52 protein-coding genes and 4 pseudogenes (1 of these 56 cut by a window edge) are annotated in these 56,062 nt (G+C 73.1%); 21 read left to right on the forward strand and 35 right to left on the reverse strand.

Annotation, left to right across the window (positions count from 1 at the left end):
- Positions 1-234, forward strand: a 234-nt coding sequence (locus tag B124_RS08340; protein WP_496502056.1) for a hypothetical protein, incomplete at its 5' end; no start/stop codon positions are given.
- An 11-nt stretch (positions 235-245) separates the two neighbouring features.
- Here the strand turns inward: B124_RS08340 and B124_RS08345 are convergent.
- From B124_RS08345 to B124_RS08360, 4 genes are all read right to left on the reverse strand, one after another.
- Complete coding sequence (locus B124_RS08345) at positions 246-1,775, reverse strand: FGGY family carbohydrate kinase (RefSeq protein WP_496502057.1); 1,530 nt, start codon at positions 1,773-1,775, stop codon at positions 246-248.
- Positions 1,776-1,779: 4 nt separating this feature from the next.
- Positions 1,780-3,030 (reverse strand): sugar ABC transporter permease, encoded by a 1,251-nt coding sequence (locus B124_RS08350; RefSeq protein ID WP_496502058.1) that lies wholly within the window; start codon positions 3,028-3,030, stop codon positions 1,780-1,782.
- Entirely contained in the window at positions 3,027-3,863 is an 837-nt protein-coding gene (locus B124_RS08355) for an ATP-binding cassette domain-containing protein (protein WP_496502059.1), read from the reverse strand. Before B124_RS08355 ends, B124_RS08350 begins: the two co-directional genes overlap by 4 nt.
- A 73-nt stretch (positions 3,864-3,936) precedes the next feature.
- Positions 3,937-5,013 carry an ABC transporter substrate-binding protein gene (locus B124_RS08360; RefSeq protein WP_496502060.1) on the reverse strand — a complete coding sequence of 359 codons (1,077 nt, stop codon included), beginning with the start codon at positions 5,011-5,013 and terminating at the stop codon, positions 3,937-3,939.
- A gap of 356 nt (positions 5,014-5,369) precedes the next feature.
- Between B124_RS08360 and B124_RS08365 the strand changes: the two genes are divergently transcribed.
- Entirely contained in the window at positions 5,370-6,146 is a 777-nt protein-coding gene (locus tag B124_RS08365) for a DeoR/GlpR family DNA-binding transcription regulator (RefSeq protein ID WP_496502271.1), read from the forward strand.
- A 134-nt stretch (positions 6,147-6,280) separates the two neighbouring features.
- On the opposite strand, the gene B124_RS08370 is transcribed toward B124_RS08365, so the two are convergent.
- From B124_RS08370 to B124_RS08390, 5 genes are all read right to left on the reverse strand, one after another.
- Positions 6,281-6,763: a DUF5709 domain-containing protein gene (locus B124_RS08370; protein ID WP_496502272.1), complete on the reverse strand. Its 483-nt coding sequence runs from the start codon at positions 6,761-6,763 to the stop codon at positions 6,281-6,283.
- 605 nt (positions 6,764-7,368) lie between these two features.
- Positions 7,369-8,571: a globin domain-containing protein gene (locus B124_RS08375; protein ID WP_496502061.1), complete on the reverse strand. Its 1,203-nt coding sequence runs from the start codon at positions 8,569-8,571 to the stop codon at positions 7,369-7,371.
- A 108-nt stretch (positions 8,572-8,679) separates the two neighbouring features.
- A complete protein-coding gene (locus B124_RS08380; RefSeq protein ID WP_496502273.1) occupies positions 8,680-9,135 on the reverse strand; it encodes a GNAT family N-acetyltransferase in 456 nt (151 codons plus the stop codon).
- A 127-nt stretch (positions 9,136-9,262) separates the two neighbouring features.
- The gene (locus B124_RS08385; RefSeq protein WP_496502062.1) at positions 9,263-11,356 is read right to left on the reverse strand and encodes a polysaccharide pyruvyl transferase family protein; all 2,094 of its coding nucleotides are present in this window, start codon (positions 11,354-11,356) and stop codon (positions 9,263-9,265) included.
- A complete protein-coding gene (locus B124_RS08390) occupies positions 11,353-12,678 on the reverse strand; it encodes a tetratricopeptide repeat protein (RefSeq protein ID WP_496502063.1) in 1,326 nt (441 codons plus the stop codon). The genes B124_RS08385 and B124_RS08390 overlap by 4 nt, the downstream gene beginning before the upstream one ends.
- Before the next feature lie 171 nt (positions 12,679-12,849).
- On the opposite strand from B124_RS08390, the gene prcB reads away from it, so the two are divergent.
- Entirely contained in the window at positions 12,850-13,743 is an 894-nt protein-coding gene (gene prcB, locus B124_RS08395) for a proteasome subunit beta (RefSeq protein ID WP_496502274.1), read from the forward strand.
- A 90-nt stretch (positions 13,744-13,833) separates the two neighbouring features.
- Here prcB and B124_RS08400 read toward each other — a convergent pair whose 3' ends face one another.
- From B124_RS08400 to B124_RS08410, 3 genes are all read right to left on the reverse strand, one after another.
- Positions 13,834-14,724: an aminoglycoside phosphotransferase family protein gene (locus tag B124_RS08400; protein ID WP_496502275.1), complete on the reverse strand. Its 891-nt coding sequence runs from the start codon at positions 14,722-14,724 to the stop codon at positions 13,834-13,836.
- Positions 14,725-14,934: 210 nt separating this feature from the next.
- Entirely contained in the window at positions 14,935-15,159 is a 225-nt protein-coding gene (locus B124_RS08405; protein ID WP_496502064.1) for a DUF397 domain-containing protein, read from the reverse strand.
- A 287-nt stretch (positions 15,160-15,446) separates the two neighbouring features.
- Positions 15,447-16,208, reverse strand: coding sequence for a S1 family peptidase (locus tag B124_RS08410; protein WP_496502065.1), 762 nt, complete (start codon positions 16,206-16,208; stop codon positions 15,447-15,449).
- Positions 16,209-16,432: 224 nt separating this feature from the next.
- Here B124_RS08410 and B124_RS08415 point away from each other — a divergent pair, with 224 nt between their 5' ends.
- From B124_RS08415 to B124_RS08425, 3 genes are all read left to right on the forward strand, one after another.
- A complete protein-coding gene (locus B124_RS08415; protein WP_496502066.1) occupies positions 16,433-17,023 on the forward strand; it encodes a 3'-5' exonuclease in 591 nt (196 codons plus the stop codon).
- A 243-nt stretch (positions 17,024-17,266) separates the two neighbouring features.
- A complete protein-coding gene (locus tag B124_RS08420) occupies positions 17,267-18,550 on the forward strand; it encodes a DUF5919 domain-containing protein (protein ID WP_496502276.1) in 1,284 nt (427 codons plus the stop codon).
- 136 nt (positions 18,551-18,686) lie between these two features.
- A complete protein-coding gene (locus tag B124_RS08425; protein WP_496502067.1) occupies positions 18,687-19,424 on the forward strand; it encodes an exonuclease domain-containing protein in 738 nt (245 codons plus the stop codon).
- Positions 19,425-19,729: 305 nt separating this feature from the next.
- Here B124_RS08425 and erm read toward each other — a convergent pair.
- Positions 19,730-20,512: pseudogene (gene erm, locus B124_RS08430) on the reverse strand (ErmE/ErmH/ErmO/ErmR family 23S rRNA (adenine(2058)-N(6))-methyltransferase); the annotation flags it as partial.
- An 825-nt stretch (positions 20,513-21,337) separates the two neighbouring features.
- Between erm and B124_RS08435 the strand changes: the two are divergent.
- Entirely contained in the window at positions 21,338-22,099 is a 762-nt protein-coding gene (locus B124_RS08435) for a nucleotidyltransferase domain-containing protein (protein ID WP_496502068.1), read from the forward strand.
- 69 nt (positions 22,100-22,168) lie between these two features.
- A complete protein-coding gene (locus B124_RS08440; RefSeq protein WP_496502069.1) occupies positions 22,169-23,434 on the forward strand; it encodes an MFS transporter in 1,266 nt (421 codons plus the stop codon).
- A 22-nt stretch (positions 23,435-23,456) separates the two neighbouring features.
- Here the strand turns inward: B124_RS08440 and B124_RS08445 are convergent, their stop codons facing one another.
- Both B124_RS08445 and B124_RS08450 read right to left on the reverse strand, forming a co-directional pair.
- A complete protein-coding gene (locus tag B124_RS08445) occupies positions 23,457-25,436 on the reverse strand; it encodes an ABC transporter ATP-binding protein (RefSeq protein ID WP_496502070.1) in 1,980 nt (659 codons plus the stop codon).
- A 255-nt stretch (positions 25,437-25,691) separates the two neighbouring features.
- Positions 25,692-26,204 (reverse strand): FHA domain-containing protein, encoded by a 513-nt coding sequence (locus tag B124_RS08450; RefSeq protein WP_496502071.1) that lies wholly within the window; start codon positions 26,202-26,204, stop codon positions 25,692-25,694.
- A gap of 169 nt (positions 26,205-26,373) precedes the next feature.
- On the opposite strand from B124_RS08450, the gene B124_RS08455 reads away from it, so the two are divergent.
- Positions 26,374-26,856, forward strand: a complete 483-nt coding sequence (locus tag B124_RS08455; RefSeq protein WP_496502072.1) for an NUDIX hydrolase — start codon at positions 26,374-26,376, stop codon at positions 26,854-26,856.
- Between the two features lie 12 nt (positions 26,857-26,868).
- Here the strand turns inward: B124_RS08455 and B124_RS08460 are convergent, their stop codons facing one another.
- The 3 genes from B124_RS08460 to B124_RS08470 form a co-directional block, all read right to left on the reverse strand.
- On the reverse strand, positions 26,869-28,344 hold the full coding sequence (locus tag B124_RS08460) for a VCBS repeat-containing protein (protein ID WP_496502073.1): 1,476 nt from the start codon (positions 28,342-28,344) through the stop codon (positions 26,869-26,871).
- Between the two features lie 117 nt (positions 28,345-28,461).
- Positions 28,462-29,082 carry a LysE family translocator gene (locus tag B124_RS08465; protein WP_496502074.1) on the reverse strand — a complete coding sequence of 207 codons (621 nt, stop codon included), beginning with the start codon at positions 29,080-29,082 and terminating at the stop codon, positions 28,462-28,464.
- A gap of 1,156 nt (positions 29,083-30,238) precedes the next feature.
- Entirely contained in the window at positions 30,239-30,418 is a 180-nt protein-coding gene (locus B124_RS08470; protein ID WP_496502075.1) for a hypothetical protein, read from the reverse strand.
- A gap of 177 nt (positions 30,419-30,595) precedes the next feature.
- Here B124_RS08470 and B124_RS08475 point away from each other — a divergent pair, with 177 nt between their 5' ends.
- Complete coding sequence (locus B124_RS08475) at positions 30,596-31,603, forward strand: helix-turn-helix domain-containing protein (protein ID WP_496502076.1); 1,008 nt, start codon at positions 30,596-30,598, stop codon at positions 31,601-31,603.
- Here the strand turns inward: B124_RS08475 and B124_RS08480 are convergent.
- Positions 31,601-31,678: pseudogene (locus B124_RS08480) on the reverse strand (LysE family translocator); the annotation flags it as partial. The gene B124_RS08475 and the pseudogene B124_RS08480 sit on opposite strands and share 3 nt — an antisense overlap.
- A 99-nt stretch (positions 31,679-31,777) precedes the next feature.
- On the opposite strand from B124_RS08480, the gene B124_RS08485 reads away from it, so the two are divergent.
- Positions 31,778-32,701, forward strand: a complete 924-nt coding sequence (locus tag B124_RS08485) for a bile acid:sodium symporter family protein (protein ID WP_496502077.1) — start codon at positions 31,778-31,780, stop codon at positions 32,699-32,701.
- On the opposite strand, the gene B124_RS08490 is transcribed toward B124_RS08485, so the two are convergent.
- Together B124_RS08490 and B124_RS08495 are read right to left on the reverse strand one after the other, a co-directional pair.
- Complete coding sequence (locus B124_RS08490; RefSeq protein ID WP_496502078.1) at positions 32,628-33,797, reverse strand: lactate 2-monooxygenase; 1,170 nt, start codon at positions 33,795-33,797, stop codon at positions 32,628-32,630. The two genes, B124_RS08485 and B124_RS08490, sit on opposite strands and share 74 nt — an antisense overlap.
- Positions 33,794-36,085: an MMPL family transporter gene (locus B124_RS08495; protein WP_496502079.1), complete on the reverse strand. Its 2,292-nt coding sequence runs from the start codon at positions 36,083-36,085 to the stop codon at positions 33,794-33,796. The genes B124_RS08490 and B124_RS08495 overlap by 4 nt, the downstream gene beginning before the upstream one ends.
- A gap of 344 nt (positions 36,086-36,429) precedes the next feature.
- On the opposite strand from B124_RS08495, the gene B124_RS08500 reads away from it, so the two are divergent.
- Together B124_RS08500 and B124_RS08505 are read left to right on the forward strand one after the other, a co-directional pair.
- Positions 36,430-37,014 (forward strand): hypothetical protein, encoded by a 585-nt coding sequence (locus B124_RS08500; RefSeq protein ID WP_496502080.1) that lies wholly within the window; start codon positions 36,430-36,432, stop codon positions 37,012-37,014.
- Positions 37,011-37,508: a hypothetical protein gene (locus B124_RS08505; protein WP_496502081.1), complete on the forward strand. Its 498-nt coding sequence runs from the start codon at positions 37,011-37,013 to the stop codon at positions 37,506-37,508. Before B124_RS08500 ends, B124_RS08505 begins: the two co-directional genes overlap by 4 nt.
- 13 nt (positions 37,509-37,521) lie before the next feature.
- Here B124_RS08505 and B124_RS08510 read toward each other — a convergent pair whose 3' ends face one another.
- The 5 genes and pseudogenes from B124_RS08510 to B124_RS08530 all read right to left on the reverse strand — a co-directional run bounded on the left by B124_RS08510 (position 37,522) and on the right by B124_RS08530 (position 40,942).
- A complete protein-coding gene (locus B124_RS08510; protein WP_496502082.1) occupies positions 37,522-38,487 on the reverse strand; it encodes an ABC transporter permease in 966 nt (321 codons plus the stop codon).
- The gene (locus B124_RS08515) at positions 38,474-39,277 is read right to left on the reverse strand and encodes an ABC transporter ATP-binding protein (protein WP_496502083.1); all 804 of its coding nucleotides are present in this window, start codon (positions 39,275-39,277) and stop codon (positions 38,474-38,476) included. The genes B124_RS08510 and B124_RS08515 overlap by 14 nt, the downstream gene beginning before the upstream one ends.
- A gap of 33 nt (positions 39,278-39,310) precedes the next feature.
- Positions 39,311-40,429, reverse strand: a complete 1,119-nt coding sequence (locus B124_RS08520; protein ID WP_496502084.1) for an ABC transporter substrate-binding protein — start codon at positions 40,427-40,429, stop codon at positions 39,311-39,313.
- Between the two features lie 183 nt (positions 40,430-40,612).
- Positions 40,613-40,756, reverse strand: a pseudogene (locus B124_RS08525) (rhodanese-like domain-containing protein); the annotation flags it as partial.
- A gap of 54 nt (positions 40,757-40,810) precedes the next feature.
- Positions 40,811-40,942 carry a hypothetical protein gene (locus B124_RS08530; RefSeq protein WP_496502085.1) on the reverse strand — a complete coding sequence of 44 codons (132 nt, stop codon included), beginning with the start codon at positions 40,940-40,942 and terminating at the stop codon, positions 40,811-40,813.
- Positions 40,943-41,037: 95 nt separating this feature from the next.
- Here B124_RS08530 and B124_RS08535 point away from each other — a divergent pair, with 95 nt between their 5' ends.
- Positions 41,038-42,936, forward strand: a complete 1,899-nt coding sequence (locus tag B124_RS08535; protein ID WP_496502086.1) for a rhamnogalacturonan lyase — start codon at positions 41,038-41,040, stop codon at positions 42,934-42,936.
- A gap of 32 nt (positions 42,937-42,968) precedes the next feature.
- Positions 42,969-43,772, forward strand: coding sequence for a pectate lyase (locus B124_RS08540; RefSeq protein ID WP_496502087.1), 804 nt, complete (start codon positions 42,969-42,971; stop codon positions 43,770-43,772).
- A 17-nt stretch (positions 43,773-43,789) separates the two neighbouring features.
- On the opposite strand, the gene B124_RS08545 is transcribed toward B124_RS08540, so the two are convergent.
- The 6 genes from B124_RS08545 to B124_RS08570 all read right to left on the reverse strand — a co-directional run bounded on the left by B124_RS08545 (position 43,790) and on the right by B124_RS08570 (position 48,082).
- Positions 43,790-44,545 carry a sirohydrochlorin chelatase gene (locus B124_RS08545; protein WP_496502088.1) on the reverse strand — a complete coding sequence of 252 codons (756 nt, stop codon included), beginning with the start codon at positions 44,543-44,545 and terminating at the stop codon, positions 43,790-43,792.
- Positions 44,546-44,600: 55 nt separating this feature from the next.
- Complete coding sequence (locus tag B124_RS08550; protein WP_496502089.1) at positions 44,601-45,305, reverse strand: phosphoadenylyl-sulfate reductase; 705 nt, start codon at positions 45,303-45,305, stop codon at positions 44,601-44,603.
- The gene (locus B124_RS08555; RefSeq protein ID WP_125937737.1) at positions 45,302-45,484 is read right to left on the reverse strand and encodes a hypothetical protein; all 183 of its coding nucleotides are present in this window, start codon (positions 45,482-45,484) and stop codon (positions 45,302-45,304) included. The genes B124_RS08550 and B124_RS08555 overlap by 4 nt, the downstream gene beginning before the upstream one ends.
- Positions 45,481-47,175 carry a nitrite/sulfite reductase gene (locus B124_RS08560; protein WP_496502090.1) on the reverse strand — a complete coding sequence of 565 codons (1,695 nt, stop codon included), beginning with the start codon at positions 47,173-47,175 and terminating at the stop codon, positions 45,481-45,483. The genes B124_RS08555 and B124_RS08560 overlap by 4 nt, the downstream gene beginning before the upstream one ends.
- 168 nt (positions 47,176-47,343) lie before the next feature.
- The gene (locus B124_RS08565; RefSeq protein ID WP_367648462.1) at positions 47,344-47,427 is read right to left on the reverse strand and encodes a putative leader peptide; all 84 of its coding nucleotides are present in this window, start codon (positions 47,425-47,427) and stop codon (positions 47,344-47,346) included.
- A 94-nt stretch (positions 47,428-47,521) separates the two neighbouring features.
- On the reverse strand, positions 47,522-48,082 hold the full coding sequence (locus B124_RS08570; RefSeq protein WP_496502091.1) for a GNAT family N-acetyltransferase: 561 nt from the start codon (positions 48,080-48,082) through the stop codon (positions 47,522-47,524).
- Positions 48,083-48,409: 327 nt separating this feature from the next.
- Between B124_RS08570 and B124_RS08575 the strand changes: the two genes are divergently transcribed.
- Positions 48,410-49,291 carry an ABC transporter permease gene (locus B124_RS08575; RefSeq protein WP_496502092.1) on the forward strand — a complete coding sequence of 294 codons (882 nt, stop codon included), beginning with the start codon at positions 48,410-48,412 and terminating at the stop codon, positions 49,289-49,291.
- A 158-nt stretch (positions 49,292-49,449) separates the two neighbouring features.
- On the opposite strand, the gene B124_RS08580 is transcribed toward B124_RS08575, so the two are convergent.
- Complete coding sequence (locus tag B124_RS08580) at positions 49,450-50,670, reverse strand: RNA-guided endonuclease InsQ/TnpB family protein (RefSeq protein WP_496502093.1); 1,221 nt, start codon at positions 50,668-50,670, stop codon at positions 49,450-49,452.
- A 179-nt stretch (positions 50,671-50,849) separates the two neighbouring features.
- On the opposite strand from B124_RS08580, the gene B124_RS08585 reads away from it, so the two are divergent.
- The 3 genes from B124_RS08585 to B124_RS08595 all read left to right on the forward strand — a co-directional run bounded on the left by B124_RS08585 (position 50,850) and on the right by B124_RS08595 (position 53,222).
- Entirely contained in the window at positions 50,850-51,869 is a 1,020-nt protein-coding gene (locus B124_RS08585; protein ID WP_496502094.1) for an ABC transporter substrate-binding protein, read from the forward strand.
- Positions 51,870-51,872: 3 nt separating this feature from the next.
- Positions 51,873-52,682 carry an ABC transporter ATP-binding protein gene (locus B124_RS08590; protein WP_496502095.1) on the forward strand — a complete coding sequence of 270 codons (810 nt, stop codon included), beginning with the start codon at positions 51,873-51,875 and terminating at the stop codon, positions 52,680-52,682.
- 153 nt (positions 52,683-52,835) lie between these two features.
- Complete coding sequence (locus B124_RS08595) at positions 52,836-53,222, forward strand: YunG family protein (protein ID WP_496502096.1); 387 nt, start codon at positions 52,836-52,838, stop codon at positions 53,220-53,222.
- Positions 53,223-53,288: 66 nt separating this feature from the next.
- On the opposite strand, the gene B124_RS08600 is transcribed toward B124_RS08595, so the two are convergent.
- Positions 53,289-54,536: a serine hydrolase domain-containing protein gene (locus tag B124_RS08600; RefSeq protein WP_496502097.1), complete on the reverse strand. Its 1,248-nt coding sequence runs from the start codon at positions 54,534-54,536 to the stop codon at positions 53,289-53,291.
- Between the two features lie 212 nt (positions 54,537-54,748).
- Here B124_RS08600 and B124_RS08605 point away from each other — a divergent pair, with 212 nt between their 5' ends.
- Positions 54,749-55,348 (forward strand): ArsR/SmtB family transcription factor, encoded by a 600-nt coding sequence (locus B124_RS08605; protein WP_496502098.1) that lies wholly within the window; start codon positions 54,749-54,751, stop codon positions 55,346-55,348.
- Positions 55,349-55,536: 188 nt separating this feature from the next.
- Positions 55,537-55,782 (forward strand): annotated as a pseudogene (locus B124_RS08610) (response regulator transcription factor); the annotation flags it as partial.
- A gap of 37 nt (positions 55,783-55,819) precedes the next feature.
- Here the strand turns inward: B124_RS08610 and B124_RS08615 are convergent.
- A protein-coding gene (locus B124_RS08615) for an NHL repeat-containing protein (RefSeq protein ID WP_496502099.1) crosses the window boundary here: on the reverse strand, positions 55,820-56,062 show its end. Its footprint extends 786 nt past the window's final position; only the last 243 of its 1,029 coding nucleotides appear in the window; its start codon lies off the right edge, out of view — the gene reads right to left on this strand; it ends in the stop codon at positions 55,820-55,822.

Below are 56,062 nucleotides of genomic sequence, written 5' to 3' on the forward strand. Positions count from 1 at the left end.
CGCGACGCCGTCTGCGACTTCGCCGCAGACTCCCGCCACGCCAACCCCTGGGCCGCCAGCCTCTACAACCGCGCCCGAACCCGCGGACACGACCACCCACACGCCGTCCGCATCCTCGCCCGCGCCTGGCTGTTCGTGATCTGGCACTGCTGGCAAGACGGCGTCGCCTACGACCCCACCCGGCACAGAGCCCTCCAGACCCTCCTCAACCAAGATCAACCGAACGCGGCTTGACACAGGGCTACTCATGCGCCGGCCCCGTCAGCCGTACGCTCCTGGCCCAGCGCCCACACCGGCCGGTGCAGCTCGCGCAGGCGCAGGAACTCGGCGTAGCGGCCGTCGGCGGCGCGGGCCGGGTCCGGTTCGTACGACGCGGCGATACGCACCTGGTGGGCCGCCGCCGTCGCGAAATCCGGCTCCCGGCCGGTGGCCACGGCGCCGCTCAGCCACGCGCCGCGGGCGCCGATCTCGGTGTCCGCGGGGATCGCCACGGGCACGCCCGTGACGTCGGAGATCAGCCGCATCCAGAACGCGCTGCGGGTGCCGCCGCCGCTGAGGGTCAGCAGGCCCGGCTCGGCCGGGGAGGCGGCGAGGCAGTCGCGGATGGCCAGGGTGACCCCCTCCACCACCGCGCGGGCCACGTCCTCCCGGCCGCTGTCCAGCGACAGGCCGGTCAGCGAGCCGCGGGCGGCCGGGTCGAAGAACGGCGCGCGCTCGCCCGCGGGGGAGAGGTACGGCATGAACCGCACCCCGGCGGTGTGCTCCGAGCCGCGCTCGGCCAGCTCCATCAACTCGGCGGCCGAGGCAAGACCGAGCAGCTTCGCGCCCCAGTCGAGCATGTCGCCGCCACTCATGGTGGGGAAGGCGCGCAGGTAGTGGCCGGGGACGCCGAGCGGGACGGTGATGCCCACGGGGTCGCCGGCGGCGCTGCCGTCCGGGCCCGCAGCGGGGGGAGCGTCGGTGACGATCTCGGTGGAGAGCGTGGTGCCGAGGATGGTGCACGCGCGGCCCGCGCTGACCGCGCCGGATCCGATCGCCGTGGCGCAGATGTCGTACGGCGCCAGCACCACCGGGATGCCCTCCGGCAGCCCGGTCTCGGCGCCGGCGGCGGCGTCCAGCGCGGTGACGCGGTGGTCGTCGTCGCGCAGCGGCGGCAGCAGGTCGCGGGCCCACTCAAGCCCGTACAGCTCGAACAGCCGGTCCGAGACGGTGCGTTCGGCGATGTCCAGGAACGGCGCCGCGGCCTCCGACTCGTCCACCGCCGCCTGCCCGGTGAGCTTGTAGAACAGCCAGCCGCCGCAGGTCAGCAGGTGCCGGGAGCGGGCGATACGGTCCGGGTCGTGCGCGCGCAGCCACGCCAGCACGGCGTTCGGCATGCCGGTGGACAGCCGCGAGCCGCAGATGCGGAACGCCTCGTCCACGGTCCCGTCCCGCTCCCAGCCGCCGACGATGCCGGCGGCGCGGCCGTCGTTCCACAGCACCGCGGGACCGGTGGGCTCGCCGTCGGCGCCGACCAGCCAGGCCCCGTCGCCCTGCCCGGTCACCGCGACGAACGCGGGCGGCGCGGGCAGCGCCTGGACCACCTCCCGGACGGCGGAGGCCACCGCGTCCCACACGACGGCCATGTCCTGCTCGGCCCAGCCCGGCCGGGGCCGCGTCACCCGGGTCGGGCGCCGGGCGGTCGTCAGCTCCTCGCCGTCCGGGCCGTAGCCGACGACCTTGACGACGGTGGTGCCGGCGTCGATCGCGATGGCGGTCCTGTCCTCGGTCCCCATGCCGTCAGCCCCTTCCGTGTGCCTGCCGCGACCGGCGGGCCGCGGAGTCCAGGGCCACGGCGACGAGCAGCACCAGGCCCGTGATGATGAAGCGGTACGAGGAGTCCAGGTTGAGCAGCGTCAGACCGCTGGAGATCGACTGGATGACCAGCACGCCCAGCAGCGCCGCGAACGCCGAACCCCGGCCGCCGAAGAGGCTGGTGCCGCCGATGACCGCGGCGGCGATGGCGTTGAGGTTGACGTCCGCGGTGCCAGTCGACTGGTTCGCCGCCGCCAGCCGCGCCGCGGCCAGCACGCCGCCGGTCGCCGCCAGTGCGGAGCACATGACGAACGCGGAGGTGTAGACGGCCCGGACGTTGATGCCGGCCCGGCGGGCCGCCTCCGCGTTGCCGCCCACCGCGTACAGGGACCGGCCGAGCTTCGTCTTGGTGAGGACGTAGTGCACCATCAGCACCAGGCTGACGAAGAGCATGAACATCCAGGGGACGCCGCGGGTGCGGTTCAGGTAGTAGACCGTGAACAGCAGCGCCGCGGCCAGCAGTCCGGCCTGCAGCCCGAGCCACTGCATCGACGCCGACGACAGCCCGGCGCGGCGCCGGCTGCGGGCCCGTACCCAGCCCACGGCGAGGAACCCGCCGGCCGCCGCGACCGCGAAGACGTAGGCCAGCGCCTCGGGGACGAACCACACCTGCGCGAACTTCACCAGCGGCGAGTCGAACGGGATGTTGATGGCGTTCTGGTCGCGCAGCAGCCACAACTGCACACCCAGGAAGGCCAGCAGCCCGCCCAGGGTGACGACGAAGCTGGGCACGCCGAAGCGGTTGAGTATCTGGCCGTAGAGCCAGCCGATCGCGCAGCCGCCGGCGATCGCGACGGCCAGGGCCCACACCAGCGGCTGCTCGTGCTTGACCATGACCACGGCGGTGGCCGCGGCCGAGACGCCGCTGACCGAGCCGACCGACAGGTCGATCTGGCCGACCAGCAGCACGCAGACGATGCCCAGGGCGATGACGCCGAGCGGCACCATCTCGAAGGCCAGGTTCACCAGGTTGGTGCTGGACAGGAAGGTCTGGTTCAGCGCCTGGAAGATCGTCCAGATGACCACGATGCCGCCGACGACGGGCAGCATGCCGAGGTCGCCGTCGCGGGTGCGGCGGACGGCGGCGCGCACGCTGTCGCCGATGCCCTGGGGCGTCGTCAGCCGCTCGTCCTGCCGGTCGGCGGTCTTGCCCAGCGGAGTGTCCAGGGATGTCACGGCAGTTCCTGCTCCTTTCGCACAGCCGCGTCCGTCCGCGCCTCGCCGGCTGCGGCTACGCGGGCGGCGCGCTGCGCGACCACGTTGTCCACCGCGCCGGTGATCGCGGCCACGACCTGCTCCGAGGTGACGGTGCGGGCGTCGAAGACGCCGTTGTTGCGGCCGAGGCGGAGCACCGCCACCCGGTCGGCGACGGCCCGTACGTCGTCCATGTTGTGGCTGATCATGACGACGCCGAGGCCGTTGCCCTTCAGCCGCTCGATGAGGTTCAGCACCTCGGCCGTCTGCGCCACGCCGAGCGCGGCGGTCGGCTCGTCGAGGAGGATGACCTCGGGCCTGCCCAGCAGCGCCCGGGTGATCGCCACCGTCTGCCGCTGGCCGCCGGAGAGGGCGGCCACCGGCACGTCGAGGGTGGGGATACGGGCCGACAGCTCGCGCAGCAGCTCCCAGGAGCGGGTCTCCATGGTGACCTCGTCCAGCATCCAGGGCCGCAGCTCCTGGCCGAGGAAGAGGTTCGCCTTGACGTCGAGGTTCTCGCACAGCGCCAGGTCCTGGAAGACGGTGGCGATGCCGATGGCCTGCGCGTCGGCCGGGGAGCCGAGCGAGACCTCCCGGTCGTGGAAGGAGATGGTGCCCCCGTCGGGGGTGTAGACCCCCGACAGGATCTTCACCAGCGTGGACTTGCCGGCGCCGTTGTCGCCGACGACGGCCACCACCTCGCCGGCGGCCACGTCGAGGTCGATGCCGGTGAGCGCGGCGACGGCGCCGAACTGCTTGCTGACGCCGCGCAGGGACAGCACGGTGGGCGCGGCCGGGGCGGCGGGGGCTGTCATCGTGACCCTTTTCCTTTCGTTTCGCGGGGTGGGAAGCGGGTGGGAGACCGGGTGGCCAGGTGCCGCGTACCGGTCAGCTGATCCCGAGGCTGTCGCAGTCCTTGGCGTATTCGCGGGTGCAGACCTTGTCGACCTCAAGCACGCCGTCGGGGCCGAAGATGACCTCCTTGAGGTTCTCCTGCGTCACGACAGTCGGCTGGAAGAGCTGGGACGGCGTGTCGAAGAGCTGGGTGTCGGGCTTCGGCTTCTCGCCCTCCATGAAGGCGTACGTGACCTCGGCGGCGGCCTCCGCGACGGTCTTGATCGGCTTGGAGATGGTGTTGTACTGGTCGCCCGCGATGATCCGCTGAACGGCCGCAAGCTCCGCGTCGTTGCCGGTCACCGGCGGGACCTGGGCCTCGGCCGCCTTGAACGCGGCGATCGAACCGCCGCCGGTACCGTCGTTGGCCGCGACCACACCGGCGATCTGGCCGGAGTACTGGGAGATCTGGCCGCTCACCCACTGCTGGGCCTTCTCCGGCGACCAGTCGGGTGTGTCGTACTCGGCGAGCAGCTTGTAGCCGCTGTCGTCGACGGCCTTGTGGATGCCCTTCTTGATCAGCCCGGCGGCGGCGTCCGTCGGCGAGCCGTTGACCTGGAGGATGCCGCCCTTGGCGGACTCCTTGTCGAGGTGGTCGACGAGCGACTGGCCGATGGACTGGCCGATCGCCTCGTTGTCGAACGAGACGTAGAAGTCGGCGGGCTTGGTGGGGATCGGCCGGTCGTACGCGATGACCTTGACGCCCTGCGACTGCGCGGTCTGCACGATGGTCGCCGCCGACTCGGAGTCGACCGGGTCCAGGACGATGACCTTGGCGCCCTGCGCCATGGCGGAGTTGGCCTGCTGCTGCTGGAGGGCGGCGTCGCTGTCGGCGTTCTGGTAGATGACCTTGCACTCGTCGCAGAGTTCGCCCATGCGCTTCTTGAACAGCGGGGCGTCGTACTGCTCGTAGCGCGTGGAGGCCAGGTCAGGCATGAGGAACGCGACCTTGCCGGCCCCGGTGCCGCCGCCCTCGCCGTCGTCACCCGAACCGCCGGGTTCCTCGGCGCACGCGGTCAGTGCGCCGGTGGCGAGGATGCCGGCGAGAGCAAAACTGGCCAGTCTTCTCATGTTCCACTCCTTGCTCGTGTCCTTGCCCGTGGGCGCTGGGGGCGCTGGCGCTGGAGGCGCTGGGCGCTTGGAAGGCGACGCACACGAAACTCGGATGTTTCATTCGTGTCAACGGGCCTCAGAAAATGAACAATGGACCCCGGCTATGCACCCCTTTGTGTGTTCGGTCGATCAGGGGCGGCTAACATCGAGTCGATGGCTGATGCGGTGGGGGGCTATGGCAGCGCAGGCAGTCGCGTCGCCATCCGCTTCGTACGCCGCGCTGAGTAGCGCGTAGCAACCGGACGCGGGAATGTTCACTTCACAGAAAGAGAACAGGAGTTTCCATGGGGGCAGAGACCCGGCAGCCGGCCGACATGAGCGGGCGAAAGCCGCGGGAGCGTAGAGAACAGATCAAAGGCCGCGTCGTGGACGAAGGGTTCGTCCGCATCGAGCAGTTGGCCGACGAACTCGGCGTGACCCCCATGACCATCCGCCGGGACCTCGACCACCTGCAGAGCAGAGGCTGGCTCCGCAAGGTCCGCGGCGGCGCCACCGCCCAGCCCTCGACCGCCTTCCACGGCGACGTACGCCACCGCACCCAGGCGATGACGGCGGAGAAGAACGCCCTGGCCCGCGCCGCGCTGCCGCTGGTCAAGTCCGGCCAGTCGATCATCATCGACGACAGCACCACGGCCCTGGCCCTGACCCGCCTGCTCACCCAGCAGGCCCCGCTGACCGTCATCACCAACTTCGTCCCGGTCACCCAGGTCCTCGCCGGCAGCCCCGGCATCGAGCTGATCTCCCTGGGCGGCACGTACTACCCCGCGTACGACGCCTTCCTCGGCCTGCGCACGGTCGACGCGGTCACCAGCCTCTACGCCGACACCCTTTTCGCCTCCACGACGGCGATCACCCGCGGCCACTGCTACCACCAGTCGCAGGAGACGGTCGCGGTCAAACGCGCGCTGATGGAAGCCTGCGCCCGCAAGATCCTCCTGGTCGACCACACGAAGTTCCACCGCAGGGGCCTGTACCAGCTCGCCCCGGTGACGGCGTTCGACCTGGTCATCGTCGACTCGGGCATCCCGCCGGCGGACCTGGACGCGCTGCAGGCGGACGGGGTGGAGGTGCTGGTGACGCACCCGGAGTGAGGCGGGGGCGGCCGTTGCGGTACGGGGCTGCGGTTGCGTGACTGCGGTTGCGTGACTGGGGCTACGTGACTGGGGCTACGGGACGTGGCTGCGGCTGCGGGGCTGCGGCTGCGGACGCGGTTCGGCGCCCGTTCTCAAGGGAGATCGTCGAGCGAGCGGTCCTCCTCCTCCTCGTCGACGACGTGGACGGCGGCCTCCTCCGCGGAGGCGGCGGCGCCGTTGATGCCCGCGTCCTTGGCGACCATGTCCTTCTCCTCGTCCTCGTGCGCGCCCTCGTCCGGCGCGACGAGGCGCCCGGCCCGGAGGTCGCCGACCTCGGCGTCGATCAGCTCACCGTCGCTGTCGGCCATGTCCCCGACGCCGTCGTCGTCGGGGAAGACGGGCAGATCGGGGACCTCCTCGGCGAGCCGCTCGTCCAGCGACTCGCCGCGGCGCTGCTCGCCGGCGGTGACACCGGTGTGCTCGACGCCCCGGGGCCGCTCGGGCGGGGAGTACCCCTCGTCCAGAGGGTCGACGTACCCGTCGAGGGTGTCCTCGGGCGGCAGCAGCCCCTCGTCGTCCTGCGCCCCGTCATCGGGCGCGCCGGAGGCGTTGGGCTGGTAGACCTCGTCGCCCATGGCGCTGTCCTCTCCGCCGTCGCCGTCGCTGCCCGTCACACGCGCCTCCTGTGGAGAAGTCCCCGGTGGGGTCATCCTCGGCGCCACCCGGGCCCCGGGACACCCGGGACGGCCCGATCGGGTGGCGGGGCGTGCAGGGCGGGGGCCTGGGCGTCGGGCGGGAGAGTCCCACGGCGGTCGTCGCGTTCACCCGTATGGGCCTGGACGGCGGTGATCGTCGACCGCAGCAGCTCCGCTGCGGTCGTCGGCAGGGGCCAGTACCCACCACCCAGGTGCCGTATGGCGGCGTCGGTGTGCGGTGGGGTGCGTCTCGTTGGGCAACAGTCGGGTCGCGTGGGTGGTTTGTGCGTGTTTGGCTTGGGGGTTACCCGGAGTTTGTCCCCGTGGCGTGCGCTCACCCCCGTACCCGGCCCCCGGACGGCCGGTGGCACGTCTCGCAGGTCCGCCCCGCGCCGGGGCCGCCCCGGCTGATTTCGTACCCCCGCTTCCGTCGTCCTCCGGGTCCCGCCCGTCACCCGCGGCCGGGTTCCTGCGGCGCCTTCCCTCCTCACTGCCGACAGTTGGCAGTGGTGAAGTCGCACGTACCCCCGGAATATGCCCCGCCCTCAGCGGTCCGCCGGGTTGATCCACTGCGGCTCCGACGGCTGCAGGAACCACCCCGCGTGCCCCGGGTCCCGCTTCGACCGTTCCGGGGACGGCACATGGTCGTACGCGATCTGTTCCGGCGGCGTTCCGAACCCCCGCAGCAACTCCCGGGTGTCCGTGATGAACTGCGCCGGGCCCGACACGTACACCCGGTGCTCCGGCCAGTCCGTGTGTGCCGCGAGGGCCGTCTCCAGGCGGCGGGCCGCCGCGCCCTGGCGCTCCATGCGCTCCGGTGTGATCACCGTGACGTCCACCCACGAGTGGTGCTTGCGCAGCGCCTCGACGGCCTCCGGGTCGTAGATGTGCTCCCGGCTGCGGGCCACCAGGAACAGCCGGGCCGTAGTGGGCGTCCAGCGGCGGACCATGTCCTCCAGCAGTGCCCGTACCGGGGACCAGCCCGTGCCCGCCGCGATGAAGGTCACCGGCTGGCCCGCGTGCTTCGGGAGGACCGCCGTGCCTGCCGGGGCGCCGAGGCGGAGGGTGTCGTTCGGGGTGATCCGATCCACCAGAAACGGGCTCAGCAGGCCGCCGTCGACCCGGCTGACGTGCAGGTCCAGCGTGCGGTCGGCGCGCGCGGCGCAGCCGATGGAGTACGGGCGCCACACCCGCGGCACCTGCGGCGCGGAGACGCTGACGAACTGCCCCGCGGCGTACGGCAGCGTCCGGTCCGGGAGGAGGGTGAGGACCGTGACCCCCGGGGCGGCCCGGTGGCGGGCGACGACCCGGCAGTCCCACCAGCGCGGCGTCTGCTGCTTCTCCGCCTCCTCGCTGCCGCCGATCATCGCCTCGGAGAGGATCTTGTACGCGCCGAGCCACGCCTGCTCGGTCTCCTCGTCCCAGGTGTTCGGCAGCCCGAAGCGCAGGGCGGCGATCAGGCTCTCGCCGACCGCCGCGTAGTGCTCGGGGCGGGCGTCGAACTTGCGGTGGTCGCGTCCCAGCGTCGCCAGGTAGCGCGGCAGATCCGGGTCGTCGAGGCGCTGCACGACGAGAGTGAGGGCGGCGAAGAGGCGGTCGCGCTGCTCGGACATGTCCGCGGGGAAGAGCTCGCGGACCCCCGGATTGCGGGCAAACAGATGCGAATAGAAATATTTGGCCACATGATCGGCTCTGCGTTCAACTCGGGCAAAACTCGCCCGGATTCGCTCGTTTGCATCCACGCACACGCACGGTACTGACCCATGGGTCCCTTCTTCAACACGACCTCGAACAAGTTTCCCAAGTCGGCACCGAATGTCTGTTCCGCCCGGGGCACAGCAAGTGGAAGTGACCCCTCAGAGCCGGATCTCCAGCACCCTTCCCGGCCACACCGGCCGCCCGGGACGCGCCACCTCGAACGTCCCGCTCGGCGTGAATCCCAGCCGCTCGTACTGCGCCGCCAGCGCGCCGTCCCCGCCGCCGTAGCAGTCCACCCGCAGCAGCCCCACCCCCTGGCGTGCCGCCTCCGCCCGTGCGTCCGCCACCAGCGCCGCGCCCACCCCCGCGCCGCGCAGCGCCCGGTCCGTGACCAGCAGCCGGACGTACACCTCCGGCTCCCCGGCCGCCGGTACGAACTCCTGCGGCTCCCCGGCGAGCACGCTCACCCCCGCGACCCCGCCCTGCGGCGTCTCCGCGACCCGTACCAGGAAGTCCCGGGCGTACGCCTCCAGCTGCGCCACCCGCTCCGGCAGCCCCGAGAACGGCTCCGTGCCCCACTGGCCGGTCCGCCCCTGCTCCGTCAGCCACGCCACCGCCCCGTCCATCAGCGCGAGCATGGCGGGGACGTCGGCGGGGCCACCTGTGCGTATCTTCATCCCGGGAATCTAACCCGGGCCGGGCGCCGCGCGCCTACGGCGCCTCCCGGGGCCGCTCCAGGCCCTACCGCTCCAGGCCCAGCGCCGGCCGCAGCTCCGCCAGGTTGTCCTGCGTCACCTTCCACAGCAGCCGCTGCCGGTCCAGCACGTCCGCCACCGCCGCAGCGTGGTCGTCCAGCACCGCCGCGGCCCGCTCCGCCAGCACCTCCGCCAGCCGCTCGTCGTCCACCCGCACACCCCACTCCGGGCGGTCGATGTCGGCCAGGAAGTAGGCGAGCTTCGGGTGCGAGACCAGGCTCAGCACCGGCGTGCCGCACCCGAAGGGGATCATGCCCGCGTGCCCGCGCATCCCGATGACCAGCCGCGTACGGCGGTACGCGGCGCGGATCTCGTCGTTGCCGCGGTCGTACAGCGCCTCCACGGGCAGCGCGATCCCGTGCTCCCGGCGCAGGTCGTGCGCGAACTGCTCGTCCGCCGTCGTGTGCGCCGCCACCCGCACCTCCACCCGCTCGCCCAGCGCGCGCACCACCCGCGCCATCGCGTCCAGGAACCGCGGGTAGCCGCCGCCGAAGCGCATCCCCGCCCTGTCGTACGCGCAGTTGACCAGCACCGTGTCGGCGCGCTGGACCGCGGCGCCGTCCCAGCCGGGCTGGAGCAGCCGCATCAGGGTGGTGGGGCAGGGCTGGTACGCGACCCGGTCGCGCAGGTGCGCCGGCAGCAGCTCCCGTACCCGCTCCACCGAGCCGCGGTTGCGCAGCCCGAAGAACGCGGAGCGCTCCACCAGCGCCGCGAGGCTCTCGCGGAAGCGGCTGCGGCGGTAGGACTGGCCGGGAAAGACGTTGTAGCCCACGGCGAAGACGGCCAGCGGCACGTCGATACGGGCCAGCAGCTCGTCCGGCACGTTCCACTGCCACGCGCTGGTGCCGTTCGGCCAGGTGTCGGGCAGGAACAGCCCGCCCCCGCCGACGACGAGGCCGCGGCGCGCGTTGACCTCCGCCAGCGCCTCCTCGTCGAAGAGCCGGTGCACGGGCACCGGGTGCCACCGGCGCGCGGAGGCATCGGGGCCGAAGCAGAGCCGGACGGCCTCGGGCAGCACCTTGTCGCCGGCGTTCTCCTGGCCGGTGGCGTACGCGGCGGCGTGCGCGAGCTGGGTGGAGACCACCGACGCCTCCCCTTGGTGCCCCGCGAACTCCGGCAGCCCGTAGCCGCCGTGGAGCAGCGCCCGGCAGGTGCGGTTGGTCGGCTCGGCGTCCAGGCCCTCGCGCGCGTACGCCCGCGACCGCTCCTCGTCGCCGCGCAGCCAGGCCAGCCGGGCGAGCTGGCTGAACGCCTTCGGTGCCAGCTCGGGGGCCGCGGCGGCGAGCAGGAGGTGGGTCTCGGCCTCGTCGTAGCGGGAGACGGCCATCAGTGCCGCGCCCATCGTCTCGTGGAAGCGCGGCTGGTCGGCCCGCGGGCGGGCGGCGGAGAGCGCGTCCACGGCCTCCTCGTACGCGCCGAGCGTGCGCAGCCCGAGTGCGGTGCGGCGGGCGAGGTCGGTGGTGGGGCGCAGCCGGAGCAGGGGCGGGCCGTAGTGGAGGAGCAGTTCGGGGTGCTGGCGGTGGGCGGGGAGCGTGCAGTACGCGCGCCAGAACTGCTCGTCGGTCAGGTCGTAGCGGGCGCGGGCCGCGTCGGACGGGTCGCGCAGGACGGCGAGGTCGGCGGCGGCGAGCCAGCGGGGGTGCAGTTCTGTGACGTTGTCGTACGCGTCCTCGGCGGCACCGTCGGCGAGGGGGAGTTCGACGATCCGGGGGTGCAGCCGGCGGGCCGCGGCCAGCACGTCGTCCGGCAGGCCGTCGTGGCGGAGCAGGAAGTCCTCGCAGACGCCGGGGTTGGCCAGGGCGAGGCTGCGGAGCAGGGCGGGCAGCCCCGCGGCGTGACCGGGGTCGGCGGCGTCGACGCGGCAGGCGAAGGCGGTGCGGGGCGCGCGGCGGGAGGCGGGGGCCGCAGGGGCCGGCGCGGGGCGGGCGGCGTCGCGGGGCGGGGCCGGGGCCGGGCCGGCGGTCGAACCGGTGGCCGGGCCGGCGGCTGAGTCGGCGGCCGGGCCCGTGGCCGGGTCGGTGGTCGCGCCGGGGGAGACGGCCGGCGGGGCGGCGGGGGAGCGGGGGGCGGAAGGCGTCATCGCAGGGCGGTCCTCGTCTTCGTACGGTCCTTCGCCCGGGACCCGATCCAGCGGCGCTCCTCGGGCCGCAGCCGGCCCGCGCCGTGGACGTCGAGCCGCGGGCTGACGTCGAGGTGGTCCAGCAGCCGCAGCACGGTGAACGCGGCGCTGGTCTGCGGCCCCCAGGCGCCGTCGCCGAGCAGCGCCGGGTCCTGCAGCGGGCGGCGCAGCGAGGCGTCGCCGAGCCCGTCCTGCGCGCCGGGCACCGCGCGGCGGACCGCCTCCCGCCACGTCTCGCCCGGGTCGGCGAAGAGCAGCCGGACGCCGGCGGGCCGATGCCACGACGTGCAGGCCGGATCGGCGACGGCGTGCACATCGGCCCGCTCGCCGCCGGGGAAGTCGTCGCAGCGGACGACGAGTTCGTAGTCGCCGGCGGCCTCGAACCGGCCGGGCCCGACGACGACGCAGACGCTCTTCCCGGCGACCAGGCCGCGGAAGTCGGCGACGCCGACGGGGCGGGCGCCGGCGAGGAGCGGGTCGGCCATGCGGCCCTGGTCGAGGAGCCGGCAGTACGTCCCGTACCGCCCGGCGAGCTCCCGCACCCGCGCGTCCCCGGCCCCGTACCGGCTCAACTGCTCCCCGGCGTACGCGGTGAAGGCGTCCCGCACGACCGCGGGCATCGCCTCGGCGCCGACCGCCGCGGCGAACTCCCGCCCGGCGCCGGCCTCCACACCGCCGTCCTCCGGGAACAGCGCCACCGCCGCCGCCAGGCACTCCCGCTTCTCGCGCGCCAGCGCCAGCCGCACCGGCGTCTGCGGATGCGTGCTGCCCAGCGCCAGCGTCCGTTCGTACGCGTCCGTCGCCGCCGCCGCGTGGCCCAGCGCGTCCAGGGCGTGCGCGCGCAGCCGCCACGCGGCGCGGGACTTCGCGCGCAGCGCCAGGCCGGTGTCGGCCAGCTTCACCGCGAGCAGCAACTCCCGTTCGCCGCCCGCCTCCACCGCCCGGTCGCCGGCCCGCAGCAGGGTGTCGAACAGCTCCGTGTCCACCGCCTCGCGGCGCGGCGGCGGGGCGGTGCCCAGCAGTTCGCCGAGCGCCGCCACCAGGGCCGTACGGGCGGGTCCCGGGCCCACGCCCGGCCTTGGCGGGCCGGCGGTGTCCTTGTCGGCAGGCTTGTCGGCGGCCTTGTCAGCGGCCTTGTCAGCGGCGCCCTCGGCTGCCGTGTCGGCGGCACCCCCGGCCGTCAGCCCGGCCAGGTATCCGGTGCACAGCCGGGCGCACTCCGCGAGCGCGAGCGTCTGCGCCGCCCTGGCCCGGCGGGACGGTCTGGATCGCGGAGTCTGCATCGTGCTCCTGTTCGTGCGGCAGGGTGCGACTGTTCCGCAGCCGCCGACGCCCGGTTTGGCCACGTGGCAGACGTGAGATGAACTCTGCGCGAAGCTCAGGTCGCGGCTGCGGTCCGCGGTGAACGGCTGGGCTCAGGAGCGTGCGGGTAGGGTCGGACGGTGCCCGACCGGATCGAAGAGTCGACGAAGGGAACCGCCGTGGAGCAACTGCCGCCCGAATTCCTCACCCCCGGCTCGTCGTCGTTCGTCGACTTCCTCGCCGCCTACGCCCCCGAGCAGCTCCCCGCCGGCCGCCGGCTCCCCGGCGCGGGCGAAGGCGCCGGAGCCGCCGCTGGGTACGCCGGGGGGGCTGCCGCGATCGACATACCCCACGGCACCACCATCGTCGCCGCCGCCTACGCCGACGGCGTCCTGATCGCCGCCGACCGCCGCGTCACCCTGGGCAACGGCATGATCGCGCACCGGGACTTCGAGAAGGTCTTCCCGGCCGACGAGTTCTCCGCCGTCGGCATCGCCGGCTCCACCGGCATGGCCGAGGAGATGGTCCGCCTGCTGCGCCTGGAGCTGGAGCACTACGAGAAGATCGAGACCGTCCCGCTCTCCCTGGAGGGCAAGGCGAACCGCCTGGGCACCCTCATCCGCGACAACCTCGGCCCCGCCATGCAGGGCCTCGCCGTCGTGCCGCTCTTCGCCGGGTACGACCCGCGCAGCGGGGCCGCGCGGATCTACTCGTACGACATCACCGGCGGGCGCGCGGAGGAGAAGGGCTTCGGGGGCACCGGCTCGGGGTCGGTGTACGCGCGCGGCGCGCTGAAGAAGCTGTACCGCGAGGGCATGAGCGAGGACGACGCCGTGACGATGGCGGTGCAGGCGCTCTACGACGCGGCGGAGGACGACAGCGCCACCGGCGGCCCCGACGCCACGCGCCGCATCTACCCGCTCGTCTGCACCGTCACTGCGGAGGGCTGCCGGCGGCTCGACGAGGCCAGGGTGGCGGAGCTGTCGCTCGCGGTGCTGGAGGGCCGCCGCAGCCGCCCGGACGGGCCGAACGCACCGCTGGCGTAAGCCGGTTCGGGTACGTCGCCGCAGGCGGGACCCGATTCCGGCCCGCTGCCCGGGCCCGCCGCCCGCGGGCCGGCTTCCGGCCCGTACCCCCTACACACCCGCCAGCCGTGCCAGCAGCCGCGCCTCCTCCAGCACCTCCGCCCCGCCCGCGACGTCCTTGTGCTCCGCGCTCCACAGCGCCGCCTCCACCCGCCGGGCCACCGCCCACGCCGCCAGCCGCCCGGCGTCCTCGCCCAACTCGCCGGCGAGCAGCGCCAGCCGGGCGGCGACCGTACGCGGCGGGTCGGCGGTGGCGAAGGGGCCGTCGATCTGCTCCAGCAGGGGACAGGGGTCGTAGCCCCGGTCACCGGTCATCGGCTTGGCGTCGATGGCCAGCCAGGGGCGGCGGCCCGCGGCCAGGACGTTGCCGGGGTTGAAGTCGCCGTGTACGACGGCCTCGCGCGCGGCGCTGCCCGGCAGTTCGCGCAGCAGCCGGGCGCCGAGGGCGACGAGCCCCGCGTCGTAGCCGGGGCGCAGCCGCACCATCCGCTCCTCGACGAGGCCGGCCCACTCGGCGCACACGTCCGCGACGCGTTCGAGGCCGCAGTCCTCCGGCACCGGGGCGCTCCACAGCTCGTGCAGCACCTCGGCGCCGAGCCGCAGCCGGTGTGCCGCGTCCAGGCCGTCGGCCGCGCCGAGTTCGGTGCCGGGCGTGCAGCGCTCCAGGAGCAGGGCGTAGTGCCCGGGGTCGTGGGCGAGGAGGCGTACGGCGCCGCGGCCGTCCCAGATCCGCAGGCCCTCGGCCTCACCGGCGGCCTCGCGGTGCGGCCAGGTCACCTTGAACACGGCATCGGTGCCGTCCGGCAGCCGCGCCGGCGCCACCCAGGAGCAGCTTCCGCCCCTGAACGGCGCGCCGAACCGCAGCGACCAGCGCGTACGCAACTCCTCCACCAGCTCCGGCAGTCCCGCCAGCCAGGCGCGTCCGGAGGCGTGCCGGCGCATCTCCGTGAGCACCGGCAGGCCGGGCGGGAAGAGGGACTGCGGGGCAGTGCGGGGCAGGTCAGGAGAGGGCGCGGGGTCGGTCACCGTACGCACGCTACCCCGGCGGGAGCCCGGGCGGCCTCCGCCCGAGGGGCTGTGGTTTGCCGACTGCGGGCGTGCCACTGCGAGCGTCCGGCTGCTGTCTGCCGGCTGCCGGCGTCCGGCCGTGCGCTACGCCTCGAAGGCCCCCGACTTGACGCCGGCGACGAACGCTTCCCAGGCGTCCGCGGTGAAGACCAGGGCGGGGCCGTGCGGGTCCTTGCTGTCGCGCACCGGGACCAGAGTGGCGTGGAAGCCGTCCGCGACCTCAAGGCAGGCGGTCGCCGTGCCGTCGCTGTAGCTGGTCTTGCGCCACCGGGCATCACTCAGGTCGAACCGGTCATTCCATGCGGTCATGGCGCCCAGTCTTCCGTCCGCGGCCGGAGCGGGGCAAGGGATTGTCAGTTGGACAAAGCGGCACTCCGCCGCGGAGGGGCTGGCCGCGGCGGAGCGCTGCGGATCGGGGACACCGGGGAGGAAGTGGCCGTCCCCGCTCGTGGGTCCGCCCACCCGCCCCGCGCGCAGTCAGGCGGGACAAGCAGGGCAGGTGGGCGGAGTGTGGACGGATGCGCCCGGTCCGGGCGTGCCGGCGTACGGACCGGGTGCATCCGCCCGGCTTCAGGTGCCGTGCGGCCCGGGGGGCCTCAGACACCGGCGATGGACTGGATCCAGTCCCGGTACCGCGTGACGTTCGTGTACGCGGTGGTGGTCTGCCGGTCGCTGGTGGACGCGACGCCGACCTGGGCGCCGTTCGCCATCATCGGCCCGCCGGAGTCGCCGCCGGCCGTGATGCCGTCGCCGCGCCGGGCACAGATGGCGTTGCCGCCGTAGGCGTCGCTGCAGCCGCCGGTGACGGTGACGTTGGCGACCTTCAGGTACTGGGACTGGCAGTTGATCTCGGAGCCGCACTGCGAGGTCGCGCCCCAGCCGTAGACCTGTACGTTCTGGCCGACCGTCACCGAGCCGGGCTGGCCGAGCGTGGCGTACGTGGCGGAGACGGACCGGTCGAGGCGGACCAGCGCCAGGTCGGAGGAGTGGGTGTAGGTCTGCACGCCGTTGGCGAGGGTGCCGCCGCTGGTCTGGTCGAGGCTGCCGATGCGGAAGGACAGCCCGCCGCCGCTGACGCAGTGCTTGGCGGTGAGGATCCAGGTCGGCGCGATGATCGAAGCGGTGCACGTCTGCTGGCCGTTGGAGAACAGCCGCGCGGCCCAGGGGCCGCTCTGGGCGTAGCCGCCGCCGATGATCTTCGTGGACGGCGGGCCGTCGGACGTACGGGCCTGGGTCGTCGCGGGGACGTCGGAGGCGCCGCGGGCGGACGTGTGGTCCGCGGCGACTGCCGTGCCGCCGATGGTGAGGGCGGCCAGCAGGGCGGCGACCAGTGTGGGGAGTGATCTGGTTATTCGCAAGGTTCCTCGATTCCGATGGCACGCGGGCTCCGGTGGGCCCGCGCGTGGAGGGCCAGGGAAGTACCAGCCGTCAGGATTCCGGAAACCGGGAGTTCGCGGTAATCACAACTTCCCATAACGCGCAGCGATGGCAGCGGCGGCGGCGTGCACCCGCGACGCCCGCCGCCGGAACGCCCCCGAAAACACCGCGCGGCGGGCGGGCGCCGCGTGCTTGGCTGGTGCGCATGGCCACGCAACTCCTCGACCGCGTCCTCGTCGTCGACGTCGAAGCCACCTGCTGGGAGGGCGCGCCGCCCGCCGGGATGAGCCCGGAGATCATCGAGATCGGGCTCTGCGAGCTTCAGGTGCCGACGGGCGAACGGCTCTCGCGGCGGTCGGTTCTGGTGCGGCCGGAGCGCTCCGAGGTGAGCGACTTCTGCACCCGGCTGACCACGCTCACCCCCGAACAGGTCGCGGCCGGCGTCCCGTTCGCCGAGGCGTGCGCGCTGCTGCGGCACGAGTACGGCGCGCGGCAGCGGGTGTGGGCGAGCTGGGGCGACTACGACCGGCGGCAGTTCGAGCGGCAGTGCGCCGGCGGGCAGGCGGCGTACCCCTTCGGCCGGCGGCACGTGAACGCCAAGACGCTCTACGCGCTCGCCCACGGGCTCGGCCGCGAGCTGGGGATGGCGGAGGCGCTGGCGCACGCCGGGCGGGAGTTGACGGGCACGCACCACCGCGGCGTGGACGACGCGTGGAACATCGCCGGGCTGCTCGCGGGGGTCCTGTGGGGGGCGCGTCCGGCGGCGGCCGGGGCGGCGCCGGAGGGCGGGGCGTAGCGGCACGACGGGCCGCGGTGCGCGTCGTACGCCCGTCGTCCGAGGGGCACTTGACGGTCGTCCGCGGGGTCGTCCGCGGGGCCGTCCGCGGGCCGCCCGGGAGTTGTACGCGGACCGCCGGGGTGACAACCGCGAAACGCCCTGCGGCAGTTGGGTTACCCCTGGCTGGATCGGGATGCGCCCCGGAGATCGTGGCAGTACGCTGCCGTGATCGTGGAGCAGGGCGCGGAAGGCGGTACGGGCGTGGGAGCGGGCGGTCTTGAGCTGCCCCCGGCAGGCGGTGCTGAAGACGAGGGCCGCGGGGGCGGCGGCTCGACCGAGCCGCCACCGGGCGCGCCACCGCCGCCCGGGACGGTGTCACTGGCCCGGCCGATGGAGATCGGCGCGGAGATCGGCTGGGGCCAGGACGACTGGGACGAGGTCCGTACCCGCGCGGCGCGCGCGGGACGGGCGTACATCTGGCTGAACGTCGTCGAGCAGCGGCTGCGCTCCGTCGTCGCCTCGGTGCTGCGCCCCGTCTACGAGCCGGTGCACGGCGAGGAGTGGGTCGTCGCCGCGGCGGGTCCCGCGGGCCAGGAGTGGGTCCAGCGGGCGGTGGCGGTGCGGGAGGTCAGCCGGCGCAAGGGCTATCTGCTCGACCCCGCCGACGACAACGTCATCAGCTTTCTGACGCTGCCGCAGCTACGGGAGCTGATGGTGCAGCACTGGCCGTGCTTCGAGCCGTACCTCGACGACCGGCGCGACCTGGAGCTGGCGCTCGACGAGTTGGAGGTCGCCCGCAACGTGGTCTCCCGCAACCGCGCCCTGTCCGGCACCGTGCTGGCGCAGGCCGAGCGCGCGGCGACCCGGCTGCTGCGCCTCCTCGGCGCCGACGACCAGCCGCCGTCCGCGGACCGGCTGCCGGTGGACGCGGTCGAGGACCTGGTGGGCGACCGGTACGCGGACGTGGTCGGCGTCCACCCCGACCGGGTCGGGCTGCAGCGCGCGCTGCCCGCGGAGGACCTCTTCGGCGGCGCCCGGCGGCTGGACGCGATCGGCATCGGGCTCAACCTGCTGGTGCAGAACTACTCCGGCCGCCGCCTGGCCCGGCTCGCGGAGAGCGGCTGCCGGATCCGGCTGCTCTTCCTCAACCCGGCGAGCAGCACGCTGCGCCGGCGGGAGCGCGAACTGGGCATGAAGCGGGGCGAGCTGGCGCGGTCGGTGGAGACGAACATCATCCAGATGCGCCGCGTACGCTCCCGGCTGCGCCCGCAGAGCGCCGGGGCCGCGGCGTGGGCGTTCGACATCCGGGTCTTCGACGAGACGCCGCGCTTCACGGCGTACCTGATCAACGGCGACCGCCCGGACGGGCTCGGGGTGGTGCAGACGTACCTGCGGCGGGCGCGCGGCGCGGAGGCCCCGGCGCTGGTGCTGCGGGCGGCGCGGCGGGAGCTGGTGCACGGGGAGGGCGGCGGCGAGCCGGGGCTCTTCGAGGTGTACCGGGAGGAGTTCGAGAGCTTCTGGACGGACGCGCGCCCGGTCTCGTAACGGGCGCCGCGCACCCCCTCCTTCGCTCCCTGTCTACGCGCCTTGACCACTCCCCGATATCCGGAATCTTCTGATCCGGTATGTCAGTGGCAGGTGAGAGTGTGGAGTCACTCGCCACGGAGCAGGGAGGGCGCCCATGGGGTGGTACGGGGAGCTGCTGGTCGGCTTCGACCTGGAAACGACCGGGACGGACCCGGGGGAGGCGCGGATCGTCTCCGCCGCGGTCGTGGAGGCTGTCCGCGGCGTGCCGACGCGCAGGCGGGAGTGGCTGGCCGACCCCGGCGTTCCGGTGCCGCCGGAGACGACCGCGATCCACGGGATCACCGACGAGCGGGCGTCGGCCCACGGCCGGCCGGCGGCGGAGGTCGCGGACGAGGTGGCGGACGTGCTGGCGGCCCACTGGGCCCGCGGCGTGCCCGTCGTCGCGTACAACGCCACGTTCGACCTGACGCTGCTGGCCGCGGAGTTGCGCCGCCACTCGCTCGCCTCGATGCGCGAGCGGCTGGGCGGCCGGGAGGAGGGCCCGGTGATCGATCCGTACGCGATGGACAGGACGGTGGACCCGTTCCGGGAGGGCAAGCGGACGCTGGAGGCGGTCTGTGTGGAGTACGGGGTGGTGCTCGGCCGCGCGCATGACGCGGCGGAGGACGCGCTGGCGGCGGTCCGGCTGGCGGTGGCGATAGCCGAGCGGTACGGGGAGGTGGCGTCGGCCGGTGCGTGGGACCTGCACCGCGGCCAGGCCGGCTGGCACGCGGAACGGGCCGAGGGCTACCGCCAGTGGCTCGCCCGCCAGCCCCGTGACCCGGCGCGGGACGCCGCGGCGGCGGAGCCGGTGCCGGAGCGGGGCTTCGGCCCGGACGGGGCAGTGGCGTAGCGGGGAGGGGGCGGCTGGTACGGCACGCGGCCTCCGCCTGGGGGGCGTGACAGCAGGGTGCGGTTGCTCCCCGCAGGACGCCAGGCAGCCGGCCCCCGCCCGCTTTGCGGGCGGGGGCCGCTGCCGCGCGTTGCCGCGCTGCCGCGCGTTGCCGCGCTGCCGCGCGTTGCCGCGCTGCCGCGCGTTGCCGCGCTGCCGCGCGTTGCCGCGNCGCTGCCGCGCGTTGCCGCGCTGCCGCGCGTTGCCGCGCTGCCGCGCGTTGCCGCGCTGCCGCGCGTTGCCGCGCTGCCGCGCGTTGCCGCGGCTCAGCGCAGCGTCTTGTGCAGCGTCAGCCACTGGGCGGGGGTGGCGAAGGCCACCACCGTGTCCTTCGGGAGCGCCGCCGCGCGGAAAGCCGTCGTCAGGCGCCCCTGCGGGTAGCCCGCGCGGCGGAGGGAGGCGAAGAGGGTGCCGCCCGCGCCGCCGAAGCCCGCCTCGACCATGCGGCGGTACGCCCCCTCCTCGCCCCGCGGCAGCAGCGGGCGCCGGCGGCGGTCGATCCGCAGCACCGCCGAGTCCACCCGCGGCACCGGCCGGAAGCACTCCCGCGACACCCGTCCGCACAGCCGCCACTCGTGCCACGGCCACGTGCGGACGGTCAGCAGGCTCCAACGGCCGTAGTCCCCGGTCCGCTTGCGGGCGTACTCGAGCTGGGTGACGAACGTCGCCGACTCCAGCCGCGGTGCGCGCAGGCACCAGTCGACGATCTCCGAGGTCCGCGCGTACGGCACGTTGCCCACCACCGCGAACGGCTCCCGCGGCGGCCGGGCGGTGAGGAAGTCCCGCTCCACGACGCGGACATGGGGGTGGGCCGCGAGCCGCGCGCGGAGCCCGGCGAGCAGCCGGGCGTCGATCTCGTAGGCGACCAGCTCCCGGCAGCGCGGGGCCAGCGCCTCGGTGAGGGTCCCGGTGCCGGCGCCGACCTCGACGACCAGCCGGCCAGCGGGCTCCGGCAGCGCGATGCGGGCAACCCGCCGGGCGACGGCGGAGCCGGCCAGGAAGTTCTGGGAGAGGGCGAGGGACCGGGCACGGGCGCCGCCGCGGGCGCTTCCGCCGGACTCACGGGGGGAGTTGCGCCGGTTGTCGTCACGAGCGTCGCCGCGGGCGCCTCCACGGGGCGTACGCCGGGCGTCGGCGCGGGCGTTCCCAGGAGACTCGCCGCGGGACTCGCGTCGGGCATCATCCTGGGCGCCGCCCCGGACTTCGCCCCCGGTGTCGTTGCCCCGGCCCCCCGCCGGGGAGCCGCGGCGGCGATTCGTGCGGGCGTCGGGGCGGCGGTTCGTATCGGAGTCCGCGCGTGCGGACATGCGTCGGTGAGAGCGGGCCACAGCCTGCCGTCCTTCCGGGAAGAAGTGCGTTCCTGGACTGGCGGATGGCCCTGGCCGTACAGCGCGACGTCGGCCCTCGGCGGGGCACGCGGACGTGACGGGAAATGCCCTGCGGGCACGCTCAAGGCGTGCGGATCGCGGGGGCTGCGACGGAGTCGCTCAGCGGGAGTGCCGTCCCGGGCTGCCGGTCAGGGCGCCGGGACCACGCGGGGGCGATACGGCACGAGAAGGAAGAAGGCCGCATGCCGCAGACCTGCGTGGCCACCGGTGCACAGACGGGTCATCCCGCCGATGCCCGCGCAGCAGCAGCCTGCCACGGCGTCTCCTTACCTCAATTGGACCTCAATTGGACCTCAGTTGGGCCTCAGCCGGGCCCTCAAGCGGGCCTCAGGTGGTGCCTCGGACGCGGTTCTGCACCCAGCCTAACCGCCCGGCCACCGCCCGCGCACCTCGGTTTCCCGGCCCCAGCGGGACGCCTGCGCCGCCCCGGCCCCCACGCTCGGTGCCGGGGCTGCTACGCTCCCGACGGCCGTACCCGGGAGCGAGATGACCACCGCTGCCTTTCCCACCCCCCTGCACCGCACGGTGCTCGAGGTGGTGCTGACCGAACTGCGCGCGGACCCCGACGTCCGCGGCGTCCTGCTGTCGGGGTCCCTCGCCCGCGGAACCGGACGCTCCGACTCCGACCTCGACGTCCTCGTGGTCACCGCCACCGACCCCGAACGCCCCGCCCCCTGGCGGTCCCGGCGCCGCCCGCTCCCCGTCGACCTGCTGCCCCGCACCGCCGAGCAGTGGCGCTCGCGCTTCGCCCCGCACCGGGTCGGCGACGAGTCCTGGGGCTACGCCTTCCTCGACGGCGTCCCGCTGCACGACCCCGACGGCGTCGTGGCCCGGCTCATGGCCGACGCCGCGACCATCCACGCCGGCTACCGCACCCCCGCCCCCGTCAAGGCGCACTACGCCGAGCTCTGGGCGCACGTCGTCCCCAAGATGCACGACGTGCGCCGCCGCGGCGACCCCGTGGAGACGGGGTGGGCCGCGGCCGTCATGACCAACGAGCTGATCCGCACCCTGTGGGCGGCCAACGACCTGCCCAACCCCTCTCTCGACCTCGGCACCTGCCAGCGCCACCTGGGCGACCTCACCGCCCCCGCCGGCGCCACCGACCTGATGCGCGCCGTGCTGCGCGCGGCCCCGCGGGACGCGCTGCGGCTGCAGTTGGAGTTGGTGGCGGACGTGCTGCCGCTGCTGGCCGCACCCGAAGCGGCGCCCCCGCCGCGGGGTGCGAAAGGCGGAGGATACCGGTAGCGGGGCCGCCGTTGCGGGACGGACGCGCGCTGGTTTCGCCGCGCCCGGGCGGCACGGCAAGCTCCCTCCATGGCATACGCATCCCCCTGGCGCGTGCCCGCCTTCCGACGGCTCTACGCCGCCACCGCCGCCGATCAGATCGGCATCCAGGTCGGCCATCTGGCCCTTCCGCTGGTGGCGCTCGGTCTCGGCGCGAGCCCAGGTCAGATCGGCCTGCTGGCCGCGCTCGGCACCTCCGCCTACCTGCTGATCGGCCTGCCCTCCGGGGTGTGGGTCGACCGGCTCGGCTGCGTGCCGGTGCTGGTGACCGCCGCCCTGGCGCGGGTCGTGCTGCTCGCCGCCGTGCCGCTGGCCTGGTGGTTCGGTGCCCTCACGCTTCCGCACCTGTACGCGGCCGTGCTGCTGGCCGGCTGCGCCACGGTCTTCTTCGACGTCGCCTCGCACAGTTGCCTGCCCGCGGTGGTCGGGCGGGAGGCGCTGGTGCGGGCCAACGCGGGCATCGTCAGCCTCTACGCGGTCGGCAGCGTCGCCGGCCGCGGCGTGGGCGGGCTGCTGGTGGAGGTGCTGACGGCGCCGGTCGCCGTCGCGGCGCAGGCCGTCAGCCACCTCGCCACGGCCATATCACTCACCGGCATCCGCGGCGGCACCTCCCGCCGGACGCGGCCGGCGCCGGCGGCGTCCCGCCGGCTGGCCGCCGAGATGCGCGACGGGCTGCGGCACGTGCTGGGCAGCCGCGAGCTGCGTCCGCTCGCGCTCGGCGCGGCCTGCGCCAACCTCGGGGCGCAGACCGTCAACACGATGGTCCCGGTGCTCTTCGTCCGCGAACTCGGGCTGCCCGCCTGGCTGCTGGGCGGCTACTGGGTGTGCTGCGGCACCGCCACCTTCGTCGGCGCCCGGCTCGCCCGGCCGCTCGCCGCCCGGTGGGGGTGCGGGTGGACACTGGCCACCGTGGGGCTGTGCGTGGCGCCGGCGGCGCTGCTCGTACCGCTGCTGGGCCGGCCGCCGCTGCTGTGCGCGGCGGGGGCCGCGGGGATGGCGCTGGTGTCGGTGAAGACCGGCATCGACAACGTGCTGGGGCTGACCCTGCGCCAGGGGCTGACGCCGGACGCGCTGCTGGGCCGGATGAACGCCACCTTCCGGTTCCTGCTGATGGGGTCCGTCGCGCTGGGCTCGGCGCTGTCCGGGGTGATCGGCGAGTTCGCGGGCGTGCGGGCGGCGCTGTGGACGGGGGCGGTGATCCTGGTGGTGGCGGCGCTGCCGCTGTACTTCTCACCGGTACGCACCCGCCGCCACCTGCCGGGCGCACCCGTCCCGGAACCGGACCCGGTCGTCTGATGCCGCCCCGTACGCCCGTGTCCTACGCCTGCTGCGCCACCAACTCCCCGCCCGCGCCGCTCTCCCCGCTCTCCCGGCTCTCCCCGCTCTCTCCGGCCTCTGCGCCGCCCGCGCCGCCCGCGCCGCCCGCGCGGGCCCCGCCGTCCTCCGCGAACTGCGTCCGGTACAGCTCCTCGTACCGCCCGCCGGCCGCCAGCAGCTCCGCGTGCGTGCCCCGCTCCACGATCCGGCCCGCCTCCACCACCAGGATCTGGTCCGCGGCCCGCACCGTGGACAGCCGGTGCGCGATGACCACCGCCGTGCGCCCGGCCAGCGCCTCCGCCAGCGCCTCCTGCACGGCCGCCTCCGACGTCGAGTCCAGGTGCGCCGTGGCCTCGTCCAGCACCACCACGCGCGGCTCGGCCAGCAGCAGCCGGGCGATCGTCAGCCGCTGCCGCTCACCGCCGGAGAGCCGGTAGCCCCGCTCGCCGACGACGGTGTCCAGACCCTCCGGCAGCGCCGCCATCAGCTCGTCAAGACGCGCCTTGCGCAGCGCGTCCCACAGGTCGGCGTCGCTCGCGTCCGGCCGCGCCAGCAGCAGGTTCTCGCGTACCGACTCGTGGAAGAGGTGCCCGTCCTGGGTGACCATGCCCAGCGTCGCCCGCACCGAGGCGGCCGACAGGTCGCGGACGTCCACGCCGCCGAGGCGGACCGTGCCGCCGTCCGTGTCGTACAGCCGCGGGATGAGCTGCGCGATCGTCGACTTGCCGGCGCCCGAGGAGCCGACGAGGGCGACCATCCGCCCCGGCTCCGCGCGGAACGACACCCCGTGCAGCACCTGCGCGCCGGCCTTGCTGTCCAGCACGGCGACCTCCTCCAGCGAGGCCAGCGACACCTTGTCGGCGGCCGGGTAGCCGAAGTCCACGCCGTCGAACTCCACCGCCACCGGCCCGTCCGGCACCTCCCGCGCGTCCGGCCGCTCGGCGACCAGCGGCTTGAGGTCCAGCACCTCGAAGACCCGCTCGAAGCTGACGAGCGCGCTCATCACCTCCACCCGCGCCCCCGCCAGCGAGGTCAGCGGCGCGTACAGGCGGGTGATGAGCAGGGCGAGGGCGACGACGGCGCCGGGGTCGAGGGTGCCGCGCAGCGCGAACCAGCCGCCGAGGCCGTAGACGAGCGCGAGGGCGAGCGCGGAGACGAGGGTGAGGGCGGTGATGAAGAGCGTCTGCACCATCGCCGTACGGATCCCGATGTCCCGTACGCGCGCCGCCCGCCGCCGGAACTCCGCCGACTCCCGCTCCGGCCGCCCGTACAGCTTGACGAGCGTGGCGCCGGCCGCCGAGAACCGCTCGGTCATCTGGGTGCCCATCGCGGCGTTGTGGCCCGCGGCCTCCCGCTGCAGCCGGGCGAGGCGGGCGCCCATGCGGCGGGCGGGCAGCACGAAGACGGGCAGCAGCACGAGCGCGAGGAGGGTGATCTGCCAGGAGAGCCGCAGCATGACGGCGAGCGTGAGCAGCAGCGTCACCACGTTGCCGACGACGCCGGAGAGGGTGTTGCTGAACGCGCGCTGGGCGCCGAGCACGTCGTTGTTGAGCCGGCTGACGAGGGCGCCGGTGCGGGTGCGGGTGAAGAACGCGACGGGCATGCGCTGCACGTGGTCGTAGACGGCGGTGCGCAACTGCAGGATGAGTCCTTCGCCGATACGGGCCGACAGCCAGCGCGCCAGCAGCCCGAACCCCGCCTCGGCGACGGCGATCGCGGCGATCAGCAGCGCCAGGGAGACGACCCGGCCCCGGTCGGCGTCGCTGACGATGGCGTCCACGACCCGGCCGGCGAGCAGCGGCGTGGCCACGGCCAGCGCCGCGGTCACCACGCTGAGCAGCAGAAACCACCTCAGCAGCCGCCGGTGCGGCTGCGCGAACCGCCAGATCCGCCCGAGCCCGGCCCGCGACAGCGGGCGCTTGTCCCGCTGTGCGGTGACCGTGCTGTGGAGCGACTGCCAGGCGGTGGACTGCATGTCCATCGGGTTCTCCCGTCTCGTGGTGCGCGGCCGGGTGCGGCGGCCTGCCCCGTAAAGCTAGAACTTCAACCATGCTTCACTGCAACCGCGCAGTGTCGGAGCACGCGGGCAGGGTCGCGGGCGGACCTGGTCAGGTGCGGCGTGCGGCGGCGCTCAGGGGCGAACCTGATCAGCCGGGGATTTATGCCCGGTATCGCCGGGACGGCCGCGCCTGCCGGGGGCCGGGCAGTCGGACGCCAGCGGGACGTCAGCGGGACGTCAGCGGGACGTCAGCAGATACCGGGTGAAGCCGAAGCCCAGTTGGTCGCCCGGCCGGACCGGCGCCTCGCCCGTCAGCCGGCGGCCGTTGATGAACGTGCCGTTCGTCGAGCCGAGGTCACGCAGCAGCCACACCCCGCTCGCGCAGCGCAGCTCCGCGTGCATCCGCGAGACGGTCTCCTCCATCAGCCGCAGCCCGTTGCGCGGGTCCCGGCCTATGCGCAGCGGCGCCGTCCCCGGCGCCGGGAGCATCAGCGGCGGCAGCCGCTCCGCCTGCCACGCCTGCTTCACCCGCACCCCGAGCGACGACGCCTTGGCGACCGTGCCGAGGATCACCCGCGTCAACCGCCCCTCGCGCGGCGGCAGATCGGCGGTCAGCGCCGCCAACTGCTCGTGGGAGTGGGCGACGAAAGCCAGTTCCATGCGGGCCAGGAACGTGTCCTGGGACAGCCGTCCCTCCGCCGCGCCGTCGCGCAGCAACTCGATGGCCCTGTCCCGCTCTTCGTCGGACACGCGCGGGGTCCCCGCCGGGTATACGGGGAAGGATGAGGAGGTGGGGTGGTCAGAGCCGGGCACCCTCGAATTGTCGGGCTGGTGACGGCGGGTGTCCAGTGGACCCCCGTTCCCGTACGCACCCGTGACAAATGATCGACGCACCGGCCGCACCCGCTAGGGTCGGCACATGCGCACACCCCGCCGCGCCGCCCGCCTCGCGCTCCTCGACCCGGACGGCGCGATCTTCATGTTCCGCTACGACGACGTGGAGGCCGGCATCCACTGGGCCACGCCCGGCGGCGGTCTCGACCCCGGCGAGAGCCCGCGCGCGGGCGCGGTGCGCGAGCTGTACGAGGAGACCGGCTGGACGGACGTCGCGGCCGGCGAGCTGCTGTGCACCTGGGTGCACGACTTCACCCGGCAGGGCGTGCCCGTGCGCCAGCACGAGCACATCTACCTGGCCGCCGGCCCGCGCCGGGAGCCGACCGCCGAGGCGGTCGCCCGGCACCCGGAGGACCGGATCCTCGGCTGGCGGTGGTGGACCCCGGCGGAGGTGGCGGACCCGTACGAGCCGCTGTGGCCGCCGCCGCTGGCCCGTCTCCTCACCGGGCCGCACGACGGACCCGTGGACCTGGGCTACCTCCCCGTCGCCCCGACGCACACGCCGTAGCCCCGGGTACCGCTATCCGGCGTGCCGGGTCACGACGAAGTCGCGCTCCCGCACAGATGTCCCCTGCGGCGTGCCCCGCAGGATCCAGTAGCCCGACTCCTCCGGCGGGTCGCCCGCGCGGAACGTGCCGAGGACCAGGTCGTCGTAGCCGTCCGTGTCGAGGTCGGCGAGGTGGAGCTGCCAGCCGAAGAAGTGGTCCGCGTGCAGGCGTCCCCGGGGCTTCGCACCCAGGTCCTGCGGCACGATGACCTGCGTACCCTCCGCGTCGAGGCCGCCGGTGCCGCCGAGGGCCACCGTGACCTCCCCCTCTCCGCCGCCCACGGCGTGGGACGTGGCGAGGTCGTCCGTCCCGTCACCGTTCACGTCGCCGACGGCCCAGGCCAGGTCCGCCTCCCGGCCCAGTGCGGTGTCCGCCCGCCCGGTGCCCGGGCCTTTCGGGCCGCCGTAGACGACGATGCCGTCACCGTTCTCCTCCTGGGTGACGACGTCGTCCGACCCGTCGCCGTCGAAGTCACCCGACGCCAGCGGAACGGTGCCCCTGTTCCCCACCGGGGAATCGGACGTGACGCCGGGCACGGCGCCGGCGAGCCGCAGCCCCGCGGGCGTGCCGCGGTAGAGCGCCGCGTCGACGACGCCGTCGGGCATGTCCTCCTCGAAGCGCACATCCTCCTCGTCGTACGTGGCCTTGGTGACCAGGTCGTCGCGGCCGTCGCCGTCGAAGTCGCCGACGACCGCTTCGGTGACCGAGGCCCAGCCGTCGAATCCCACGTCGGTGCGCGCGGTGGAGCGCGGCTGCGCGCCGGTGCGGCGGAGCGGGCCGCGCAGCACGGTGGCGGGCTGGGGCCGCATGTCGTACTCGCCCCCGGAGACGGCAAGCGTGAGCAGGTCGAGCGCGCCGTCGCCGTCGAAGTCGCCCACGCCGGCGGCCGGGTCGGCGTCCCGGGGCAGGTCGGTCGCGGCCACCGGCCCTTCCAGGCCGCCCCAGACGATGCGCTGCCGCCCGGACTCGGCGCCGTCCGGGCCCCGCACCCCGCGGACGAGGACGTCGGCGTAGCCGTCGTCGTCGAGGTCCCCGGTGAGCTGCACGGAGAAGTCGTAGCCCAAGGGGAACTGCGGCAGCGGGCCGTGCGGCGGATAGCAGCCGGAGAGCGGGAAGGCGGCCGACGGGTCCGGGCCGCCGGCCGCGGCCCGGAGCACGAAGCGGTTGCTCCCCCACGAAGAGCCGTCCTTGTACCAGCCGTTGAGGACGGCGTCGGCGTTCCCGTCGCCGTCCACGTCGTCCCGGTTCACCTTGCCGTCGGCCCGGCCGGAGTCGCCGTCGGCCCGGCCGGACGCGAGCGTGCAGGCGGCCGGCTTACGGGCCTCGTCCTCCTCCCCGCCGCCTCCGCCGTCGCCCCCGCAGCCGGCGGCCAGCAGCGCGGCCGGGAGCACGACGGCCACAAGGAGCCGTTTCGACGCGGCGACGCTGCCGCTCGGGCGCATATCCATGCCGCACGAGTCTGCGGTGCGCGCTGCACGGGCGCGTAACGTTCCGGTCAGGGTCGCATTCCGGCCCGTACCCGCCCCGACCGCACCGTGGCGCCCCCGCGTTCTCCTGCGCCCCGCTCAGTGCTCCACGGCGAGCCGCACGCCCAGCGCCACCAGCACCGTGCCGGACACCTGCTCCAGCCGCTTGCGCACGCCCGCCCGGGACAGCAGGCCCTTCAGCCGCCCCACGCACCACACGTACACCGCGTACCACCCCACCTCGTACACCGCCCAGAGCGCGGCGAACGCCACCGTCGTCGCCAACTGCGGCGCCGACGCCGGCACGAACTGCGGCAGGAACGACATCGCGAAGACGCCGACCTTCGGATTCGCCAGGTTCAGCAGCAGCCCCGAGCGGTACGCGCGCCACGACGTGACCTCGGGGCCCGCCTGGGCCGCGAACTCCGCCGCGTTCCCCCGCCGCGCCGCGCGCAGCGCCTGCACCCCGAACCAGACCAGCACCGCCGCGCCGACCCAGCGCATCACGTCGTACGCCACCTGCGAGGCCGCCAGCAGCGCCGTGAGGCCGAAGGCGGCGACCGTGCCCCACAGGAAGACGCCCGTCTCGTTGCCGAGGACGGTCATCATCCCGGCGCGGCGGCTGTGCATGGAGTTGCGGATGATCAGGACCGTGCTGGGGCCGGGCGTGGCGGCGATCAGGCTGCAGGCCCCCAGGAAGGCGAGGAGAGTCGTGAGCATGCGTCATCCTGAGGCGGGCGCACGTCCGGGCGCCATCGGATTAACGAGACCTCCCCGGCATGGACAGCGCCCCGGGAGTCTGGTGCGCGTGGCCGATCGGCAGTGATAGCCACTCCGGGGTGAGCCGGTCAGCCAGCAGCTCGGGGCCGGTAATCGGGCCCGACTCTTGGGGGACCGTGTACTCCAGCAGGTTGGCCCGCGTAAGAAGTGTGACCACCACGGATCTCGGCGACGCGGCGACGGGGTGGTGCCTGCTGCCGGGCGGGTTTGCGTCGGGGTAGCGGGGGCGGTGGGTGGCGCAGCGACGGGGTGGCTGGGGCGCGTCGGGGTGAGCGGCCGTGCGTCTGAGGGCCGCGGTGACAGGATTTGGGGCATTTGTCCCCCTGGGGTCACGGCGGCCGGCGCTCCAGGAGTGTCAGGCTTCGGGCCTGGTCGGCGATTGGCCGCCAGGTGCACGTCGGCGGGCGAAAGTCGACTCCCGTGGGTGATTTGGGCCGGTTTCAGGGGTGGGTTGCCGCGAGTTCGTCACCCTCACGTGCACGCCGGGCGCCCGGGGCCGGTCTCGTTGTCGCCGACCCTCACCCCCAGCACCTCGCGGTTGCCGTCTTCGGTGTCTTCCGGCGATGCCCGCGCCTGCCCAGTGCGAGAGTGGCGGCAGCGGCGCGGGGACGCCCCACCCGGGGCAATGTTCCGGCCAGGGGCGGACCGGACCCGGTTGGGGCGCCTTTCTGCGACATGTGCCGGTCAGTTCATGAACCACCCGCTTCCGCGCTGGGCACTTCCCGGACTGGGACCAGGCCCGGGCTTCTGGCTGCACCGGTAGTCGTCACGGCGAGGCCAGGCCGCTGTCAGATGGCGCGCATGTCAGCCAGAACCACCGGCGCCAACGCGCCCGCAGTCATCAGCGCGAGGGTTACGACCGAGATCACTGCCGCCGCGTAGCGAATGGTGGGTCGTGACAATAAGAGTCCCGTCCGCGTGGTCATCCTGATGATGGATGAGCATGCGGAGGCCAGCGCGGACACCCCAGGTCGTATCCCCGACGAATTCGGCCATACGTCCGGCCAGTGCGATGGGCGTGCATGTCCTGCAGCCCGGTACCGGTGTGATGGGCGGCGTCCGCGCCGCGTACTCCTCCTTGGCGAACACGGGGTGTTCACTTGGGCGTTGGCTTGCCGGGGAAGGGGTTGTCATCCCTGTCCCATTGCTTCACGTACATGGGGTTCGACACGTGCTCCTGGCGCTTCCCGGGGTCCTCAATCTCCAGGTCGTCGCAGTACGTGTCCCGTCGCTCCTGCGCTGCGCCTACGGTGTGCTTGCTGTTGCCGGTCGCCATGCGTTTTACCTCCGGGCAGATGGGGCTTCCACAGCGGCACGGCGGGAAGTGCAGAGGATCGTCAAACCAGCTCATCCAGCACCTCCCGTCGTGTGCACCACACTCAACTGGCCGGGCACTGTCCGTGATCAGGTGCATACTGAGGTCACTTGGAAGTGACCTCAGGTCGGGTGAGGGATGAGCGCGTTAGGCGACGCGATCCGGGAAGCGCGGGAGGGCGCTGGGCTCAGCCAGGATCAACTGGCTCGCGCGCTGAATGATGCCAGCGGCGGCAAGACGGGATGCGATGCCCGGCAGGTCCGATGGTGGGAGAGCGGGCGGCGGGACCCTACCGATCCACGCAGCCCGTACGGACCGTTGCTGGCACAAGTGCTGGACGTGGATCTGCCCGGGTACCGTGGAAGAGCGGAGCGCACGCCCCCTGCTGCGGAGGTAGAGCCTGTGGACGGAGAGCGCGTCGAGTACGTAAGGGCACATCCGTCTCGGTTGGACGGAACGGCAGTTGAGGCGTTGGCGCAGGCGCTGGCGGCACAGAGGCGGGCCGACGACGTAGTGGGGCCCGAGGTGCTGCTGCCGGGCGCGGAAGCACACCGGGAGACGCTGTTGGCCATGCTGAAAGGTGCTCGTGGCCCCCACCGTGACGGCCTGGCGACGGTAGTCGCTGAGCACGTGCAATTCACCGGCTGGCTGAACGCAGAGGCACGGCGCGACGCCCGGGCGGTGACCCTGCTGGCTGAGGCCGTCGAATTGGCTGACGAAGCCGAGAACGGCCCACTGGCAGCGCAGGCCCTCAACTTCCACGGCTACTTGGCGCGACAACAGAAGCGTCCTCACGCTGCCGCCCGCTGGTTCTCCGCGGCGTACCTGTCTCCAGGCGCCACCAACGCTCAGCGCATGGGCGACGCCAGCCAGGCCGCACAGGCATACGCCGCCATGGGTGACCGGCGCTCCGCGGTGCGATTGCTGGGTGAGGCAACGGACTTGGCTGAAGCCGCCGGCGGCGACCCACCGCTGGACACGGCCTACTGGCTGACGAGCGATTACCAGCACCTGAATCTCGGCCTCGCGTACCTCGCCCTGGAAGATACAGACACAGCGGCGGATCATCTACGGCACGGGTTAGCCACCCTGCCCGCTGACCAGCGCGACGCCGTATGGGCGCAGGAGTACAAACGAGCGCTATAGCAGGACCGTGCTGGGGCCGGGCGTGGCGGCGATCAGCGAGCAGGCGCCCAGGAAGGCGAGGAGAGTCGTGAGCATGCGCGTCATCGTGAGCCGGGCGCGCGCCGCGGCGCCATCGAATTAACGAGACCTCTCCGGCATGGACAGCGCGCCGCGCGCCCCGGCAGTCTGGTGCGCGTGGATTCCCCGGTAACGACCGTCCTGATGCCTGTCGTGCTCGCGTTCATCATGTACGGCCTCGGGCTGGGCCTCACGCTCGCCGACTTCCGGCGGGTCAGGCACCACCCGCGGGCCGTCGCCGTCGCGCTGGTGTGCCAGGTGCTGCTGCTGCCCGCCGCCTGCTTCGGGCTGGTGCTCGCCTTCGACCTGGCGCCCGCGTACGCGGTGGGGATGATGCTGCTGGCCGCCTCGCCCGGCGGGGCCGTCGCCAACTACTACAGCCGGCTCTTCGGCGGCGACGTGGCCCTCAACATCACGCTCACCGCCGTCAACTCCGCGCTCTCGCTGTTCACCCTGCCGCTGATCGTCAACCTCTCGCTGGAGTACTTCGACGTCGGCCGCGACTCGCTCGGCCTGAACTACGACAAGATCCTCCAGGTGTTCGCGATCGTGCTGATCCCCGTCGGGCTCGGCATGCTGACCCGGGCCCGCGCGCCGCGGGTCAGGGAGCGCATCGACCGGCCGGTCCGGGTGGGGTCCCTGTGCGGGCTCTTCCTGGTGATCGTCGGGGTGGCCTGGGAGGAACGGGACCGGATCACCGAGTCGTTCGTGGACCTCGGGCCGATCACGTTCCTGTTCACGCTGCTCTCGCTGGCCGTCGGCTACGCCGCCACCCGGCTGGTGCGCGCCGCGCACCCGCAGGCCGTGGCGTGCTGCTTCGAGATCGGCATGCACAACGTGGGTCTTGCGATGACCATCGCGATCAGCCCCACGCTGCTGGACAGCACCGAGATGGCGATGCCCGGCGCGGTGTACGCCGTGCTCAGCTACGTCGCCGCCACCTCCGCGGGCTACGCGCTGCGGGCGGTCAGCCCGGAAGGCGGCGCACGTCGTCCGGCCCCGGTCGGCGCACCGAGCGGTGGCCCGAAAGACCCAGGGTGAGGTCGAGGTCGGCGAGCAGGCTGCGCAGCACGTGCGTGACGCCTTCCTCGCCGCCGTGTGCGAGGCCGTAGGCGTAGGGCCTGCCGTACAGCACCGCACGCGCGCCCAGGGCGAGGGCCTTGAGCACGTCGGCCCCGGTCCGTACGCCCGAGTCGAAGAGCACCTCGACACGGTCGCCGACCGCCTCGGCGATCTCCGGCAGCACGTCGAGCGACGCGACCGCGCCGTCGACCTGCCGGCCGCCGTGGTTGGAGACGACGACGCCGTCCATGCCCGCGTCGGCGGCGCGGCGGGCGTCGTCGGGGTGCTGGATGCCCTTGAGCAGGATCGGCCCGTCCCAGTGCTCCCGCAGGAACGGCAGCCGGTCCCACGTCCGGTCCGCCCCCGTGAACATCGGCACCCAGCGCAGCACCGCCGCCCCCAGGTCCTCCTCCGGCGGCTTCGCCAGGCCGGCGCGGAACGCCGGGTCGGAGAAGGCGACGGCGGTGCCGACGCCGCGGATGAACGGCAGGTAGGCGGCGTCCAGGTCGCGGGGGCGCCAGGCCAGCGTCCAGGTGTCGAGGGTGACGACGAGGGCGGTGAAGCCCGCGGCGCGGGCGCGCGCCAGGATGCTGGCGCACACCTCGTCGTCGTTCGGCCAGTAGAGCTGGTACCAGCGCGGGCCCGCGCCGCTGGCCTCGGCGACCTCCTCGATGGAGTACGAGGAGGCCGTGGACATCACCATCGGGATGCCGAGGCCGGCGGCGGCGCGGGCCGTGGCCAGTTCGCCGTCGGGGTGCACGATCGACTGCACCCCGACCGGCGCCAGCAGCACCGGCGCGGGGAGCGCGGAGCCCAGCACGGTGGTGGCCAGGCTCCGCTCGGTGGCGCCGCTCAGCATGCGCGGGACGAGGCGGACCCGGTCGAACGCCTCCCGGTTGGCCCGGGCGGTGGCGCCCGAGCCGGCCGCGCCCGCGACGTACCAGAACGGACCGTCCGCCAGCCGCTCGCGCGCGGACTGCTCCAGCGCGGTCAGCTCGGTGGTGAACGGCGGCAGCTTGTCCGCCAGCCCGTTCAGATAGATCTCGTTCTGGTAGTTGCCGAACGGCAGGTTCATCGGCGGCTCCCTCCGACCAACGGAGAGTCTGCGGGACGCGGCGGCGGAATGCTACCCGTCGGTTCCGGCCGCGGCTCGTCGTGCTCCAGGTCGGGCAGCCAGCGCAGCGCCTTCGGGAAGTACCAGTTGCGCTCGCCGAGCAGCTTCATCACCGCGGGCAGGAGCACGCCGCGGATGATCGTCGCGTCGATCAGCACCGCCGTCGCCAGGCCCACGCCCATCTGCTTCATCGACTGCATCGACAGCGTGCCGAAGATCGAGAACACGGCGACCATGATGACGGCCGCGCTGGTCACCACGCCCGCCGTGGTGATCACACCGTGCGCGATGGCGTCCGCGGTGCTCCGGCCCTCGGCCCGCGCCTCCTTGATCCGCGAGACCACGAACACGTGGTAGTCCATGCTCAGCCCGAAGAGGATGACGAAGAGGAAGAGCGGCAGCCAGGCGACGATCGCCCCGACGCCCTCGGCGCCGACCAGGCCCGCGCCCCAGCCGTGCTGGAAGACCATCGTCAGCACGCCGTACGCCGCACCCACCGACAGCAGGTTGAGCAGGATCGAGGTGACCGCGATCGTCAGCGACCTGAAGGCCATGAGCATCAGCACGAAGGCGAAGGCCACCACGAAGAGGAAGACCGGCACGACCGCGCCGACGAGCTGGTCGTTGAAGTCCTTGCTCCCCGCGACCTGGCCGCCGACCGGCGCCTCGACGCCGTCCACCGCCTCCAGCGTCACCGGCCGGATCTCGTCGCGCAGCAGCGCGAGGCTCTTCTCCGCCTTGTCCTGGTCCGAGCCGCCGACGAGGGGCACGTCGATGATCGCCACGTTCTTGCCGTCGTGGACCTGGACGTCGATCGGGCCCTTGGAGGCGCCCGTGTCCAGCGCCTGCTCCTCGAAGTCGGCGATGGCCTTGCGCACCTCGGGCGCGTTGATGTCGTCGGCCCTGACGACCACCTCGGCGGGGTCGGAGCCGCCGGGGAACGCCTCGTTGATCCGGTCGTAGGTCTGCACGATCGGCAGCGAGCCGCCGAACTCCTGGTCCAGCGTGAGGTTCGCGGTGTTCATGCCGACGGCCGGCACCGCGATCGCCACCAGCGCGCCGGTGGCCACCACCACCGCGGCCTTCGGCCGGCGCAGCACCCGCGTCAGGACGGCCCGCCACACCCGGCTCTCGCCGCCGGCGTTGGACTTCCCGCGCTTGAGCCGCGCCAGGAACGGCACCCGGCCCTTCTCGACCCGCTCGCCGAGGAGCGACAGCATCGCCGGCAGCACGGTCACCGAGCCGGCCATGGCCACCGCGACCACCATCAGCGACGCCACGCCCATCGCCGAGAAGTCGGCGAGGCCGGTGAAGAGCATGCCGCACATCGCGACGATGACCGTGATGCCGGAGACCAGCACCGCGCGCCCGGAGGTGGCGGCGGCGATCTCCAGCGCGGTACGCGCGTCCCGGCCCTTGGCCCGCTCCTCGCGCTCGCGGCGCAGGTAGAACAGGCAGTAGTCGACGCCGACCGCCAGCCCCACCAGCAGCATCACCGAATCGGCGACGTCGCTCATCGGCTGTATGTGGCTGACCACGCCCATCAGGCCCATCGTCGCCACGATCGCCGTCATCGCCAGCACCACCGGCAGCAGCGCGGCCACGAACGCGCCGAAGACGATCAGCAGGATGCCGAACGCGATCGGCACCGCCGAGTACTCCGCCTTCTTGAAGTCCTCGCCGAAGGCGTCGTCGAAGGTCTTCTCCATGCTGGCGCCGCCGATCTCCTCGATCAGCAGCCCCCGCGACCCGTGCTCGTCCTGGACCTTCGCGACCGCGTCGGTCACCGGCTCCACCCGGTCCGCGGCGGTCTCCGGGTCGCCCTTCATCCGGAACTGGACCAGCGCGGAGCGCCCGTCCTCGGAGATCGTGTCGCTGTCGTACGGCGAGACGACGTCCGTCACCTCGCCGGTGCCCTCGACGGCCCGTACGACGTCGGCCACGGCCGTACGGAACTCGCCGGCCGACGCCTTCAGCGCACCCTCGGGCGACTGGACGAGCACGCTCTCCCCGACCGGCTCGTCCACGCCCGCGTCCTCCAGCAGCTTCGCGGACCGCCCGGTCTCGCCCGGGACCTCCTCGCTGTCGCTGACGTCCGCGCGCCCCGCCGCGGAGCCGGCGACCGTCGCCAGCACCACGAACAACACCCAGATACCCACCGCGGCCCAGCGGTGGGTGACGCTCCAGCCGCCGACGGCCGCGGCGACGCCCCGCCGCTTCGCGGCCCTCGGAGCTCTTGGTGCCCCCATCGTCGTTCTCCCTCGTGTGCGGCGGGCGCACCCTGCCCCCACCTGCCGCTACGACGGTATTGACGCGCGGGCGCCGTCCCCATCGTGCTGGCAGGTGAACCCGGGGGCGCCCCAGCTCCACCGGAGGAAGGGGGGATAACCCCACTCCGGAGGAGGCATGCCCCCTACACCTATGGGGTCTCCGCGGCCCACGTATGGGGGTCTCCGCCACCGCACCGGACTCCCCGTCCCGCCCTCCCCGGACGGACCTCACAAGAGAGCAAGCAGGAAGAAGGGGGTTTCCGCGGCTCTCCCTACGCTGAGTTGCATACCCGTCCAACTGCCCAGAGCAGGGGAGTCGGTTCATGGCAGCGAGCATGACCACCCGTTCCCGACGGACCCTCGGCGACAGCTCACGACTGAACACCGGCGGGCACAAGGCGGCGCTCGGCGTCTTCGTGTTCATCGTGCTGGCCCACTGGTCGGAGCACGTCGTCCAGGCCATCCAGATCTACATCTACAACTGGCCGGTTCCCGATGCGCGCGGGGTACTGGGGATGCCCTTCCCCTGGCTGGTGACATCGGAGTGGATGCACTACGGCTACGCCCTGATCATGCTGGCCGGGTTCGTCCTGCTGCGCCCCGGCTTCACCGGCTCCTCGCGCATCTGGTGGAACATCACGCTCGGCATCCAGGTCTGGCACCACTTCGAGCACCTCATCCTGCTGCTGCAGGCACAGACGGACAGCTATCTCGCGGGCCGTTCGGTGCCGACGAGCATCATCCAGTTGCTGATCCCCCGGGTGGAACTCCACCTGTTCTACAACGCGCTGGTGACTCTGCCGATGGTGGTCGCCGTGCTGCTGCACCGCAGGCCGGCCGGCGCGGAGGCCGCCGGGATCCGCTGCACCTGCGCCGTGGTCCGGGTGCCGCAGGGGCATCCGGCGTGACGGCCCGGCGCCCGGTCTCCCGCCTGCGGACCGGGGTGCTGCTGGTCGTCGCCGCACTGCTGCTGTACGTGTCGCTCCCCAACCTGGGGCACGTGATACGGGCGGCCCGGGCGGACGGCACGCCCGGGGTGTTCACGGCGCGGCACGTCGAGTGCGTCCAGCATCCGGGACACGAGAGCTGCACCTGGTCGGGCACGTTCCGGCCGCGCGGCGGCGGCCAGGTGCAGCAGACGACGTACTACGGCGCCGGGCGCGGCAGCATGGACCCGGGGGAGAAGCGCCGGGCCGTCGACGTCGGCTTCCCCGGCCGCGTCTACAGCCCGGACGGCTCTCGCGAATGGATCTTCACCGGCGCCCTGCTGCTGGCCGGCTTCGGCATCCTGGGCTGCCTGGGCCGCAAGCACCTCATGCCGCCGCCGCTGACCGAAACGGCGGATGCGGCCGTGCCGGGGACCCCGGCCGCCGAACGGCTCACGTCCCGCGACGAGGTCTAGGCCGTACGTGCCCTCAGCGCGCCACGAGCAGCCCCCGGTTGCGCAGCACCCGGCGCTCCAGCGGGCCGAACACCAGCAGTTCGATGGCGACGCCGACGATCAGGATCAGCAGGATCGCGTTGAGCACGAGCGCCATGTCCTGGTAGCCGCGGCCGGTCTCCAGCAACTGGCCGAGACCCACCCCGAGATCGGGGGAGGTGGCGATGATCTCCGCGGCCATCAGCGACCGCCAGGAGAACGCCCAGCCCTGCTTGAGCCCGGCGAGGTACCCGGGCAGCGCCGCGGGCAGCAGCACGTGCCGTACGCCGTGCAGGCCGGTGGCGCCGATGACCTGGCCGGCGCGCAGATACAGCGGCGGGATCTGGCCGATGCCGGAGACCAGCCCGTTGGCGATCGACGGGACGGCGCCGAGCAGCACCACCGCGTAGATCATCGACGGGGAGAGGCCGAACCAGATGATCGCGGCGGGCACCCACGCCACCGACGGCAGCGACTGCAGCCCGGTGAGGATCGGGCCGATGGCGGCGCGGACGAACGGCACCTTGGCGACGATCAGCCCGAGGGGGGTGCCGATGGCGATGGCGATGAGGAAGCCGAGCACGCCGCGGGACAGGCTCGTCCAGATGACGTCGAGCAGCGTGCCCTCGTACCACTGGTCGGCGAGTGCGTCCCAGACCCGGCCGGGGCCCGGCAGTTGGTAGTCGGGCTTGACCTCCAGCACGTACAGCAACTGCCAGACGGCCACGACGAGGGCGATCGCGACGATCGGCGGCAGCACCTTGTGCAGCAGCACCTGGCGCAGCGGGGTGCGCGACGCGGTGTGGGTGTCGAGGGCGTCGAGACCGGCTTCGAGCCCGGCGAGACCGGCGGCTGCGTCCTCGGATCTGCCCTCGGATTTCACGGTGGACGCGCCGGACGCGGCGGGTGCGCCGGAGGTGCCGGGCGTGCCGGGCGTGCCCGTGGTGTCAGTGCCTGCCATGGCGGCGGATCTCCCCTCGCAGCTCTTCGGTGATCTCCAGCGAGAGGCTGGCCACCTCGGTGTCCTCGATCCGGCGCGGCTGCGGGATGTCGATGATCCACTCCCGGGCGATGCGCCCGGGGCGGGAGGACATGAGGATCACGCGCTCGGCGAGCTTGACGGCCTCGCGCACGTTGTGGGTGACGAAGAGCACGGAGACCTTCGTCTCCGTCCAGATGCGGGTGAGTTCGTCGTGCAGGACGTCGCGGGTGATGGCGTCGAGCGCGGCGAACGGCTCGTCCATCAGCAGCAGCCTGCTGTCCTGCGCGAGCGAGCGGGCCAGCGCGACGCGCTGGCGCATGCCGCCGGACAGCTCGTGCACCCGCTTGCCGTACGCGCCGCCCAGCCGGACGAGTTCGAGCAGGCGCTCCGCCTCGGCGCGGCGCTCGCCCGCGGGCAGGCCGCGCATCTTCAGCGCCAGCTCGATGTTCTTGCCCGCGGTCAGCCACGGGAAGAGCGCGTGCTCCTGGAACATCAGCGCCGGGCGCTGGCCGCCGGGTATCTCGATGGTCCCGGCGCTCGGCGCGTCGAGGCCGGCGACCAGGTTGAGCAGGGTGGACTTGCCGCATCCCGACGCGCCCAGCAGTGTGACGAACTCGCCGGGCGCGACGTCGATGGTGATGTCGTCCAGGACCAGCAGCCGCGCGCCGGGGCGGCCGAAGGTCTTGGACACGTGCGTGAGGCGGGCCGCGGGCCCGTCCCCGGCCCGCGCGGAGCCGGCCGGGGTGTCGTCGGTCATGGCAGTGGACATCTCGTGCACCTCCCGGAGGTGAGGCGGGCAGAGCTACTTGACGCCGAGGCCGGCGTCGTCGACGGCGGGCCGGCCCTCGCTCTCGAGCACCTTGTTGAGGATGGACAGGTCGTAGATGCCGTCGGTCTTGGCCTCGTCGAGGAGGCCCGACTTGACGCTGTGGTCGGCCTGTTCGGCGAGGGTGGAGGCGAGCGGGTCGTCGGTGACCGCGATGTCGCCGAAGGCGCGGTCGATCACCTCGGGGGGCAGCGGCTTGCCCGCGTACTCCTCGATCCCCGCGTTGACCAGGTCCTCGGCCTCGTCCGGGTGGTCCGTGATCCAGGCGTTGGTCTTCACCGACCCGCGGACGACGGCCTCGACCACGTCGGGGTGCTCCTTGAGGAACGTCTGCGAGACGATCAGGTGCGTGGTGACGAACTTGCCGTCCTCCCACAGCTCCTTCTCGTTCAGCAGCACCTCGCCGCCCTTGGCGACGAGGTTGGAGGCGGTCGGCTCCGGCACCCAGGCGCCGTCGAGGCCGCCCTGCTGGAAGGTGGTCGGGATCTCCTTGTTGTCCTGGCGGATCACGGAGACGTCGCCCTTGCCGGACTCCGGGTCGACCTCCAGGCCGTTGTCGGCCAGGTAGTTGAGCAGGGCCACGTCCTGGGTGTTGCCGAGCTGCGGCGTGGCGATCCGCTTGCCCTCCAGGTCGTCCAGCGACTTCACCTCGTCGGGGTTGACGACGAGCGAGGCGCCGCCGGAGGTGGCGCCCGCGACGATGCGCAGGTTGCGGCCGTCCGCCTGGGTATAGCCGTTGATGGCGGGGGAGGGGCCGATCCAGGTCATGTCGACGGAGCCGGCGTTGAGCGCCTCGATGGCGGACGGGCCGGCGTTGAAGATCTGCGGCTTGACGGCGGTGCCGCCCAGCTCCTTGGTGATCAGGCCGTCGTCGCCGAGACCGACCAGGGGGGTCGCGTGGGTCACGTTGCCGAAGAAGCCGATGCTGACCTCGTCGAGACCCCCGATCTTCTCGCCCTGGGCGGCGGGGGCCGCGTCGTCGCCCTCGTCGTCGCTCTCGGAGCCGTAACCGCAGGCGGTCAGGGCGAGCAGGGGGAGGGCGGCGGTGCCGGCGAGCAGGCGTAGGGCCGCGCGGCGGCGGCGTGGTGCAGACACGGGAGGGTCATCCTCTCGGGGAGTTCCGGGACTCAACATCGTCTTTCCGAGTATCCCTATTGACTTAGTAGGGATAAGCCCATCAGGGCGGCTCGGTCAAGGGGGTTCTTGCGGTGTGGACAGAAAGTGCGTGATTCGGGCGGCGGTTTCATCAGGATTTGCGGGTTTTGTGCAGGTCGGGCGTTACGGGAGCGTGACCGGCAGGCCGGCCCGCCGCCACGCCTGAAAACCGCCGATCAGATCGGTCGCCCGGGGCAGCCCGAGCGACCTGAGGGAGGCGGCTGCCAGCGACGAGGCGTATCCCTCGTCACACATGACGATCCAGCGTGGTGCGTACGGCGGCGAGCGCGCCGTCGATGCCGGAGCCGCTTCCGGTGCCCATCAGTCCGTCACCGGGTCGGTACGCAGCGGGCGCAGGCCGCCGCCGGGCAGCTCGGCGTAGTACGACATGGCGGCCAGCGCCGGCGCGTAGGCGTGGATGCTGACGGCCGGCGCCGTCCCGGCGTTGACCACCTCGTGGATGTGCCGCGGGCCGATCGCGTCCGACCGGCAACCTCCGGAGGCTCGGCGGCAACCTCCTGCAGAACCCCCCACCCACCGGAGGACCGATGTCACCCGCACCACCCGATCCCCGTGCGCCCGCCGGCCCGCCCGCACGGTCCCGCCGCGCCCGCCGCATGACGCGGGGCAAGGCGCTGCTCGGCATGCTCACCGCCGCGGCACTGAGCGCCGGCGGGCTCGCCGCGTGGGCCGGCGCCGCCGAGCCCGGCGCCACGGCCGCCGCGCCGCTGTCGGAGAGGCTCGACCGCGGGGCGGTCAGCGTCCGTTCCGGCGAGGGCAACCTGGTGAGCTGGCGGTGGCTGGCGGAAGACCCCGACGACGTGACGTTCAACGTGTACCGCGGCGGCGAGCCGGTCAACGCCGAGCCGGTCGCCGACACCACGAACGTCCTCGACGAGGGCGCCCCGGCCGGCGCCGAGTACACCGTGGCCGCCGTCGTCGGCGGCGCGGAGCAGGAGCCCGTACCCGCGCTGGCGATGGCCGACGGCTACCACGACGTGCCCCTCGACACTCCGTCCGGCGGCAGCGGCTACACGTACTCCGCCAACGACGCCTCCGTCGGCGACCTCGACGGCGACGGCGACCTCGACCTCGTCCTCAAGTGGGACCCGTCGAACTCCAAGGACAACTCGCAGTCCGGCGCCACCGGACCCACGATCCTCGACGGCTACACCCTTGAGGGCGACCGGCTGTGGCGCATCGACCTCGGCCCCAACATCCGCTCCGGGCAGCACTACACGCAGTTCCAGGTCTACGACTACGACGGCGACGGCCGGGCGGAGATCGCGGCCAAGACCGCCGACGGCACGGTCGACGGCGCCGGCGCGACGATCGGCGACGGCGGCGCCGACCACGCCAACGGCAGCGGCTACGTCCTCGACGGGCCCGAGTTCCTCACCATGTTCGACGGCGCGACCGGCGCCGCCCTCGCCACCGTCGACTACGTACCGCCGCGCGGCAACGTCTCCGACTGGGGCGACGACTACGGCAACCGCGTGGACCGCTTCCTCGCCGGCACCGCCCACCTCGACGGCCAGACCCCCTCGCTGATCAGCGCCCGCGGCTACTACACCCGCTCGGTCATCGCCGCCTGGGACTTCGCGGACGGGCAGCTCAGCCGGCGCTGGGTCTTCGACAGCGACGACCACCCCGGCACGGCCGGCCAGGGCAACCACGCCCTCGCCATCGCCGACCTCGACGGCGACGGCGCCGACGAGGTGGCCTACGGCTCGCTGGCCGTCGACGACGACGGCGGCGTGCTGTGGAACAACGGCAACGGCCACGGCGACGCCGGCCACGTCGGCGACCTCGACCCCGCCAACGAGGGCCTGGAGTACTTCAAGGTCTCCGAGGACTCCGCCAAACCCGGCTCCTGGTTCGCCGACGCCGAGACCGGCGAGCCGCGGTGGACGACGGCCTCCGGCGCCGACAACGGCCGCGGCGTCTCTGCCGACATCTGGGCCGGCAGCCCCGGCGCCGAGTCCTGGTCCGCCGCCGACGGCTCGCTGCGCAGCCCCGGCGGCGACCCCGTGGGCCGCGAGCCGTCCGCCGTCAACTTCGTCTCCTGGTGGGACGGCGACCCGGTGCGTGAGCTGCTCGACGGCACGCACATCGACAAGTACGGGCCCGAAGCCGACACCCGCCTGCTGACCGGCGAGGGCGTGCACTCCAACAACGGCACCAAGGCGGTGCCCTCGCTCTCCGGCGACATCCTCGGCGACTGGCGCGAGGAGGTCGTCTGGCCCACCTCGGACGACACGGCGCTGCGGATCTACTCCACGCCCTACGAGACGGACCGGCGCATCACCACGCTGCTGCAGGACCGGCAGTACCGGGAGGCGCTGGCCTGGCAGAACACCGGCTACAACCAGCCGCCGCACCCGAGCTTCTTCATCGGCGACGGCATGCCGGCCGCCCCGCGGCCGGCCGCGGGAACCCCCGGATGAACGACCACACCCCCCACCGTGAGGACGGAACCATGGAACGCAAGCACAGGAAGCGCCGCACGATGAAGCGCACGGTCACCGGTGCGCTGAGCGCCGCGGCCCTGGGCGTCGGGGCCCTCGCCACCTCGCTGGCCTCGCCGGCGTCGGCCGCCGACTGGCCCACGCCCAGCGGCCAGGAGGGGGTCAGCGAGACCCGGGAGGTCAGCGGCGAGTTCGACGGCGGCATGAAGCGCTTCTACGGCGAGGGCGACCTCGGCGGCGGCGGTCAGGACGAGGACCAGGGCGCCCTCTTCGAGCTGTCGGACGGCGCCACGCTCAAGAACGTCATCCTCGGCTCGCCGGCCGCCGACGGCGTGCACTGCGAGGGCAGTTGCACCCTGGAGAACGTGTGGTGGGAGGACGTCGGCGAGGACGCCGCCACCTTCCGCGGCGGCGACGGCTCCCGCTTCACCGTCACCGGCGGCGGCGCCCGCCGGGCCGAGGACAAGGTGCTGCAGCACAACGGCGGCGGCACGCTGACCGTCAGCGGATTCGCGGTCGAGGACTTCGGCGCGCTGTACCGCTCCTGCGGCAACTGCTCCAGCCAGTACGAGCGGCACGTGGTACTCAACGACATCGAGGTGACCGCGCCCGGCGACCGGCTGGCCGGTGTCAACGTCAACTACGGCGACACCGCGGAGTTCAACAACATCACGATCATCGGCGACGACGACCGCGACATCGAGCCCTGCGTGAAGTACGAGGGCAACGACGACGGCGACGAGCCCGACGAGATCGGCTCCGGCCCCGACGGCACCAACTGCCTCTACGAGGAGTCGGACATCACCTACCGGTGAGCTGAACTGCTAGGCGATCAGGCGATGAGGCCGAGCCGCTCGCCGGCGCACGCCTCGTCGTACCGCCGCGCCAGCAGGTGCGCCAGCTCCGGCGCCGCGCCCAGCACCGGCGCGAGCACGTCCGCCCGCGCCTCCGCGGCGCCCCGCACGATGCGGTCGGGCAGGAAGCCCGGGGCGATGACGTACGGCGCCACCGCCACCCGCTCGGCGCCGTCCGCGCGCAGTGCGCGGACGGCGTCGGCGGTACGGGGTGGCGCCGCGGAGGCGAACGCGGGCCGCACGGCGCACCATCCTGCGGTGCGCCGCCACTCCCGCGCGGTTTCTGCGACGCTCGCGATCGCCTCCGGGTCACTGGAGCCCGCCGCGGCCAGCACGACGCCCGTACGGGCCCGCTCGGCGGGCAGCCGCAGCCCGGCCTCCGCCATCCGGCGGTCCAGCGCCGCGGTCAGCAGGGCGTCCGGGCCCAGCACGCCGCCCTGCGTCACGCGCAGCCGCGGCAGCGCGGCCCGTACCTCGTCCAGGGCGGCGGGGATGTCGGACTTGGCGTGGAAGGCGCGGGCCAGCAGCAGCGGCAGGGCGACCACGTCCCGTACGCCCTCGTCGTACAGCCGCCGCAGCGCCCGCGGCACGCGCGGGGCGCAGTGGTCCAGATAGCAGGTCGCCACCCGCGCGCGCGGTCGCGCCGCCGCCACCCCCGCCGCGAGTGCGGCGACGGTGGCGGCGTGCCGCGGGTCGCGGCTGCCGTGGGCGACGATCAGCAGTACGGGATGCATGGCTCGTAACGGTAGAACGGTCCGATCGGAAAACGGTGGGGTCGCGCCGGAGGGCTCAGACGTTGATGCCGCACTCGGTCTTGGCGAAGCCCGCCCAGCGGCCCGCGCGGGCGTCCTCGCCGGGCGCGACCCGGCGGGTGCACGGCGCGCAGCCGATGGAGGGGTAGCCGTCGGCCAGCAGCGGGTTGGTCAGCACGCCGTGCTCGGCGACGTAGTTCTGCACGTCCGCCTCGGTCCAGCGGGCGATCGGCGAGACCTTCACCTTGCGCCGCTTGGCGTCCCAGCCGACGACCGGGGTGTCCGCGCGCGTCGGCGACTCGTCGCGGCGCAGGCCCGTGGCCCAGGAGTCGTACGCGGCCAGGCCGTCCGCCAGCGGCTGCATCTTGCGCAGCGCGCAGCACAGGTCGGGGTTGCGCTCGTACAGCCGCGGGCCGTACTCGGCGTCCTGCTCCTCGACCGTCTGCCGGGGGGTGAGCGAGACGACGTTGACGTCCATCACCGCGGCCACCGCGTCACGGGTGCCGATGGTCTCGGGGAAGTGGTAGCCGGTGTCGAGGAACAGGACGTCCACGCCCGGCTGGACGCGGGCCGCCAGGTGCGCGACGACCATGTCCTGCATGGACGAGGTGACACAGAAGCGCTTGCCGAAGGTGTCCGTCGCCCAGCGCAGGATCTCCAGCGCCGGGGCGTCCTCCAGTTCGCGGCCGGCCCGCTCGGCAAGCGCCGCGGTATCCGTATCCGCGTCTTCGATGACGGTCATCGGTTGTGGTTCCCTCCATCGCTGTCGGGACGCAGGCCGTCGGCCAGCAGCCCGAGGAACGAGAGCTTGAAAGCGCGATTGCAGGACCTGCACTCCCATGTGCCGTGCCCCTCTTCGGACGGGCGCAGGTCCTCGTCGCCGCAGTACGGGCAGTAGAACGGCGCCGCCCGCCCGCTCACTTGAGGTCCTCCTCGCCGGCGCGCGCCGCCCACTGGGCGAACCGCTCGCCCTCCGTGCGCCCGGCCGCGTAGCGGGTGAGCAGGCGCTCGACGTACTCGGGGAGCTGCGCCGCCGTGACCTTCAGGCCGCGCACCTTGCGGCCGAAGCCGGGGTCGAGGCCGAGGGCGCCGCCGAGGTGGACCTGGTAGCCCTCGACCTGCTCGCCGTTCTCGTCGGTGACGAGCTGCCCCTTGAGACCGATGTCCGCCACCTGGATACGGGCGCAGGAGTTCGGGCACCCGTTGAGGTTGATGGTGATCGGCTCGTCGAAGCCGGGCAGCCGCCGCTCCAGTTCGTCCACGAGAGCCGCGCCGCGGGCCTTCGTCTCGACGATCGCCAGCTTGCAGAACTCGATGCCGGTGCAGGCCATCGTGCCGCGCCGGAACACCGACGGCGCGACCTGGAGGTCCAGCGCCGCCAGCGCCTCGCGCAGCGGGGCGACCTGGTCCTCCTCGACGTCGAGGATCAGCATCTTCTGTTCGACGGTGGTACGGAGCCGGTCGGAGCCGTGCTGCGCCGCCAGTTCGGCGATCTTCGTCAGGGTGCCGCCGTCGATGCGGCCGACGCGGGCGGCGAAGCCCAGGTAGTAGCGGCCGTCGCGCTGCCGGTGCACTCCGATGTGGTCGCGCCAGCGCTCGGCGGGCACCTGAGGCGCGGGGCCGTCGGCGAGCGTGCGCAGCAGGTACTCGTCCTGGAGCACCTGGCGGAACTTCTCCGGGCCCCAGTCGGCGAGCAGGTACTTCAGCCGGGCCCGGTTGCGCAGCCGGCGGTAGCCGTAGTCGCGGAAGATCCCGACGACGCCCTCGAAGACGTCCGGCACCTCGTCGAGCGGCACCCAGGCGCCGAGCCGTACCCCCAGCTTGGGGTTGGTCGACAGACCGCCGCCGACCCAGACGTCGAACCCCGGGCCCAGCTCCGGGTGCTCGACGCCGACGAAGGCGACGTCGTTGATCTCGTGCACGATGTCGAGCTGCGGGGAGCCGGAGACCGCGCCCTTGAACTTCCGGGGCAGGTTGGAGTACGCGGGGTTGCCCACGATGCGCCGCTGGATCTCCTCGATGGCCGGGGTGCCGTCGATGATCTCGTCCGCGGCGATGCCGGCGACCGGGGAGCCGAGGACGACGCGCGGAACGTCGCCGCACGCCTCGGTGGTGGAAAGACCCACGGACTCCAGCCGGCGCCAGATCTCCGGGACGTCCTCGATCCGGATCCAGTGCAACTGGATGTTCTGCCGGTCGGTGAGGTCCGCGGTGCCGCGGGCGAACTCCTGGGAGATCTCGCCGATCGTCCGCAACTGCGTGACCGTCAGCCGGCCGCCGTCGACGCGGACGCGGAGCATGAAGTGCTTGTCGTCCAGCTCGTGCGGCTCCAGGACCGCCGTCCTGCCGCCGTCGATGCCGGGCTTGCGCTGGGTGTACAGCCCCCACCAGCGCATCCGGCCGCGCAGGTCGGCGGGGTCGATGGAGTCGAAGCCGCGCTTGGAGTAGATCGTCTCAATACGTGTCCGCACATTGAGACCATCGTCGTCCTTCTTGACCTGCTCGTTGGAGTTGAGCGGCGTGAAGTGACCGGCGGCCCACTGGCCTTCGCCGCGGTGGCGGCCGGCCTTGCGGCGGCCGGCCGCGGTGGGGCGCGAGGAGGAGTTAGCCATGACAGAGGTGTCCTTAGGGCAAGCGCAGGAGCCGGCTTATCGGGCGTACGACCCTGGATGACCTGCGCAAACGGTTCTCCGGCAGGGTGGCTGAGCAGGGGCGCGCGCATGCGTCCGCGACGGTGGGGACGACTGGGCGGCGGCGGGAGGTCGGCGGTGCTGTGACTTTCAGCCCGCCGGACAGATGGCGCTGGACATGCGGCCGAGATCGACGTGACGCCGACTCACCAGGGCGACTCCAGCTCGGTCCATGGACAGAGCGTGGCATGCGGTGCCGTGGATCGTCCACAGCGATCCACCATGCGGACAATACGGTCTTGCTATATGGACATCGGGGTTTACGGGCCTACTCCTGCGCGCGACCAGCCGGGATGTCCTCGTTGCGTACGTCGAAGATCCGGAAGCCGCGGCGGCGGTAGTTGTCCAGGGCGTACGGGCCGTCGTCGCTGCAGGTGTGCACCCACACCCGGCGGGTGGGCGCCCGCCCGGGCCACCGCGTGGCCAGGTCCCAGGCGCGCGCCGTGCCGACGGACAGCAGATGTCCGCCGATGCGCCGGCCGCGGAACGCCGGCAGCAGGCCGAAGTAGGTGATCTCCACCACCCCGTCCTCCTGCCCCTCCAGCTCCAGATACCCGGCCGGCGTCCCGCCCTCGTACGCCACCCACGTCTCCGTCCCCGGCTGCTCGACGAAGGCGCGCCAGCGCTCCTCGTCCCACACCAGCCGGTCCGTCCACGACACGTCGGCGCCGACGGCCCCGTAGAGATAACGACTGAAACCCGGGGAAGGGATCCCGGCGCGGACGACGGTCAGCCCGCCGGACGCGACGGCCGCCGGCACGGCCGCCGGGCAGAGGTCGTCTTCGGCGGTCTGCTCCAGTGACCAGGTGGTGAGGGCGGTGCTCTCCATAGGGGAATCAGACCACGGCGCGCGGTGTCTTGCGGACCCGGGCGCGCCGCAGGAATCTGCCTCACGACCCCTTGCCTGCGGGTGGGCGCCGCCCGTAGCTTATGGCAAGCGCTTTCTGTGGCCTTGGCCACTGTCGTAGCACCGCACCAAGCACCACTTGGCATCACCTGGCACGACCCCACCGCACCACCGCGGGACGACCTCGGAGCAGGCAGCCACGGTCACCGCCCGGACGCCATCCGGGCCGGAGCCGGGAACCGTTCCCCCCGTCCCCGTGAACTGCCCCGGCGACGGCCACGTGTACAACCTCGATTGGATGCATCTCGAGTGACAACGGCACAGGACGACATCAAGGCGCCCGCCGCCGTCCCGACCGCCCCTGAGCGGACGGGGCGGCGCGGAGCGCGCTTCGGCAACCAGCTCGCCGCCTTCGGCTCCGCCGTGTGGCGGCCCCTCATCGTGCTCGCCGTGATCGGCCTCGTCTGGTGGTTCGTCACCGCGAGGGAGATGGTCGAGCGCTACCTCGTCCCCACCCCCGGGTCGGTCTTCGAGGTCATGTGGGAAGACCGCTCGATGCTGGCGGAGCACACCTACGTGACGCTGTACGAGACGGTCATCGGCTTCCTGCTGGCGGCCCTCATCGGCATCGCCTCCGCCGTGCTCATCGTCTACTCCAAGACCGCCGAGCGCTCCCTCTATCCGATCATTCTCTTCGCCCAGGTCATCCCGAAGATCGCCATCGCGCCGATCCTCATCGTGTGGTTCGGCACCGGGCTCTCCCCGAAGATCATCCTGGCGGTGCTGATCGCCTTCTTCCCCGTCGTCGTCTCCGGCGTCGCCGGGCTGCGCGACACCGACCCCGAACTGCTGGACCTCTCCGCGACGATGGGTGCCAGCCGGTGGAGCGTCTTCGTCAAGGTGCGCTTCCCCGGCGCGCTGCCGCAGCTCATGGCCGGGCTGAAGGTCGCGGTGACCCTCGCCGTGGTCGGCGCCGTCGTCGGCGAGTTCGTCGGGGCCAGCGAAGGGCTCGGCTACATCCTGCTGCTCGCCAGCGGCAACCTGAACTCCGCGCTGCTGTTCGCGGACCTGATCCTCATGTCGGCGATCGGCGTGGTGCTGTTCGTCGTCATCGAGGTCGCCGAGTCCCTGCTCATCCCGTGGCACGCCAGCCGCCGCGAGGGCTCCAGCGTGACCCTGGCGACGACCTGAGCCCACGGGGGCCCGGGCCGTAATCCGTACCACCACGCGCGCGCCAGGAAGGCAACGACTTGACTGCTCCGACTCGGCTGAAGGCGGGGGTTTCCCGTCCGGCCTTGCGGCCGTGCGCCCCCCTCGGGGTGTCCTTCGGCTTGTGTCGGATTCCAGGCTCAGGCCGCCTCCGGGGGCAGCGCCCCCGGAGGGCTTCCGCCCTCAGCACCTGCCGGGGCCAGACCAGCCCGGACCAGCATCACGTACGCCGAGTTCTTGTCCCTGGGCCGGGAGACTCCGCACGCGGTGCAGGTATACGTTCGTTCCGAGAGAGGCAGCGCGTGCTTGGTTCTCGCTCCGCAGTCTGCGCACTCCATGGTGGTGTGCGCGGGATGCACCAGGTGCACCACGCGCCCGTGCTTACGCCCCATCTCGATCAGTGCGGACTTGGTCGCGGAGATCGCGGCGTCCGCGGCCTTGCGGGCCATCGTGGTCTTGGCGAGAAACCTGGGCCGGAAGTCCTCCACCGCCACACCGTCGTGGTCCCGGACCACCTTCTTGGCCCATTTACGGCCGGTGTCCCGGCGTTGCCGGGCGACCTTCTTGTGCAGCTTCGCGGTCTGCCGCTTGGCCTGCCGGTAGCCCTTCGAGGCGGCCTGCCCCTTCGCGGGCTTCCGGCGGGCCATCATCCGCTGGTAGCGGGCGAGCCTGGCCGCCGCGGTGCGGCCGTGCTGGGCGTGGGGAAGGTCGTGCGCGACGGACGTAGTGGTGGCGGTCTCCCGCACGCCCCAGTCGACGCCGATCACGGCGCCGGTGGCGGGCAGTGCCTCGGTCACCGCGGGAACGACGAACGACGCCCACCAGTGCCCGACACCGTCCCGGTAGACACGCACGCTCGACGGCGCCTCGGGAAGCTCCCGCGACCACACCACCGTCACGGCGATACCGCCGGCAAGCAGCAGACGCCCGTCTTTGAGGCGGAATCCGCGCCGGGTGTACTCCAGCGTCGGCAGCGCCGCACGCTTCTTCTTGTACTTCGGCATCCCCGCCCGCTGCCGCACCGGCAACCCGGCCTTGACGTCCTTGAGCGCCTTCGCCCTCGACCTGCCGAAGTCCCGGATCAACTGCTGCTGCGGCACACACGCACCCTCACGCAGCCACGGCGTACGAGAGCGGGCCTCCGTCAGCATCGCGGCGAGCTGCACCGGACCACACGTCAGCCTCTTCCCTGCCGCCTTGTTGTGCAGATGAGTCGCCTTCGACTTGGCAACACATTCGTTCCACACCCAGCGCAACCGGTCCCACTCGGCTTCAAGCCCGACACGGGCCGTGGACGACAGGCGAAGCCGGTAGGTGTACCGGCAGTACCCGGCATCCTCCTGCTTCGCTTCCGCCGCCATGCACCACAACCTACCCGGGAGCACCGACAGTTGAGAGTTCCTGACCAAGCGGCCCACCTCACCACCACCGCGGTGAACGCCCCATCGCCCTGGCGGCGATCCGGCTATCCCTGCCCCGCTCCGCGGGAGCTTCGCTTCCTCCCCCGCCTCCAGGCGGGGGTATCCACGAAGGAGACTCGATGAAACGCACCGCGGCGACACTCACCCTGCTGAGCGCGCTGCTCGCCGCCGCCTGCGCCCCCGACACGTCGGACGACGACGACGGCGGCGGCGACGCGGGCGGCGACGGCAACGGCAAGAAGGTCACGCTGACCCTCAACTGGGTGCCGTACGGGGAACACGCCGCCTTCTACTACGGCGTGGAGAAGGGCTTCTACGCCGACGAGGGCATCGACCTGGAGATCAAGCCGGGCAACGGCTCCGGCGCCACCATCCAGCAGGTCGCGCAGAACAAGACCGACTTCGGCTGGGCCGACACCCCGCCGCTGATGGCCGGCATCGGCGAGGGCATGGGGGTCAAGAGCCTCGGGGTGTACCTCCAGAAGGGCCCGTCCTCCGTGCAGTTCGTGTCCGACGAGAACATCAAGGAGCCGGCCGACCTGGTGGGCAAGACCGTCGCCGGCACGCCGGGCGACGCGATGTACGCCACCTTCCCCGGCTGGCTCGAGGCCAACGACGTGGACCCCTCGGACGTGAAGGTCGTCAACGTCCAGCCCGCGGACAAGATCTCCCAGCTCGCCGCGGGCAAGGTCGACGCCATCATGGGCTTCTTCCACGACCAGGGCCCGACCATCGAGGACGTCACCGGCGAGACGGTCGACTACATCCTCTTCTCCGACTTCGGCATGAACGTCCTCGGCACCGGCATCGTCGCCTCCGACAAGCTGCTGGCCGACGACCCCGAGCTCGCCAAGGCGTTCGTCCGGGCCACCACCAAGTCCTGGCAGGAGGTCGAGGCCAACCAGGAGGAGGCCGTGCAGATCATGTCCGAGGCCGCGACCGAGCCGCCGCCGGACAACGTACTGGCCAACCAGCTCAAGGACACGCTGCCGCTGCTTCAGGGGGACGGCGGCGGAATCGGCGTCAACTCCGAGGAGTCGTGGCAGGAGACTATCGACCTGCTGTCGGACGGCGGGATGCTGAAGGAGGCCAAGCAGCCCGCCGACTACTGGGACGCGTCGTACGCCGCTAAGGGGTGAGCAGTGCCGCAGCTCGAACAGAAGAAGACCGCCGCCACCGGCGCGGCGGCGTCCGCAAGTATCGACATCCGCGATGTGACGTGCACGTTCACGACGAAGCGCAGTCGCACCACGGCGGTCGACGGGGTCTCGATGCGGATCGAGCCCGGTGAGTTCGTCTCCATCCTCGGCCCGTCGGGCTGCGGCAAGTCGACCCTGCTGAAGATGATCGCCGGCCTGGTGCTGCCGACGACGGGCCAGGTCAGCCTGCTGGGCCGGCAGGTGACCGGCCCGCAGCGCAACATCGGCTTCGCGTTCCAGCGGGCCTCGCTGCTGCAGTGGCGCGGGGCGCGCAAGAACATCCTGCTGCAGGCCGAGATGCGCGGCATGGACAAGCAGACCGCGGCGCGCCGTGCCGACGAGCTGATCGAGATGACGGGCCTCAAGGGCTTCGAGGACGCCCTGCCGCACGAGCTGTCCGGCGGCATGCAGCAGCGCGTGGCGCTGTGCCGCGCGCTGCTGCACGAGCCGCCGGTGCTGCTGCTCGACGAGCCGTTCGGCGCGCTGGACGCGCTGACGCGGGAGCATCTGAACGTCGAGCTCAACCGCATCTGGCGGGAGACGGGCACGACGATCGTGCTGGTCACCCACTCCATCTCGGAGGCCGTCTACCTCGGCACCCGGGTGGAGGTGATGAGCCCCCGCCCGGGCCGGATCGTCGAGACGATGCCGGTGGACCTGCCGCGGGCCCGGGACTACGGAAAGGTCATGTCGGCCCCGGAGTTCGAGACCCTGGCGGCCCGCATCCGCGGGCTGCTGAGCGCCTCCCACTGACTCCGCGACCCGCTGCCCCGCGGCGCCCCCCGGCGCCGCGGGGCAGCGGCAGCTTCTCCGGCCACTCTCCGCCGTTCCCCGGAGTTCCCCGCCGTTCTCCGCCGTTCCCCGCCGTTATCCGGCGTTGTCAGTGGCGGGTGTGAGGATGCCGGCATGACGCCGTTGCTTCTCACCGACATCGAGCGTGCCCTTCGCAGCAGTTGGGGCGCCGACACGTGCACACCCGAGTTCCGGGCGCACTGGACGCCCGAGAACCCCGCCCGCGACCAGTGCGGCACCACCGCGATGGTCGTCAACGACCTGCTCGGCGGTGAGCTGCTGCGCGGTGAGGTCCTGGTGGACGGGCAGCGCACGGACTACCACTGGTGGAACCGGCTGGGCATGGGCGTCGAGATAGACCTCACCCGCGAGCAGTTCGGCCCCGAGGAGACCGTCACCGAGGGCACGGTCATCGCCCGCCCGCCGCAGATCGTGCGGCTGCGAGAGGAGTACGAGCTGCTCCGCGACCGGGTGGCGGAGAAGCTCCGGCACGTGCGGTGAAGCTCCGTGTGGTGAAGCTCCGGGGTGCGGGGAGAGCCCGGCCGGGGCGGGGGGCCGCGGGCCGCGTCAGCCGAGGGCGTCGCAGAGCACGTTGTCCATCAGCCGCATGGTCGCCGTGAAGCCGCGGGTGATCTGGTCGGGGTCGCCCGTGCCGGTGGTGTGGACCACGACGGCCGTGCGGCCGTCCTCCGTGCACGAGGCGTAGGTCTCGCTGCCCGCGCCCTGGCCGGCCGGGCACCACACGTGGCTGCCGCAGGGCAGGGTCCGGCGGATCATGCCCAGGCCGTAGCGGCCCCGGGGGATGAGCTGCGCGTAGCCGGCGGTGAGGGGGACGGAGCGCAGCATGGAGCGCAGTTGGGGCGGGGGCAGGAGCCGGCCGCCGAGAAGGGCGGTGGTGAAGCGTTCCAGGTCCCCGGGCGCGGTGACGATCTCGCCTGAGGCCCCGTAGAAGGTCATGTTCCGCACGGTGGTGTCGGTCCACTCGGCGCGGTTCTCCGGGAACAGCTTGTACGTGCGGGCGTGCGGCGCCGGCAGCGCCGTGTCGTCGCCGGGCGCGTAGGTGCGGCGCAGGCCGAGGGGGCGGGTGATGCGGCGGCGCAGCTCCCGGCGCCAGCCGTGGCCGGTGACCGCCTCGACGACCATGCCGGCGACGACGAAGTTGGTGTTGGAGTACTCCCAGTCGGGCTCGGGGTCGTCCGGGTCGGCCGGGGGGAAGCGGGGCGGCTCCGCCAGCGACATGGCGACGAGTTCCGCGGGCTCGTAGTGGCGTTCCCGGTGGCGCTGGAAGGACTCCCCGCTCTGGTCGAAGTCGATGAGCTGGGTGTGGTTGGGCAGGCCGCTGGTGTTCTGGAGCAGGTGCCGAAGTGTGATCGCGTCGCCGTCGTGGCCGTTGCCGGAGATCAGGCCCGGCAGCCAGCGGGAGACGGGGTCGCCCAGGGACAGGCGCCCCTCGGCCTCCAGAGCGAGGACCAGGGTGGCGACGAACGTCTTGGTGACGCTGTTGCCGCGTACACAGCCGTCGTACGGCGCCGGCTCGGCGGTCCGGAGGCCGGCGACGCCCGAGCGGGCACGGCTGCGGCGCCGGCCGTCGCGCAGGTGGGCCACGACGCTGACGAAGCCGCCGGCGGCGCGGGCCCGTTCCACCTCGCGCCGGAGCACGCCGGTGCCGGAAGCGGGGCCCCGGGCGTCCGTGCCGGTGCCCGCGGCGGCAGTGGCCGGCCGCGCCGCGGCGCCGGACCCGGAGGCGCCTGCCAGGGCGGCCAGGCCGGCGCCGACGACGGTGCGGCGGCGGTGACGGTGCGACGGTGCGTGCATGCGGGGTTCCTCCTCGGGGTGTCGGCGGTCGCGTACGTGGCCGTGGGCCGCCGCGACGGCCGGGCGGCGGGCGGCGTCGGCCGCCTCGCGATCTCCTCCTGTGAGGGAGTCTGGTCGCCGGGCAGGTGCCGTGTCGGTAGCGTTTCTGCCCGTCCGGGGTGGAGTTTTGTGCAGTCTTGACGCCGTCCGCGGCCCCCGGGCATCCTCGGAACATGTCTTCCGAGAAGGAATCTTCCCCCAGCACCGCGGGCACCGATCCGCGCGCGCTGAGGGCGCTGGCACACCCGGTCCGGCTCGACCTGCTCTACCTGCTGGAACGGGAGGGGCCGCTGACCGCGAGCCGGGCCGCGGAACTGCTCGGGCTCACCCCGAAGGTGTGCTCGTACCACCTGGGCACGCTCGGGAAGTACGGCCTCATCGAGGAGACCCACGGCGGCAAGGGCCGCGCCCGCCCCTGGCGGGTGCGCGAACTCGACCTCACCTACACCCGCGAGCCGGACGAGGAGCCCGCGACGACGCGGGCGGCGGACGCGTTCGCCGCCGCCATGCTGGCCAGGGACGCCCGGGTGGTCGAGGAGTTCATTCGCCGGCGCCACCGGCTGCCGCAGCACTGGCGCAACGTCTCCGCCCTGTCCAGCACCCCGCTCCGGCTCACCCCCGGCGAACTGCGCGAGCTGCGCGCCGACCTGCTCGCCGTGCTCCACCGCTACGCCGAGCGCAGCCGCGGACCGGGCCCCGGCGCCCATCCCGTGCACACGGCCGTCTACGCCGTGCCCACCGAACTCGGCGCGCTCACCGCCCGGGACGACTGACGATGCCGCGCCCCGCCGACCAGCCGCGCACCGCGGCGGCGCGCGGCGGCGCGATGCGGGTGCTGATCGCCGAAGACCCCGAGATGCTCCGGCAGGCCCTCGCCGAGCTGCTGGCGGAGCACGGCGCCGCGCCGCCCGGCCGGCCCGCGCCGCCGCCGGACCGGCGCGACCGCGACCGCCCCCTGGACCGGATGACGCCGCGCGAGCGGGAGGTGCTGGCGCTGATGGCCCAGGGCCGGTCCAACACCGGCATCGCCGAGGCGCTCGTCCTCAGCTCCAGCGCCGTCGCCAAGCACATCAACGGCATCTTCACGAAGCTCGGCATCCCGCCCGCGGGCCGCGACAACCGCCGTGTGCTCGCCGTCCTCGCCTACCTGCGCACCGGCGCCCCGGGCCCGGCCGACGGGCGCGGGCCGGGCCGCGGTCCCGGGTGACGGCGCCGACGGCCGGCGCCGCGCGGGCCGGGAGGCGTCACCCGCGGCGGCGCCACTTGCGCAGGCTGACCATTTCCCGCGGCGGGTCGAGCTTGCTGCCCGCCTCGACGTACGAGACCTCCGCCGCGTACACGTCGCCCGCCGAGTTGACCGCGATGCTGTGCAGCCAGTTGAAGCTGCCCGGGGACTCGCCGGGGAGGTCCGCGCCGAAGCGGGTCACCTCGTGGCCCGCGGCGTCGAAGACGCGGATCTTGTGGCCGATGCCGGGGACGCCGCGCTG

The organism is Streptomyces sp. CNP082 (assembly GCF_059570535.1).

Bases quoted from the DNA above. Each gene is read 5' to 3' on its own strand.
- B124_RS08565 (WP_367648462.1), bottom strand. From the start codon at position 47,427: ATGGACCGAGCTGGAGTCGCCCTGGTGAGTCGGCGTCACGTCGATCTC.
- B124_RS08540 (WP_496502087.1), top strand. From the start codon at position 42,969: ATGGAACGCAAGCACAGGAAGCGCCGCACGATGAAGCGCACGGTCACC.
- B124_RS08415 (WP_496502066.1), top strand. From the start codon at position 16,433: ATGGCCACGCAACTCCTCGACCGCGTCCTCGTCGTCGACGTCGAAGCC.
- B124_RS08400 (WP_496502275.1), bottom strand. From the start codon at position 14,724: ATGCGCCGGCACGCCTCCGGACGCGCCTGGCTGGCGGGACTGCCGGAG.
- B124_RS08495 (WP_496502079.1), bottom strand. From the start codon at position 36,085: ATGGGGGCACCAAGAGCTCCGAGGGCCGCGAAGCGGCGGGGCGTCGCC.
- B124_RS08605 (WP_496502098.1), top strand. From the start codon at position 54,749: ATGTCTTCCGAGAAGGAATCTTCCCCCAGCACCGCGGGCACCGATCCG.
- B124_RS08465 (WP_496502074.1), bottom strand. From the start codon at position 29,082: ATGCTCACGACTCTCCTCGCCTTCCTGGGGGCCTGCAGCCTGATCGCC.
- B124_RS08490 (WP_496502078.1), bottom strand. From the start codon at position 33,797: ATGAACCTGCCGTTCGGCAACTACCAGAACGAGATCTATCTGAACGGG.
- B124_RS08365 (WP_496502271.1), top strand. From the start codon at position 5,370: ATGAGCGGGCGAAAGCCGCGGGAGCGTAGAGAACAGATCAAAGGCCGC.
- B124_RS08535 (WP_496502086.1), top strand. From the start codon at position 41,038: ATGTCACCCGCACCACCCGATCCCCGTGCGCCCGCCGGCCCGCCCGCA.
- B124_RS08405 (WP_496502064.1), bottom strand. From the start codon at position 15,159: ATGACCGCATGGAATGACCGGTTCGACCTGAGTGATGCCCGGTGGCGC.
- B124_RS08570 (WP_496502091.1), bottom strand. From the start codon at position 48,082: ATGGAGAGCACCGCCCTCACCACCTGGTCACTGGAGCAGACCGCCGAA.
- B124_RS08550 (WP_496502089.1), bottom strand. From the start codon at position 45,305: ATGACCGTCATCGAAGACGCGGATACGGATACCGCGGCGCTTGCCGAG.
- B124_RS08435 (WP_496502068.1), top strand. From the start codon at position 21,338: ATGACCACCGCTGCCTTTCCCACCCCCCTGCACCGCACGGTGCTCGAG.
- B124_RS08600 (WP_496502097.1), bottom strand. From the start codon at position 54,536: ATGCACGCACCGTCGCACCGTCACCGCCGCCGCACCGTCGTCGGCGCC.
- B124_RS08455 (WP_496502072.1), top strand. From the start codon at position 26,374: ATGCGCACACCCCGCCGCGCCGCCCGCCTCGCGCTCCTCGACCCGGAC.
- B124_RS08425 (WP_496502067.1), top strand. From the start codon at position 18,687: ATGGGGTGGTACGGGGAGCTGCTGGTCGGCTTCGACCTGGAAACGACC.
- B124_RS08585 (WP_496502094.1), top strand. From the start codon at position 50,850: ATGAAACGCACCGCGGCGACACTCACCCTGCTGAGCGCGCTGCTCGCC.
- B124_RS08580 (WP_496502093.1), bottom strand. From the start codon at position 50,670: ATGGCGGCGGAAGCGAAGCAGGAGGATGCCGGGTACTGCCGGTACACC.
- B124_RS08510 (WP_496502082.1), bottom strand. From the start codon at position 38,487: ATGGCAGGCACTGACACCACGGGCACGCCCGGCACGCCCGGCACCTCC.
- B124_RS08560 (WP_496502090.1), bottom strand. From the start codon at position 47,175: ATGGCTAACTCCTCCTCGCGCCCCACCGCGGCCGGCCGCCGCAAGGCC.
- B124_RS08475 (WP_496502076.1), top strand. From the start codon at position 30,596: ATGAGCGCGTTAGGCGACGCGATCCGGGAAGCGCGGGAGGGCGCTGGG.
- B124_RS08355 (WP_496502059.1), bottom strand. From the start codon at position 3,863: ATGACAGCCCCCGCCGCCCCGGCCGCGCCCACCGTGCTGTCCCTGCGC.
- B124_RS08545 (WP_496502088.1), bottom strand. From the start codon at position 44,545: ATGCATCCCGTACTGCTGATCGTCGCCCACGGCAGCCGCGACCCGCGG.
- B124_RS08345 (WP_496502057.1), bottom strand. From the start codon at position 1,775: ATGGGGACCGAGGACAGGACCGCCATCGCGATCGACGCCGGCACCACC.
- B124_RS08515 (WP_496502083.1), bottom strand. From the start codon at position 39,277: ATGTCCACTGCCATGACCGACGACACCCCGGCCGGCTCCGCGCGGGCC.
- B124_RS08390 (WP_496502063.1), bottom strand. From the start codon at position 12,678: ATGCAGACTCCGCGATCCAGACCGTCCCGCCGGGCCAGGGCGGCGCAG.
- B124_RS08470 (WP_496502075.1), bottom strand. From the start codon at position 30,418: ATGGCGACCGGCAACAGCAAGCACACCGTAGGCGCAGCGCAGGAGCGA.
- B124_RS08460 (WP_496502073.1), bottom strand. From the start codon at position 28,344: ATGGATATGCGCCCGAGCGGCAGCGTCGCCGCGTCGAAACGGCTCCTT.
- B124_RS08500 (WP_496502080.1), top strand. From the start codon at position 36,430: ATGGCAGCGAGCATGACCACCCGTTCCCGACGGACCCTCGGCGACAGC.
- B124_RS08445 (WP_496502070.1), bottom strand. From the start codon at position 25,436: ATGGACATGCAGTCCACCGCCTGGCAGTCGCTCCACAGCACGGTCACC.
- B124_RS08595 (WP_496502096.1), top strand. From the start codon at position 52,836: ATGACGCCGTTGCTTCTCACCGACATCGAGCGTGCCCTTCGCAGCAGT.
- B124_RS08360 (WP_496502060.1), bottom strand. From the start codon at position 5,013: ATGAGAAGACTGGCCAGTTTTGCTCTCGCCGGCATCCTCGCCACCGGC.
- B124_RS08440 (WP_496502069.1), top strand. From the start codon at position 22,169: ATGGCATACGCATCCCCCTGGCGCGTGCCCGCCTTCCGACGGCTCTAC.
- B124_RS08385 (WP_496502062.1), bottom strand. From the start codon at position 11,356: ATGACGCCTTCCGCCCCCCGCTCCCCCGCCGCCCCGCCGGCCGTCTCC.
- B124_RS08370 (WP_496502272.1), bottom strand. From the start codon at position 6,763: ATGGGCGACGAGGTCTACCAGCCCAACGCCTCCGGCGCGCCCGATGAC.